The sequence below is a fragment of the Arenimonas sp. MALMAid1274 genome (assembly GCF_049195245.1).
GTDB lineage: Bacteria > Pseudomonadota > Gammaproteobacteria > Xanthomonadales > Xanthomonadaceae > Arenimonas.
Genome location: NZ_JBMIRR010000027.1, coordinates 824,338 through 881,190 on the forward strand (window position 1 = coordinate 824,338; position 56,853 = coordinate 881,190).

50 protein-coding genes and 1 pseudogene (2 of these 51 cut by a window edge) are annotated in these 56,853 nt (G+C 66.7%); 12 read left to right on the forward strand and 39 right to left on the reverse strand.

What is annotated here, in order from left to right:
* Together ACOQFR_RS12505 and ACOQFR_RS12510 are read left to right on the forward strand one after the other, a co-directional pair.
* Nucleotides 1-427 carry the 3' portion of a hypothetical protein gene (locus tag ACOQFR_RS12505; RefSeq protein ID WP_421382373.1) on the forward strand. It extends 86 nt beyond the left edge of the window, so 427 of the gene's 513 nt are visible here — the last part of the coding sequence; its start codon lies beyond the left edge, outside the window; its stop codon occupies nt 425-427.
* A 492-nt stretch (nt 428-919) separates the two neighbouring features.
* Nucleotides 920-1,990 carry a phospholipase D-like domain-containing protein gene (locus ACOQFR_RS12510; protein ID WP_421382375.1) on the forward strand — a complete coding sequence of 357 codons (1,071 nt, stop codon included), beginning with the start codon at nt 920-922 and terminating at the stop codon, nt 1,988-1,990.
* A gap of 65 nt (nt 1,991-2,055) precedes the next feature.
* Here the strand turns inward: ACOQFR_RS12510 and ACOQFR_RS12515 are convergent, their stop codons facing one another.
* The 15 genes from ACOQFR_RS12515 to ACOQFR_RS12585 all read right to left on the reverse strand — a co-directional run bounded on the left by ACOQFR_RS12515 (nt 2,056) and on the right by ACOQFR_RS12585 (nt 21,960).
* Nucleotides 2,056-3,171 (reverse strand): acetate/propionate family kinase, encoded by a 1,116-nt coding sequence (locus ACOQFR_RS12515; protein WP_421382377.1) that lies wholly within the window; start codon nt 3,169-3,171, stop codon nt 2,056-2,058.
* The gene (locus ACOQFR_RS12520) at nt 3,168-4,757 is read right to left on the reverse strand and encodes an ABC1 kinase family protein (protein WP_421382379.1); all 1,590 of its coding nucleotides are present in this window, start codon (nt 4,755-4,757) and stop codon (nt 3,168-3,170) included. Before ACOQFR_RS12520 ends, ACOQFR_RS12515 begins: the two co-directional genes overlap by 4 nt.
* A gap of 14 nt (nt 4,758-4,771) precedes the next feature.
* Nucleotides 4,772-7,234 (reverse strand): xylulose 5-phosphate 3-epimerase, encoded by a 2,463-nt coding sequence (locus ACOQFR_RS12525; protein WP_421382381.1) that lies wholly within the window; start codon nt 7,232-7,234, stop codon nt 4,772-4,774.
* Nucleotides 7,235-7,274: 40 nt separating this feature from the next.
* Nucleotides 7,275-8,192 (reverse strand): ribose-phosphate diphosphokinase, encoded by a 918-nt coding sequence (locus ACOQFR_RS12530; RefSeq protein WP_421382383.1) that lies wholly within the window; start codon nt 8,190-8,192, stop codon nt 7,275-7,277.
* Nucleotides 8,189-9,700, reverse strand: coding sequence for a thymidine phosphorylase family protein (locus tag ACOQFR_RS12535; protein WP_421382385.1), 1,512 nt, complete (start codon nt 9,698-9,700; stop codon nt 8,189-8,191). Before ACOQFR_RS12535 ends, ACOQFR_RS12530 begins: the two co-directional genes overlap by 4 nt.
* Nucleotides 9,697-11,088, reverse strand: coding sequence for an MBL fold metallo-hydrolase RNA specificity domain-containing protein (locus ACOQFR_RS12540; RefSeq protein WP_421382387.1), 1,392 nt, complete (start codon nt 11,086-11,088; stop codon nt 9,697-9,699). Before ACOQFR_RS12540 ends, ACOQFR_RS12535 begins: the two co-directional genes overlap by 4 nt.
* Nucleotides 11,089-11,207: 119 nt before the next feature.
* Nucleotides 11,208-11,606, reverse strand: a complete 399-nt coding sequence (locus tag ACOQFR_RS12545; RefSeq protein ID WP_421382389.1) for a hypothetical protein — start codon at nt 11,604-11,606, stop codon at nt 11,208-11,210.
* Nucleotides 11,603-14,029 carry a heavy metal translocating P-type ATPase gene (locus ACOQFR_RS12550; RefSeq protein WP_421382391.1) on the reverse strand — a complete coding sequence of 809 codons (2,427 nt, stop codon included), beginning with the start codon at nt 14,027-14,029 and terminating at the stop codon, nt 11,603-11,605. The genes ACOQFR_RS12545 and ACOQFR_RS12550 overlap by 4 nt, the downstream gene beginning before the upstream one ends.
* Entirely contained in the window at nt 14,026-14,331 is a 306-nt protein-coding gene (locus ACOQFR_RS12555) for a methyltransferase family protein (protein ID WP_421382393.1), read from the reverse strand. The genes ACOQFR_RS12550 and ACOQFR_RS12555 overlap by 4 nt, the downstream gene beginning before the upstream one ends.
* On the reverse strand, nt 14,328-14,612 hold the full coding sequence (locus ACOQFR_RS12560) for a DUF5676 family membrane protein (protein WP_156968901.1): 285 nt from the start codon (nt 14,610-14,612) through the stop codon (nt 14,328-14,330). Before ACOQFR_RS12560 ends, ACOQFR_RS12555 begins: the two co-directional genes overlap by 4 nt.
* Nucleotides 14,609-15,124, reverse strand: coding sequence for a MerR family DNA-binding protein (locus ACOQFR_RS12565; RefSeq protein WP_421382395.1), 516 nt, complete (start codon nt 15,122-15,124; stop codon nt 14,609-14,611). Before ACOQFR_RS12565 ends, ACOQFR_RS12560 begins: the two co-directional genes overlap by 4 nt.
* 245 nt (nt 15,125-15,369) lie before the next feature.
* Nucleotides 15,370-15,792, reverse strand: a complete 423-nt coding sequence (locus tag ACOQFR_RS12570) for a hypothetical protein (protein WP_162782053.1) — start codon at nt 15,790-15,792, stop codon at nt 15,370-15,372.
* Between the two features lie 348 nt (nt 15,793-16,140).
* Nucleotides 16,141-19,302, reverse strand: a complete 3,162-nt coding sequence (locus ACOQFR_RS12575) for an efflux RND transporter permease subunit (RefSeq protein WP_421383293.1) — start codon at nt 19,300-19,302, stop codon at nt 16,141-16,143.
* A gap of 1 nt (nt 19,303) precedes the next feature.
* Nucleotides 19,304-20,656 carry an efflux RND transporter periplasmic adaptor subunit gene (locus ACOQFR_RS12580; RefSeq protein ID WP_421382397.1) on the reverse strand — a complete coding sequence of 451 codons (1,353 nt, stop codon included), beginning with the start codon at nt 20,654-20,656 and terminating at the stop codon, nt 19,304-19,306.
* Nucleotides 20,653-21,960: a TolC family protein gene (locus tag ACOQFR_RS12585; RefSeq protein WP_421382399.1), complete on the reverse strand. Its 1,308-nt coding sequence runs from the start codon at nt 21,958-21,960 to the stop codon at nt 20,653-20,655. Before ACOQFR_RS12585 ends, ACOQFR_RS12580 begins: the two co-directional genes overlap by 4 nt.
* Nucleotides 21,961-22,686: 726 nt before the next feature.
* On the opposite strand from ACOQFR_RS12585, the gene ACOQFR_RS12590 reads away from it, so the two are divergent.
* Nucleotides 22,687-23,997: a hypothetical protein gene (locus ACOQFR_RS12590; protein WP_421382401.1), complete on the forward strand. Its 1,311-nt coding sequence runs from the start codon at nt 22,687-22,689 to the stop codon at nt 23,995-23,997.
* A gap of 64 nt (nt 23,998-24,061) precedes the next feature.
* On the opposite strand, the pseudogene ACOQFR_RS12595 reads toward ACOQFR_RS12590, so the two are convergent.
* The 9 genes and pseudogenes from ACOQFR_RS12595 to ACOQFR_RS12635 all read right to left on the reverse strand — a co-directional run.
* Nucleotides 24,062-24,253, reverse strand: a pseudogene (locus ACOQFR_RS12595) (tyrosine-type recombinase/integrase); the annotation flags it as partial.
* Nucleotides 24,254-24,344: 91 nt separating this feature from the next.
* Nucleotides 24,345-24,677 carry a YnfA family protein gene (locus ACOQFR_RS12600; RefSeq protein WP_421382403.1) on the reverse strand — a complete coding sequence of 111 codons (333 nt, stop codon included), beginning with the start codon at nt 24,675-24,677 and terminating at the stop codon, nt 24,345-24,347.
* On the reverse strand, nt 24,674-25,024 hold the full coding sequence (locus ACOQFR_RS12605; protein WP_421382405.1) for a DUF3147 family protein: 351 nt from the start codon (nt 25,022-25,024) through the stop codon (nt 24,674-24,676). The genes ACOQFR_RS12600 and ACOQFR_RS12605 overlap by 4 nt, the downstream gene beginning before the upstream one ends.
* 53 nt (nt 25,025-25,077) lie before the next feature.
* Nucleotides 25,078-28,278 (reverse strand): efflux RND transporter permease subunit, encoded by a 3,201-nt coding sequence (locus ACOQFR_RS12610; RefSeq protein ID WP_421382407.1) that lies wholly within the window; start codon nt 28,276-28,278, stop codon nt 25,078-25,080.
* Nucleotides 28,268-29,521, reverse strand: coding sequence for an efflux RND transporter periplasmic adaptor subunit (locus ACOQFR_RS12615; RefSeq protein WP_421382409.1), 1,254 nt, complete (start codon nt 29,519-29,521; stop codon nt 28,268-28,270). Before ACOQFR_RS12615 ends, ACOQFR_RS12610 begins: the two co-directional genes overlap by 11 nt.
* Nucleotides 29,518-30,795, reverse strand: a complete 1,278-nt coding sequence (locus tag ACOQFR_RS12620) for a TolC family protein (protein WP_421382411.1) — start codon at nt 30,793-30,795, stop codon at nt 29,518-29,520. Before ACOQFR_RS12620 ends, ACOQFR_RS12615 begins: the two co-directional genes overlap by 4 nt.
* 53 nt (nt 30,796-30,848) lie before the next feature.
* Nucleotides 30,849-31,211, reverse strand: coding sequence for a hypothetical protein (locus ACOQFR_RS12625; RefSeq protein WP_421382413.1), 363 nt, complete (start codon nt 31,209-31,211; stop codon nt 30,849-30,851).
* Between the two features lie 40 nt (nt 31,212-31,251).
* Nucleotides 31,252-31,596: a DUF3703 domain-containing protein gene (locus tag ACOQFR_RS12630; protein ID WP_421382415.1), complete on the reverse strand. Its 345-nt coding sequence runs from the start codon at nt 31,594-31,596 to the stop codon at nt 31,252-31,254.
* Entirely contained in the window at nt 31,593-32,243 is a 651-nt protein-coding gene (locus ACOQFR_RS12635) for a cation transporter (RefSeq protein WP_421382417.1), read from the reverse strand. The genes ACOQFR_RS12630 and ACOQFR_RS12635 overlap by 4 nt, the downstream gene beginning before the upstream one ends.
* Before the next feature lie 74 nt (nt 32,244-32,317).
* Here ACOQFR_RS12635 and ACOQFR_RS12640 point away from each other — a divergent pair, with 74 nt between their 5' ends.
* Both ACOQFR_RS12640 and ACOQFR_RS12645 read left to right on the forward strand, forming a co-directional pair.
* Nucleotides 32,318-32,758 carry a MerR family transcriptional regulator gene (locus ACOQFR_RS12640; protein WP_421382419.1) on the forward strand — a complete coding sequence of 147 codons (441 nt, stop codon included), beginning with the start codon at nt 32,318-32,320 and terminating at the stop codon, nt 32,756-32,758.
* Between the two features lie 82 nt (nt 32,759-32,840).
* Nucleotides 32,841-33,455 carry a cation transporter gene (locus tag ACOQFR_RS12645; RefSeq protein ID WP_421382421.1) on the forward strand — a complete coding sequence of 205 codons (615 nt, stop codon included), beginning with the start codon at nt 32,841-32,843 and terminating at the stop codon, nt 33,453-33,455.
* A 370-nt stretch (nt 33,456-33,825) separates the two neighbouring features.
* Here ACOQFR_RS12645 and ACOQFR_RS12650 read toward each other — a convergent pair whose 3' ends face one another.
* Nucleotides 33,826-35,178 carry a DUF6602 domain-containing protein gene (locus ACOQFR_RS12650; RefSeq protein ID WP_421382423.1) on the reverse strand — a complete coding sequence of 451 codons (1,353 nt, stop codon included), beginning with the start codon at nt 35,176-35,178 and terminating at the stop codon, nt 33,826-33,828.
* Nucleotides 35,179-36,001: 823 nt separating this feature from the next.
* Between ACOQFR_RS12650 and ACOQFR_RS12655 the strand changes: the two genes are divergently transcribed.
* From ACOQFR_RS12655 to ACOQFR_RS12665, 3 genes are all read left to right on the forward strand, one after another.
* A complete protein-coding gene (locus ACOQFR_RS12655; protein ID WP_421382425.1) occupies nt 36,002-37,798 on the forward strand; it encodes an ATP-dependent nuclease in 1,797 nt (598 codons plus the stop codon).
* A gap of 11 nt (nt 37,799-37,809) precedes the next feature.
* Complete coding sequence (locus ACOQFR_RS12660) at nt 37,810-39,507, forward strand: UvrD-helicase domain-containing protein (RefSeq protein WP_421382427.1); 1,698 nt, start codon at nt 37,810-37,812, stop codon at nt 39,505-39,507.
* 209 nt (nt 39,508-39,716) lie between these two features.
* Complete coding sequence (locus ACOQFR_RS12665) at nt 39,717-40,520, forward strand: hypothetical protein (protein ID WP_421382429.1); 804 nt, start codon at nt 39,717-39,719, stop codon at nt 40,518-40,520.
* A gap of 125 nt (nt 40,521-40,645) precedes the next feature.
* On the opposite strand, the gene ACOQFR_RS12670 is transcribed toward ACOQFR_RS12665, so the two are convergent.
* Nucleotides 40,646-41,725, reverse strand: a complete 1,080-nt coding sequence (locus tag ACOQFR_RS12670; protein WP_421382431.1) for a site-specific integrase — start codon at nt 41,723-41,725, stop codon at nt 40,646-40,648.
* A gap of 104 nt (nt 41,726-41,829) precedes the next feature.
* Between ACOQFR_RS12670 and ACOQFR_RS12675 the strand changes: the two genes are divergently transcribed.
* A complete protein-coding gene (locus ACOQFR_RS12675) occupies nt 41,830-42,747 on the forward strand; it encodes a DNA-binding protein (protein WP_421382433.1) in 918 nt (305 codons plus the stop codon).
* 41 nt (nt 42,748-42,788) lie between these two features.
* Nucleotides 42,789-43,058, forward strand: a complete 270-nt coding sequence (locus ACOQFR_RS12680; protein ID WP_421382435.1) for a hypothetical protein — start codon at nt 42,789-42,791, stop codon at nt 43,056-43,058.
* 1,794 nt (nt 43,059-44,852) lie between these two features.
* Here the strand turns inward: ACOQFR_RS12680 and ACOQFR_RS12685 are convergent.
* Nucleotides 44,853-45,146 (reverse strand): DUF3817 domain-containing protein, encoded by a 294-nt coding sequence (locus tag ACOQFR_RS12685; RefSeq protein WP_421382437.1) that lies wholly within the window; start codon nt 45,144-45,146, stop codon nt 44,853-44,855.
* 66 nt (nt 45,147-45,212) lie between these two features.
* Entirely contained in the window at nt 45,213-45,737 is a 525-nt protein-coding gene (locus ACOQFR_RS12690) for a YgjP-like metallopeptidase domain-containing protein (RefSeq protein ID WP_421382439.1), read from the reverse strand.
* Nucleotides 45,738-45,809: 72 nt separating this feature from the next.
* Here ACOQFR_RS12690 and ACOQFR_RS12695 point away from each other — a divergent pair, with 72 nt between their 5' ends.
* Both ACOQFR_RS12695 and ACOQFR_RS12700 read left to right on the forward strand, forming a co-directional pair.
* Nucleotides 45,810-46,364: a DUF2058 domain-containing protein gene (locus ACOQFR_RS12695; protein WP_421382443.1), complete on the forward strand. Its 555-nt coding sequence runs from the start codon at nt 45,810-45,812 to the stop codon at nt 46,362-46,364.
* A 113-nt stretch (nt 46,365-46,477) separates the two neighbouring features.
* Nucleotides 46,478-46,888 carry a hypothetical protein gene (locus ACOQFR_RS12700; protein ID WP_421382445.1) on the forward strand — a complete coding sequence of 137 codons (411 nt, stop codon included), beginning with the start codon at nt 46,478-46,480 and terminating at the stop codon, nt 46,886-46,888.
* 15 nt (nt 46,889-46,903) lie between these two features.
* Here the strand turns inward: ACOQFR_RS12700 and ACOQFR_RS12705 are convergent, their stop codons facing one another.
* The 11 genes from ACOQFR_RS12705 to ndk all read right to left on the reverse strand — a co-directional run.
* Complete coding sequence (locus tag ACOQFR_RS12705; RefSeq protein ID WP_421382447.1) at nt 46,904-47,317, reverse strand: CBS domain-containing protein; 414 nt, start codon at nt 47,315-47,317, stop codon at nt 46,904-46,906.
* A gap of 171 nt (nt 47,318-47,488) precedes the next feature.
* Nucleotides 47,489-48,634, reverse strand: a complete 1,146-nt coding sequence (gene moeB, locus ACOQFR_RS12710; protein ID WP_421382448.1) for a molybdopterin-synthase adenylyltransferase MoeB — start codon at nt 48,632-48,634, stop codon at nt 47,489-47,491.
* Nucleotides 48,635-48,643: 9 nt separating this feature from the next.
* A complete protein-coding gene (glp, locus tag ACOQFR_RS12715; protein ID WP_421382450.1) occupies nt 48,644-49,879 on the reverse strand; it encodes a gephyrin-like molybdotransferase Glp in 1,236 nt (411 codons plus the stop codon).
* Entirely contained in the window at nt 49,876-50,451 is a 576-nt protein-coding gene (locus ACOQFR_RS12720; RefSeq protein ID WP_421382452.1) for an NTP transferase domain-containing protein, read from the reverse strand. Before ACOQFR_RS12720 ends, glp begins: the two co-directional genes overlap by 4 nt.
* Complete coding sequence (gene der, locus ACOQFR_RS12725) at nt 50,448-51,845, reverse strand: ribosome biogenesis GTPase Der (protein ID WP_421382454.1); 1,398 nt, start codon at nt 51,843-51,845, stop codon at nt 50,448-50,450. The genes ACOQFR_RS12720 and der overlap by 4 nt, the downstream gene beginning before the upstream one ends.
* A 132-nt stretch (nt 51,846-51,977) precedes the next feature.
* A complete protein-coding gene (gene bamB / locus ACOQFR_RS12730) occupies nt 51,978-53,198 on the reverse strand; it encodes an outer membrane protein assembly factor BamB (protein WP_421382456.1) in 1,221 nt (406 codons plus the stop codon).
* Nucleotides 53,199-53,202: 4 nt separating this feature from the next.
* Nucleotides 53,203-53,853: a YfgM family protein gene (locus tag ACOQFR_RS12735; RefSeq protein WP_421382458.1), complete on the reverse strand. Its 651-nt coding sequence runs from the start codon at nt 53,851-53,853 to the stop codon at nt 53,203-53,205.
* 67 nt (nt 53,854-53,920) lie between these two features.
* Nucleotides 53,921-54,802, reverse strand: a complete 882-nt coding sequence (locus ACOQFR_RS12740) for a RodZ domain-containing protein (protein WP_421382460.1) — start codon at nt 54,800-54,802, stop codon at nt 53,921-53,923.
* Nucleotides 54,799-55,572: a type IV pilus biogenesis/stability protein PilW gene (gene pilW / locus ACOQFR_RS12745; RefSeq protein ID WP_421382462.1), complete on the reverse strand. Its 774-nt coding sequence runs from the start codon at nt 55,570-55,572 to the stop codon at nt 54,799-54,801. The genes ACOQFR_RS12740 and pilW overlap by 4 nt, the downstream gene beginning before the upstream one ends.
* 4 nt (nt 55,573-55,576) lie before the next feature.
* Nucleotides 55,577-56,674: a 23S rRNA (adenine(2503)-C(2))-methyltransferase RlmN gene (gene rlmN, locus ACOQFR_RS12750; RefSeq protein ID WP_421383296.1), complete on the reverse strand. Its 1,098-nt coding sequence runs from the start codon at nt 56,672-56,674 to the stop codon at nt 55,577-55,579.
* A gap of 123 nt (nt 56,675-56,797) precedes the next feature.
* On the reverse strand, nt 56,798-56,853 hold the end of the coding sequence (ndk, locus tag ACOQFR_RS12755) for a nucleoside-diphosphate kinase (RefSeq protein WP_421382464.1). Its footprint extends 370 nt past the window's final position; only the last 56 of its 426 coding nucleotides appear in the window; its start codon lies off the right edge, out of view; its stop codon occupies nt 56,798-56,800.

A 56,853-nucleotide genomic window follows, 5' to 3' on the forward strand; every position in this document is an offset into this window, starting at 1 on the left:
TGAACACACCGCCACCCAAGCCGCTGCAATTTACGACCGTCGCCACGATCTGGCCGCCGCCCGAGCGCGAGGTGCGGGAAATGCAGAGATCGACTACGCACTGGAAGAAGCCATCATTGCGGCTGCCGGGTATGTCGCGCAGGAGCGATATCGACAGTGCGCAGGCGCAACGGTCTCGGAGGATGAGTTGTTTCGAGACGCACACGGCGATGTACTGGCCGTGCGTGCGGCCTTGGGTCCGCTCCGGTGGTTTGAGGTTTGCGACAAGGCGCGGAGCTATCTCGCGCAACCCGGGGTGTGGCAAGCCATTGAGCGGGTAGCCGAGGCGGCCTTGCAGCGCGGCGCCCTGTCCGAATCACAACTAGACGCCCTCCTGCATTCCGCTGACGTCGATTTTGACCTGCCGACGGGAACGGTTCTGCGGTGACTCGATCGCGTTCGGCTTGCCCCTGAAGCAGGCTGCTGTCGCCTGGGCAGTGGGATGACGGGGGCTCGCAGAGCCCTGCCTGATCCGGATCGGGGCCTACGCCGCGCTGTCCGAGCCGGGCCTTCCCAAAGAAAACGGCCCGCCGGAGCGGACCGCTGGAGAAGTGGGGCGGAATTCGCAGCGGGAACCAGCCCAAGCCCGCGCTCCTTTCCCCTTTAGTTTTTGGGTGACGCCACGGTCATTACCTAATCATAAGGCCCATGCTGCGCCGGCCGTCAATGCAAACCGACCACGGACCGGCTGCAAGCGCAGGGGAAAGCGCCTCAGGGCGCTGAAGGTTGCGACTACGGGACCTGCTGCGGCGGCAGCATGCTCAAGGCGCTGGTCGCCGGCCGGGATGCCGAGGTACGCGCCCGCTTTCCGGGCTAGCGGCCCAGGGCCCCGGCCGCGCTGCTAGGCTGATCCCCGGAACTCCGCTGACCCGCCATTGCCATGCCATCCATAACGGAAACGACCACGGTCTTCGTGGAGGGGGACGCCCTCTACGAGGCGATGCACGCGGACCTCGCCGGCGCCACGCGGGACGTGCGTCTGGAGTGTTACATCGTGGCGGATGATGACGTCGGCGGGCCTATTCTCACCGCCTTGGCCGATCTGGCATGGGCCGGCCGGCGGGTCCAGGTTCGCATCGATGCCGTGGGTTCCTGGCGTCTGATTCCACCGGAGCGGGTCCGTTCCCTAATTGCGGCCGGCGTGCAGTGGCACTGGAGCCGGCCCTGGTCGTGGCGCCAGCCGGCGCAATTCCACGTCCGCAATCACCGCAAGCTCCTGGTCATCGACGACGCGGTCGCGTACCTGGGCGGGTTCAACCTCGACCGGCGCAATTCCCAGCGGGCGCTGGGCGCGGCTCGCTGGCGCGACACCCATGTCCGTCTAACGGGCCCCCGGGTGGCCGAGGCCATCCGGTTGTTCGACGAGTACCCCCGGGCACCGCGCGGCCCGGTGCCCACGGCGCGGTCGCCTTTGGCACTGCTGTCGAACCGTTCGCGTCGTTGCCGTCATCGCCTGCGCTGTGCGTTCAGCGAGGCGTTCGACCAGGCCCGGGAGCGGCTTTGGCTGACGACGCCGTACTTCGTACCGGACCGGCGCAGCCAGCGCGCCTTGTGCGGTGCCGCTCGCCGCGGCGTGGATGTTCGTCTGCTGGTGCCAGGAAAAAGCGATGTACTGCTGGCGCAATGGGCGGCGCGGGCGGCCTATGCACACATGCTCGACGCGGGGGTACGCATCTGGGAGTACCAACCTCGGGTGCTGCACGCCAAGACCGCCCTGGTCGACGGGGGCTGGGCGACGGTCGGCACCGCCAACTTCGACTACCGCAGCTTCTTCCTCAACGACGAGATCAATCTGCTCGGGCAGGCGCCTGCCCTCAACGCGACTTTGGCGGAGCACTTCGTTCAGGATCTGGCCGAGTCACGGGAGGTGCTCAAGGCCACGTGGAGAAATCGGCCGTGGTACGCGCCAGGCCTTGAACTGGTCGGCTGGTGGGCGAGGCGCTGGCTTTAGCGAGAGGGCGCATGTACCGCGTAGACGGCCGGTCGTATCGCGCTTGCCTGGCTCAGGGCGGGAAGCTAGGCAAGCGCCGCCAATGCAAGTTCTTGCTCCTCGTTGACCCGTAAGACCAAGACCGAGATCGCGGCGCCTGGGGCATGGATATGCGTGGCCCCTGCCGCGTTGGCCTCGGGGTCCAGGCGCAGGCCCATCCAGGCCAGATGTTCGGCCACCGCGGCCCGGATCGGGGGGGCGCCATCGCCGATGCCGCCCGAGAACACGATCGCATCCACCCCGCCGAGGCTGGTTGCCATGGCAGCGATGCCCTGCGCGATCCGAATGGCGTAGTGCGCCCGGGCGTGGCCGGCCGACTCGCTGGTATCGGCCAGCAGTTCGCGCATGTCGCCACTGCCGCCCGACAGCCCCCGCAGGCCGGACTCGCGCCAGAGCAGGTGCTCGATCTCGGGCAGCGGCATGGCCAGGGTCTGGGCCAAGTACAGCACGACGCCGGGGTCGAGGCTGCCCGACCGGGTCGCCATCGGCACCCCGTCCAGGGGCGTCATGCCCATGGTGGTATCGACGCTACGGCCGTCGGCCACCGCGCACAGGCTCGAACCGCCGCCCAAGTGCACCAGCACCAGCCGCGCCTGCGCCAGCGCCGGGGCCATCGCCGAGAGTTGGCGCACGGCCGAGGCGAAGGCGAGGCCGTGAAAGCCGTAGCGCATTACGCCAGCCGCATGCAGGCTCGCCGGTACCGGCAGGCGCCGGGCCCAGGGCGCTAGGGTCGCGTGCCAACTGGTGTCGAAGGCGGCGACTTGCGACACGTCCGGCCAGCGATGGCGGGCGGCATCGATCAGGCGCAGGGCAGGGCCTTGATGCAGGGGCGCCAACGGCGTGAGCGCCGTCAGCTCGGACATCAATGCCTCGGTGACGCGGGCTGGACCCGGGCGGGCCGCCCCGTGCACCACCCGGTGTGCCACCCGGGTGGGCTGCCCGGCCCCGGCCGGCAACTGAACCAGCAACTGCGACAGCCAGCGGCCTGCGCTGCGGGCATCGTGGGCATCCTCGGGCAGCACGGCGATCTTGGCGCGGGCCGCGGGCATGATCAGGACGCCCTGCGCATCCACCGCGTAATACGCCGCCTTGACGGTCGCCGAGCCGACGTTGAGCGTCAGGACGTCGCGCGGCGCGCTCATAGGTGCCCCGAGCGCGAAATGGCGCGCACCAGCCGCCAGGACAGGACCAGCGCGGCCGCGAACGCCAGCGCCGAGAGCACCGGCAGATGGCCCCAAAGGCGCGGCCCGGCGCCGTGCAGCATCATCACCGACCCGGCCAGGTACAGACCCAGCGTCACCAGCGCCAGCGCCAGGCGATTGCCGGTGCGCGCCAGCGTCGTTTCCAGGGGCTCCAGGCCGCGATGGTGCAGCGACAGCGCGGGCCGTCCCTCGTCCAGTTGCAGCTGCCGAAGCATCTGCATCGCCACGACCGGCAGCTGCTCGGCGCTCTTGAGCAACTGCTCATGCATCGGACGGCCCACCGCCTGTTGTCGCAGGGTCTGGGCCATGCGCTCAGCCCGGACGCCCAGCGCCTGCATCAGATCCAGGTCCGGGTCCAGGGCCCGCAGCGTGTTCTCGGCCAGGAACAGGGTACGCATCAGGACCAACAGATGGCGCGGCAGGCGGAAGTTCGCGCCCGCCCCGATCCGCGCCACGCGCCAGATCGCGTCGGCCATCGACCATTCGTTCAGGGGCAGCGTGGCCAGGCTGCTGAGGATTTCGCTGATGGCGCGCACGTAGGCCCGCCGGTCGATCGGCCCGGTGATGAATCCCATCGCGACCACGGCATCAAGCACGGCCGAGGCGTCATCCACCACCAGCCCTTCGATCAGTTGCGCAAAGGCCGTGCGCGATGCCGGGTCCAGGAAACCGATGGAGCCAAAGTCGTGGAAGCACAGGCGACCGTCGGGCAGTTCGAACAGGTTGCCCGGGTGGGGATCGGCGTGGAAGACGCCGGCGCCCATCAGCTGGTGCACATAGGCATCCAGCAGCAGGCCGGCCAGTTCGCGCCCGCGCGGCGTACCGTTTTGCGTCGCCAGCGCCGCGCCGTGGCTGAACTCCTGCACGATCACGGCCGGCGCGACCAAGGGCTCCACGACGTGGGGCAGGGTCAGGTAGGGCAGGGGATCGAACGTGCTGGCCAGTCGCCGCATATTGCGCGCCTCCTGGACCATGTCGATTTCCTGGTGCAGGAACTGGCCCAGCTCGTCGATCAGGTCCAGCGGCTGGTAGCGCCGCAAGCCCGGCACCAGCCACTGGCTGACGCGCACGAAGCGCCGCAGCAGCCGCAGGTCGGCATGCACCTGGGCCACGATGCCGGGCCGGCGCACCTTGACCGCGACCGTGCGCCCATCGGGCAGTTTGGACCGATGCACCTGGGCCACCGAAGCGGCTGCAAACGGCACCAACTCGAACTCGGCGAACAGTTGGTCCACGGGCTGGCCGAATGCAGACTCGATCGCCGCCACTGCCAGCGCCGACTCGAACGGCGGGACGTGGGCGTGCAGGGCCTCCAGTTCGACCAGATACGGGGCCGGTAAGAGGTCGCGGCGCAGGCTCAGGCCCTGGCCAAGCTTGACGAACGTCGTGCCCAGCCCCTCGAGGGTCTCGCGCAGCCGGGCCGGCAAGGTGTCGGGAGCACGGCGATGCCGCCGCCACCATGTCCAGCCGAAGCCGCCCAAGGCGACGGCGATCTGCAGGCTGCGGGGCAGGCGGGAGGCGGTCATCGGCCGGGGCGTGCTCATGCCGGGCGGGTGATCAGGGTCGGGTCGCCGCGGCCGGCCAACGCCGCTTGCTCGTCGGCGCGCAAGCCATCGTTCACCGGGCGAGCTAGGACCGCCAGCGCCGCCGCCACCGTGTGCGCCCAGGTGCAGCCGTTGGCGAACAGCAGCCCCGGGACGTCCAGCGTGCCGCCCTGGTTCACAAAGCCGAGCGCTCGCGTGGTCGCGGGTCCGCTGTCGATCCGGCGCAGCGCACCCAAATACGGCTCAGGCCGGGTGTGGGTGACAAATACGCGCGGGGTGCCCGCCGGGAAGTGGCGCAGCACCAAGGCATCAGAAAGCACGTAGGCGGTTTCCCGTGCATCGCGTCCGGCCCGCAGCCGCCCTGGCTCGCCGATATAGATGACGGCCGTGGCGATCCCCGACGATTGAAGTCGCTGATGCGCCCGTAACACTTCCCCCAGCTGGTAGCTGCCGGTGGCGGCCAGCAGCACCGCGGCGGTGTCGGGGTCGCCGTGCAGCAAGAGCAGGCCCTCCTCGGCGAGCAGGCGCGCCTGCGCCGGCGTCAAACGATTGGGCACCTCGCGCTTGGGCACCACCAGCGCCGTGATCGTGCCCTGGGCCCGCAGGCTATGGGTCAGGGCCACCATGGCGCTGTTGGCATCCAGCGGGAAACACACGCGGGCACCGTCCGCCATTTCGCCCAGCAGCGCCTCGGCCAGGGTCGGGTCCTGGTGGGACTGTTCGTTCTTGGCGTTCTCCCAGGTGTGCGACGTCAGCACCACCGGTACGCCCAGCCAGCCCGGCGGCCGCCCGGCCTCGCGCAAATGCCGGGAGAAAATGAGTTCCTGGCGCAAGGCGCCCAGCATCTTCGGGGCGAAGGCCTCGTACGTCACCACCAGGTTGAGTCCGCCCTTGTTCGCCAGCGCCGCGCAAACGACCGCCTCCTCGTTGAGCGCGGTGACTACAGCGCCGGTGCGCGATTCTGCGACGCCGGCTTCCGGCTCCTGCACCCGGTGTTTGAGCAGGTCCAGGGTCGCGTCGAGTTTGTTGCTGCGCAACTCATCGGGATTACCCACGCGCGGGCGCAGCTGCGGGTTGGCCTGCACCAAGCGAACAAACTGACCATCCAGAGCGGCCATCGGCGAGCCAATCGTGCCGGGCTCCGCCCAGGCCGGCTCGGGCACGGTCGGCAGCGCCACCTGGCGGGTCGCGAGCGCGTGGTCGCGCTCGCGCGGCCGACCCTGAGTCGCGTGTGTATTGAGAGCCGCAATCGCCGCCTGCAGATCCGCCGGCGGCACGTAGAGCGGCGCACAGCCGGCATTGAACTGCTCGCGGGCGGCCGCATCGCGGTGGGGATTACCCGATAGCGGCAGGTTGTGGGCGGCGTTGGTGCCGGCGCCGGGAAACCCAAAGCCCTTGGGCGCCTCGGCGACACCGTAGCGCAGCGGGATTCGGAAATCGCCCTCGGGATGCAGCGCGGCCGCCTCGGTGCAGGCCTGCAGCCGCGACTCGATCACGTGGATACCCCAGGCAATGCTGGCCGGATCGCGGCCGTCCAGGCCAATGGGCTCGAAGCCATTGAGCCGCAGGTGGCGGTACAGCCAGTCCTCGCCGCCCTGTTGCTCGATCTGGCTGCGCTGTTCGATGCGCCGGCCGTTGAGGATCATGATGGGCGCGACCAGGCCCGAGTCGTCCGGGCGCCACCAGCGCGGCGCCCAGTCGCCACCGCGCTGCTCCTCGAAGGCGCCATCGCTGACGAACGCGACCAGCCGCTCACCGGGCAGCGGCGCGTGCACGTAGTGCAGCTCGGCAAAGCCCAGATAGCCGCCTTCCTGCAGGCCGCCGGCGGTGTGGGCATTGACGTGCGAGCCCAACGGCGAGGCCGGGCGCCCTTCGGGCGTGAGCGCGTAGGAGTAGAAATCGCCGACGAACCGCGCCAACCGCGGCTCATCCAGGCCATAGCGGGCCGCATGCGCCGGGCTCATGTTGTCCACGATGACGTTGAGCGCATCGATCGCCGCCACGCAGTGGCCTTGGCCCATCATCCAGGCGCGGGTTACCCCATCGAGCGCATTCATGGCCAGGTAGCCGGCGTAGGCCGGCACCATGTTCAACGCGCCGCCGGTGTGGCCCTCGGGCTGCGGCTTGAAGTCATCGGCCTCCAACGGCGCGCCGTCCAGGCGGACCCGCCGGGCGTAGGTCATGTGTGCTACCAGCCACATGCCGGCGCTGGCCACGCGATCGGCGGCGCTCAGGCGCCGATAGCCCGTCGCGCTGTCAGGCAGAGCGCCGGTCGCGACCAGTTCCTCGATCATCGCACGCACGCGCAATTGGGTGAGCGGGGTGTGTGCGATGACGCCATAGCCCGCAGCCCAGGCGGCGAAGGCCGGATCGGCCTGCGCGTAGCTCCGGGCCAGCTGGTCAATCCGGTGCTGGTCAATGGCGCTCAGGGCGCTGGCGGGACAGGTTAGGTCGTTCATCGGATCTCCAAGGCGCAGGCGGGGATGGGGGCAGCGCGCATCACGGGGCGGCCAGCGACGGTGTGCGCTCGGCAAGCAGCGCCTCGCAGGCCACGGCCAGGAGCGGTGCCATCCCAATGGCATTGCAGGCCGGGTGGGCAATGGTGTCGGTGCTGACGACGCGCTGGGCGCCCGCAGTCAGCAGGCGTTCGTAGGCGTCTTCGGAGAACACCGCGTGGGTGACCAGGCAGGTCGCGGGGGGCAATCCCAGCGTGGCCAGATGCTTGAGGGTTTCGATCATCGTGTGGCCCGAGGAGACGATGTCATCGACCACCACCGGCGTACGGCCGCGGGCGGCAATGGGGTCGGGCAGGCTGACACGCACTGCGCGATCCCCCTCCCGGATCTTGGCCAGCACCTGGAACGGCACCTGCGCTCGCGCGGCGATATCGCCGACCCATTGCGCCGACTCGCTGTCGGGGCCGATCAAGATCGCGTCGGGGACGTTGGCCTGCACCCAGGCCGCCATGGCCGGTGCCGCCGCCACGTGGCGGGTGGGGATCGAGAACAATCCGTCCAGGCGCGGATTGCGGTGCAGGTGTGGATCGACCGTCACCAGCCAGTCGACGCTTTGCTCCAGGAAGCGGGCAAAGATCGGCGCGCTGATCGCTTCGCCGGGATGGAAGCGGGTGTCCTGGCGCATGTAGGGCAGGTACGGGGCGACCAGGCCGACCGAACGGGCGCCCAGCTCGCGGGCGGTCTCGGCGACAAAGCGCAGCGCCAGCGCGACCGAGTCCACGTTCCTCAGCCCGGCCACTACCACCACGTCGGCCCCGCTGAGTTGGGGGTCGATCGTCACCAGCGATTCCCCGTCGGGGAACCGGCGCCAGCCCACGGGTGCCACGCGAGCCTGCAGGCGCGACCCGAGCTCCAACGCCAAGGGCTGCAAATCGGGAAAAGGGATCAGGACGCGGCTCATGGGGCCTCCAGGGACAGGATGTCGGAATGGGCTCGGGCGTAGGCCAGGGCGTAGTCGCGCTCGCCCGGGGTTTGGGCGTGCACGGTGTACAGCGGCTGCCCGACCGCGACCGAATCACCGAGACGCAAGCTGCAGTCGAGGCCGGCCAAGGCCGCGCCAGGGGCGCCGGCGAGCTTGGCCACTTTGGCCAGACGCCGGTTGTCGATCGCGTTGACGCGCCCGGCGCGGGTGGCCACCACCGGCGCCTGGAAGGGCGCCTCGCCCGGCTCCGTGAAGCCGCCTTGCGCCTCGCAAATGGCCAGGAACTTGGCCCAGGCCCGGCCCGAGTCCAGCGTCTGCGTGGCCAGGGCCAGACCCTGACCCGGCGGCGTGCCCGGTGCCAGGTCCAGCAAGGCGCCGGCGACGGTCAGGGCACGGCTGCGCAGGTCGGCCGGGGCGTCAGGTGCGCCGCGCAGCACCGCCAACACATCGCGGGCCTCCAGTGCCGGCCCGATGCCCACGCCCACCGGCTGGCGACCGTCGGTGCGCAGGACCGCAAGCGTCAGTCCCATCGCGGACGCCGTGTCGGTCAGCCGGGCTGCCAGCGCCTGCGCCGCGGCGTCGGAGCGCACCTTGGCGGTGGGCCCAACGGGCATGTCGATCAACACGTGGCTCGCGCCGGCCGCGACCTTCTTGGACAGCACGCTGGCGACCAACTGCCCGTCGCTGTCGAAATCCAGCGGCCGCTCGACCCGGATCAGGACATCATCGGCCGGACTCAGGCGCACATTGCCGCCCCAGACGATGCAGCCGCCTTCGCGCTCCACCACGCGTCGCATCGCCGCCAGATCCAGCGCCACCGGTGCCATCACCTCCATCGTGTCGGCGGTGCCAGCCGGCGAGGTGATCGCCCGCGAGGAGGTCTTGGGGATACGGTGCCCAAGGGCGGCAACGATGGCGACCACGATCGGGGTGGTGCGATTGCCCGGCAAACCGCCGACGCAGTGCTTGTCCAGCACCGCGCCGCCGCCCCAGTCCAGGGTCTGGCCTACGGCCACCATTGCCCGGGTCAGGGCGATCGTTTCGCCGTGGTCCAAGCGCTCGCCAGCGCAGGCGGTCACAAACGCCGCCAGCTCAATGTCGGAGAGCCGGTTGGCGGCGGTGTCGCGCATCAGGGCGAGACAGTCGGCGTCGTCGAGCCGCGCCCCGAACACCTTGGCGCGCAGGGCGCCGGCCGAAGCGGCCGGCTCGGGATGCTGGAACGTCGCGTAGGCGCCGGCCTCGGGTGCTACCGCCTGCCAGGCCGCGTCCGACAGTGCCACTTCGTCGACTGCCAGGTGATCGCCCGTCACGACGTTGAGCGTGGCAATCACGTGCTGGGTGCCGACCTGCATCCGGACCCGGGTCAGGGCGGCAAACCCCTCCGAGCGACAGACCGGGCAGTCGCGGTGCATGTAGACCACCGGCTGCTGGTAGGTGTCGATGCCGGCGCGTACTACGCGCAGGCGGGTGTGGGTGTGCTCGGTCATGCCGCCGCCTCGCCGCCCAGCGGCACCCGCTCCAGATGCTCAGGGACCCGGCAATGCCAGCCGAGCTCGCGCTCGATCCGACCGCGCAGGGCATCGGCCGCGTCAGGCTCGCCATGGGTGATGTAGGTCATCTTGGGCGTGACCGGGGCCGGGCGCAGCCAAGCGAGCAACTCCTCGCTGTCGGCGTGGCCGGAGAAGCTCTCCATCGCAATCACTTCGGCATTGATCGGCACCTCCTGCCCGAAGATGCGCAACGACTTCTCGCCGCGCACGAGCGCTGCGCCGCGGGTGCCACCGGCCTGGTAGCCGGCCAGCAGGATCGCATTGCGCGAGTCCTGGCCAAAGGCCACCAGGTGGTGCAAGACCCGGCCACCGGTGAGCATGCCGCTGGCGGAAATGATGATCATCGGCCCGCGCTGCATATTGAGCGCCTTGGACTCCTCCACGGTACGCACCATGGTCGCGAGCTCATACATGTCCCGACACTCGGCGTCGGTGACGTGGTGCTCGCCGTGGTGGCGGTGGTAAAGGTCAGTGGCATTGATCGCCATCGGGCTGTTGAGGTAGACCGGCACGCGCGGAATCTCGCCGCGCTGGCGCAGCCGCGCGATATGCAGCATCAGAGCCTGGGCGCGGCCGACGGCGAAGGCAGGAATGACAACCACGCCGCCGCGGGCGGCGACCCGCTTGATCACGGGGGCGAGCTCCGCCTCGGCGTCGGCGGTGGGATGGCGGCGGTTGCCGTAGGTGGACTCGCACACCAGCACGTCGGCGCCCTCGAACGGCGCCGGAGCCTTCATCAACGCATCGCTGGCGCGACCCAGATCGCCGGTGAAATGCAGCCGACGGCCGTCGATGGTGAGCGCGATCTGGGCGGCACCGAGTATGTGGCCGGCCGGGATGAAGCGGGCGCTGACGCCCGGCGCGAGGGCCTGCGGCTCCAGGAACGGGCGGCCATCGAACCGGGTCAGGCACGTCATCGCATCTTCCTGAGTGTACAGGGGCAGTGGATTGGCGTGCTTGGAGTAGCCCTTGCGCTTGGCGTAACGCGCTTCTTCCTCCAGCAGGTGGCCGCTGTCGGGCAGCAGCAGTTGGCTCAGATCGCGGGTCGCCTCGGTGCACAGGATTCGTCCGGCGAAGCCTTGCTTGACCAGCGCCGGCAGATAACCCGCGTGATCGAGATGGGCGTGGGTCAGCAGCACCGTGTCGATCGACGCGGGCGCGACCGGAAAATCCGCCCAGTTGCGCTCGCGCAGCTGCTTGTAGCCCTGGAACAGGCCGCAATCGACCAGGATGCGTTGACCCGCCGCTTGGACCAGATAGCGCGAGCCAGTGACGGTGCCGGCGGCGCCGAGGAAATGCAGGGAGCGGGACGCAGGGGAAGACATGGAAGGAATCCTCGTGGGGTAAGGGGCCGCCCGGGGCAGGCGGTTCCGGGGCCAGGCCCCTGCGGCTGCATCGCCAGCCCCCAGGGCCGGCCAACGCTGCCGCAGGCGCCGTTCGTTCATCAGCGGATCAACTCGACGGTGTCGTTGACCTTGGGTTTGCCCGTGACCACTTCGGCCTGGGCGTAGTGGGTATCGAAGAGTTCCGTGATTCGCACCTGCCCGACCGGCTCGCGACGAAACCGCGGGCCCGCGGCTTTGGGTCCGCGTGAGACCCGCTTGTGGCGCACGACCTCGAGGACCTGCCCGACCTGGGCGCCATCGGCTTCGCCCACGCAGACGACCAGCGTGCCGGCATCGGCCTCAAGAATTTGGCCACGCATCAGGACTTCATGCCGGAAGCTGCTCTCTTCGGCATGGGCGGTGCTGGCCAGCGCCAGCATCAGGGCGCCCAGGCCGAGCCAGCGGCTGGCGCGACCGCGCAGAGATGGGGTGCGTGAAGTAGCGGTAACGATGCTCATGACAGGGACTCCTCAGGGGTTTCTGGTGACGATTCGGCCGCTCCCGCGGCCAAGGGAAGGCGCTTGAGCAGCAGCGCGTTGACTGCCACGATCACCGAGCTGCCGGACATCGACAGCGCGGCGATTTCAGGCGAGAGCACGAACGGGAAGAGCACGCCGGCGGCCAGCGGAAAGGCCAGGACGTTGTAGCCCACGGCCCAGGCCAGGTTCTGGTGCATCTTGCGCAAGGTGCCGCGCGCGATCGTGATCGCGCGCACCACGTCGTAGGGGTCGCTGCGCATCAGCACCGTGTCGGCGCTGTCGATCGCCACATCGGTGCCGGCGCCGATCGCGAAGCCGACCTCGGCTTGGGTTAGGGCCGGGGCATCGTTGACGCCATCGCCCACCATGCCGACCTTCAGGCCTTGGGCCTGGAGCTTCTTGACCTCGGCGGCCTTGTCACCCGGCAACACGTCCGCGAGCACGATGTCGATCCCCAGGTCGGCCGCCACGCGCTCAGCCGTGGGGCGGTTGTCGCCGGTGATCATGGCGACCCGGATATTGCGGCGATGCAGCTCGTCGATCGTGGCCCGCGAGCTCGGTCGGATCGCATCCGCAATCGCGATGACGCCCGCCAGGCGCCGGTCCACCGCGACATAGATCACGGTGCGGCCGGCGCCCTTGAGCCCGTCGGCCCGGGCCTCCAGCTCGTCCACGGCCACGCCTTGCGCGGTCATCAGCAGGCGGTTGCCCAAATGCACCCACCGACCGGCTACCCGGCCCATCGCACCCTGGCCGTCAATGTTGGTGTAGTCGGTGGCGCGATCTTTGACCGGCGCGGCGTGTTTGAGGATCGCCTGCGCCAGCGGGTGTTCGGAGTGCGCTTCCACGGCGGCCGCAACCTCGATCAGGCGCGCCTGGTCCCAGTCCGCCGCCGCCACGGTATCCACCACGTCGGGTTGTCCCACCGTCAAGGTGCCAGTCTTGTCGAAGATCACCACGTTGAGCCGGGCGCATTGCTCGATGGCCTCGGCATGTTTGAACAAGATGCCGTGGCGGGCCCCAAGGCCCGTACCAATCATGATCGCCATGGGCGTTGCCAGGCCCATCGCATCCGGGCAGGCAATCACGAACACCGTAATCGTCAGGGTGAGCGCAAACAGCAGCGTCTGACCGAGCCACCAGAACCAGACGGCGAACGTCAGCAAGCCGATCACGATCGCCGCCAGCACCAGCCATTGCGAGGCGCGGTCGGCCAGCAGCTGGGCCGGGGCCTTGGAATTCTGGGCGGCCTGGACCAACTGGATGATCTGGGCAAGCGCGGTGTCGGCGCCGACTTTGGTGGCGCGGTAAGTGAAGGCGCCGCTGCGATTGATGGTGCCGCCAACCACCAGAGCGCCCGGCGCCTTCTTCACCGGCATCGACTCGCCGGTGAGCATCGATTCGTCGACCTGGGACTGGCCTTCGAGTACTTCACCATCGACCGGCACCTTGGCGCCTGGACGCACGACGACCACTTCGCCCACCTGCACCTCATCGGTGGCGATCTCCACATCGACATTGTCCCGGCGCACGATCGCCCGCGGTGGCGAGAGTTTGAGTAGGGCCTTCATGGCATCCGAGGCACCGGCGCGGGCCCGCATCTCGAGCCAGTGGCCCAGCAGGATGAAGGTCAGCAGGACCGAGGAGGCCTCGTAAAAGTTGGGGCCGTCGAACACAAACGTCGCGCCCAGACTGAAGACATAACCTGTGCCGACACTGAGCAACACCAGCACCGCCATGTCGAGCACGCCGCGGCGCAGCGAGCGGATCGCCGCCGTGAAGAAGGGCCAGCCCGGGTAGAGCAGTGCGGCGCTGGCCAGCAACCACAGCCAGACGTTCTCAGGCAGACCGAATGGCGTCGCCGGCGCGCTCATCAGCCCCATCGGTGACCAGATGAACAGCGGAATGGAGAACGCCAAGGCGATGATGAAGCGCCGGCGCATGTCCGCCGCCGCCGCGTGCAAATCGCCCCCGTGGTGCATGCCCTCGTGCGGGTCCGCGCCGCGCTTGTCCGGCGCGACGGGCGCATGGCCCGCGTGCCCTTGCATCGACGGCGTCGCGTCCTCAGGGAGGGCCGACGCTGCGGGGGAGGGCGACGGGGCATGGCCGGCATGTGCAGAGTGACTGGCGGCCGACCCGGCGGAGGCGCCTGGCGGGACAAACTCGGCGGACGGGGCGCGGCAGGTGAAGCCGCAAGCGCGAATCGCCGCCGTAATCGCCGTCGGCTCCGCAGCGCCGCGGGTATAGCGCACCTGAAGCGTGCCGGCCGCAAAATTGGCTTCGGCGGCCTGCACGCCCGGCAACCCGCGAACCGTGGCGGCCAGCGTGCGGGCGCAGCCCTCGGTCAGCATGTCGCCGATCGGCCAGACCCTTACCGCCTGAGTGTTCATGGCGGTGCTCATGACGCCACCGCCAGCGGCCGGCGACGGCGTGGGAAGAACCGCGGCACCGCGTCCGCGTACTGCTCATACGCCGTGCCAAAGCGTGCCTGGGTTTCGTGCTCCTCGTTGATCGCCAGGCGCACATAGGTGATCAGCATCACCGGGTACAGCACCAGCGTGAGTAGGGTCGGCCACTGGACCAGGAAGCCGGTCATGATCAAGGCGAACCCGTCGGTCGGGCCGTCGGTCTCCGGCGGTGCGGCGACGGCCAGCGGAGCCGCGAACAGGCTGGCGAGCAGCAAGGATAAGTGAGAGCGGTTCATCGGTTACCTCCAATCAAGCGATTGACAATGGTGAACAAGGCGCCCGCCACGAAGGCGTAGCCGGCGATCGCGAGCGAACCGATCAGCACCGCGCTCCAGCGCAGTTCACCGACCGCCGGCGTGAGGCCGGACAGGCTCAGTCCGTGCACGACCAGGCCCAGGCCCGCGGCCAGGGCCCCGGGGGACCACGCCACAATCAGCGCGCAGGCCAGGTACAGCAGGACCGCCGTTACCGACAGCGACAGCCCGCAGGACAAGGGGGATTGACGGGGGCGCGTCATGAGGTCTTTTCCTCTGCAGAGGCGCGACGGCCCAAGAGGCGCCGCGAGGTGGATTTGGGAACGGCGGCGGCCTCGCTGGCCGCGACGGCCTCGATCAGCGCGCAGACGTCACTGCCCGTCGGCACGGCGTCGGGCAGGCGAGACCACTGGGCAACGGCTTGCTCCATTCGCGTCTGCAGCGCCAGGAGTTGCTCGAGCTGGTCGCGGGTTTCCGTCAGCCGACGGCTGATGATGTCGCGTACCAGCGGACATGGGCTCTTGCGCTGGCGGCTGCGCCGTAGGATTTCCTCGATCCCGGCGAGGGTGAAGCCGAGACGCTGCGCCGTGCGGATGAAATGCAGGCGATGCAGTTCCGCGGTCGAGAACAACTGGTAGCCGGCCTCGGTGTGGCTGGCGGCGCGAAGCAGGCCGCGGCGCAGGTAGTTGCGCACCACGTGCACGGTCACGCCTCCCAAGTGCGCCAGACGGCGCACCGTCATCGGCGGATCGGATTTGCGAAGGTCGGCCGTCATTGCATGCTCCCGCAGAACCTGCCGGGGACCGTAAACCTGGGTGTCGGACACAGGTCAAGGCACGCCGGCGCGCAAACGCCGATAGCGAGAGCTCGTCGTGGAAGGGGGAATCCCATGGTCTTGGCCTCGCGCGAACCGCTGCCCAAAGGCACTGCGGTAGGAGTCGGCGGGGCAGGCCGCGCACACGGCGGCTGCACCGAGGCGACCGGCGCCCATACGGGCGCCGGTCGAGCATCGGCGCGGGATCAGATCAGCAGGAGGCTGGCCGGGTGGGGCGTAGGTCGATGCCAGGCGACACGAGGACGAGCGGCCACCGCGTGGCCCGCCGCGTCAGGCAATCGCTGCACTGTCACGACCGACATGATCGACACCGGACCCAAGGTCGGCACTGACACCAGTCGCGGTGCCTCCTTGCTCAGGTCGCCTTGGCTGCAGTGGGAAGCGCACAGTGGCGCGTCCTCACTCAGCGAGGCCCCATGGCACGGCGGGGGCGGGTCGGCTGCCGCGGGCTGGGCATGATCGGCATGTTCGGCGTGGGCGGGCATCGATGCCATCGCCGAAACTGCGCACGCCGGATGACTCGCCAGAACCAGTTGTGCCCAAACCAGCGCCAGCATCGCCAGCAGCGAGATTGGGGTGCGCCAGCGGTGGCGGCGGAAGCTGTTCATCTTGGTTAGTACCCTACACCTCTCGTGATCCCTGGCTTTGACCTAGGTCAATTGACCGACCCGCACCGTCCTTGCGTCAGGAACTACCAACATGCAGGTGCACGCAACACCCGAAGGAAGTGGAGGCGAGTCGTGATGAGTCATGACAAACGCCTGAGGCAAGAGTGGGAGGCAAGCGGACCGCAGACTCCGGGAGCGGCGCGTCGGCCCGGGCGACACGCCCGGGCCGCACGGCCGCCCCCTAGCCTCGGCGCCGGACCCGGCGTCGGTTCGCCGCACGGCGCCGGCGCGGTATGCGGACCCTAAAGCTGGGTGTCGCACGCAAGTCAATGGCCTGGGCGGGGCCGATCATCGCGCCGTCTCCGACATATCAGCGACCGGCAGGGGCTGGGCCCGGGGGCCCAGCAGTTCCCGGCGCTTGACCAGCGCGTAGATCACCGGGATCACCACCAGGGTCAGGACCGTGGACGACACCATCCCGCCGACCATCGGCGCGGCAATGCGCCGCATGACCTCCGAGCCGGTGCCCGTGCTCCACATGATCGGCAGCAGGCCGGCCATGATCGCGACCACGGTCATCATTTTGGGTCGGACGCGTTCGACCGCGCCCTCGACGATGGCGTCGGTGATGTCCGCCAACGTCAGCGCCTCGCCCTTTGCTCGGCGAGCCTGGGCGCGAGCGTCCAGGGCGTGGTCAAGGTAGATCAGCATCACCACGCCGGTTTCGGCAGCGACGCCGGCCAGCGCAATGAAGCCGACGGCGACCGCGACACTGAGGTTGTAGTCCAGCGCCCACATCAGCCACACGCCGCCGACCAAGGCAAAGGGCACGGACAGCATCACGATCAGTGACTCGGTGACCCGGCGGAAGTTCAGGTACAAGAGCAGGAAGATCAGCGACAGCGTCACCGGCACCACGATCTTCATCTTGGCGATCGCCCGTTGCATGTACTCGTACTGGCCGCTCCATGTGGCGTAGTAGCCCGGCGGGAAGGTAACCGACTGGGCTACGGCCTCCTGCGCGGAGCGAACATAGGCCCCCATGTCCGGATCGCGGGTGTCGACGTAAATGTAGGCCGAGAGCAGGGCATTTTCGGTGCGAATTGACGGTGCGCCCTTGCGAACCGTCACATGCGCCAACTCGCCCAATGGAATCTGGGCGCCATCCATGGTGGGCACCAACACTTGCTGCGCGATGGTTTCCGGACTGTCGCGCAATTCACGGGGATAGCGCACGATCACGCCAAAACGCTCACGCCCTTCCACCGTCGTGGTGACCATCTCGCCACCTAGCGCGGCAGCGATGACGTCCTGCAGTTCTCCGACCGGCAGGTTGTAGCGCGCCAGCTGGCGACGGTCGGGTTCGATGTCGAGGTAGAACCCGCCGGTGAGACGCTCGGCGTAGGCACTGGTGGTGCCCGGAACCGTGCGCACGGCAGCCTCGATTTCCTTGGCGAGTCGCTCCATCTCGCCCAAGTCCGTCCCGAACACCTTGATGCCGATTGGCGTGCGGATGCCGGTGGCCAGCATGTCCGTGCGGGCCTTGATCGGCATCGTCCAGGAATTGGCCACGCCCGGGAACTGCAGCGCCGTATCCATCTCGGCGATGAGTTTGTCGATGGTCATGCCTTCCCGCCACTGCTCCTCGGGTTTGAGGTTAATGACCGTCTCGAACATCTCCAGCGGTGCCGGGTCCGTGGCGGTGAGGGCCCGGCCGGCCTTGCCGAACACGGACTCGACTTCCGGGAAGGTCTTGATGATCCGGTCCTGCTGTTGGAGCAGCTCCGCGGCCTTGGTGACCGACATGCCGGGCAGCGACGCAGGCATGTAGAGCAGGGTGCCCTCGTTTAGCGTGGGCATGAACTCACTGCCCAAGCGCGAGGCAGGCCAAGCCGTTCCGAGCAAGGCAACTAGCGCCAGCACCAAGGTGGCCGCCTTGTGCCGAAGCACAACGGCAATCACCGGCCGATAGATCGCGATCAGGAACCGGTTCACCGGGTTCTTGGCTTCAGGCAGGATCTTGCCGCGCACGAACAGCAGCATCAGCACCGGCACCAAGGTCACCGACAGCAGGGCGCCGCCTGCCATGGCAAAGGTCTTGGTGAAGGCCAGCGGGTGAAACAGACGGCCCTCTTGCGCTTCCAGGGCGAACACTGGCAGGAACGATACGGTGATGATCAGCAGACTGAAGAAGAGTGCCGGCCCCACTTCCCGGCAGGCATCGATGATCAGTTGTATGCGGGGCTTGGTTCCATCATCGCGCTCGATGTGCTTGTGCGCGTTCTCGATCATCACAATCGCCGCGTCCACCATCGCGCCAATGGCGATGGCGATGCCGCCCAAGCTCATGATGTTGGAGTTCATGCCCAGCAGGCGCATCGCCAGGAACGCGATCAGCACGCCTACGGGCAGCATGATGATGGCCACCAAGGCGCTGCGCACGTGGAAGAGAAACACGATGCACACCAGTGCGACGATCAGGCTCTCTTCGAACAGGGTCCAGCGCAGGGTGGCGATGGCCCGGTGAATCAGGTCGGAGCGGTCATACACGGCGCGGATTGACACTCCCTCAGGCAGGCCCGGACCGATCTCCGCGATCTTCTCTTTGAGTCCCTCGATCACCGACAAGGCGTTCTCGCCGTAGCGCGCCACCGCAATGCCGCCCACCGCTTCTCCTTCCCCGTTGAGCTCGGTGACGCCACGGCGCTCATCCGGCACCAGCTCGACCCGGGCCAGGTCGCCCACCAGCACCGGGGTGCCGTCCTCGGCCTTGACGACCAGCTGTTCAATGTCCTCGATGCCGCGCAGGTAGCCGCGGCCGCGGATCATGTACTCGGTCTCCGCCATCTCCAGGACGCGCCCGCCGACGTCCCGGTTGCTGCTGGCGATCACCTCCGAGACCCTCGAGAGGGGGATGCCGTACTGGCGCAGTCGGCCGGGGTCGACGGTGACCGAATACTGGCGCACGAAGCCGCCCACACTGGCGACCTCGGCCACGCCCGGGGCCTTGGTCAGCTGGTAGCGCACATACCAGTCCTGGATGGCGCGCAGTTGGTCGAGCGACCACTGTTCGCCCTCAAGCACATATTGATAGACCCAGCCCACGCCCGTGGCGTCCGGTCCCAGCGTGGGGGTCACGCCCTCGGGCAGCTTCTTGGAGGCGAAGTTCAGATACTCGAGTACGCGTGAGCGCGCCCAGTAGATGTCGGTGCCGTCCTCGAAGATCACGTAGACGAAGGAGGCCCCGAAGAACGAGAAGCCACGCACGACCTTGGACTTGGGCACCGCCAGCATGGCCGTGGTCAGCGGGTAGGTGACCTGGTCCTCGACCACCTGCGGCGCCTGACCGGGCACTTCGGTGAATACGATGACCTGCACGTCCGACAGGTCGGGCAGGGCATCGAGCGGGGTTTTGGCGACGGCGTAAATGCCGGCGGCAGTGACTGCGATCGCCATCACCAGAATCAGGAAGACGTTGCGGACCGACCATTCGATCAGGCGGGCAAGCATGTCACTGCCCTCCCGAATGGGCAGCGTGCGGGTCATCGACCGGGGGCGCCGTCGGCTCCGCGGACGCGTCATGGGCGCTGTGGTCCTCGGCCGGTGGTGTCGAGCCGTGCTCCATGCCCTGCATGGCCGATCGCAGGTTGCTCTCAGCATCGATCAGGAAGTTCGCTGAGACCACGACCATCTCCCCGGCCTCGACGCCTGACAGCACGGCGACCCGGTCGCCGGCGCGAGCACCCAATCGAACCTCGCGTGGCGCGAAGCGGCCCGGCGCCGTTTGCACCAGAACCACTTGGCGCGTCCCGGAGTCGATGACGGACGAACGCGGCACCACGACGGTAGGCTCCCCGCTGCGGCCCTGCAGTTCCACATCGCCAAAGAGCCCGGGGCGCAGGACCCCATCGGGATTGGGCAGTTCAATTCGCACGCCGACCGTGCGGCTGGCCAGGTTGACGACCGGCTGCAGGAAGCTCACCTCGCCTTCGAAGCGCTGTCCGGGCAGGCTGGGCGTCTCGAAGCTGGCTTGGCTGCCGATCGCCAGATCGGCCGATGCCGATGTCGGCACCTCGGCGATCACCCAGACCGTGGAGAGGTCGGCGAGCCGCAGAATGGTCTGGCCCGGGGTGAATCGGTCACCCTGGACGACAGGCTTGTCGACCACAACGGCATCGGCGGGTGCCGACAGCACCAGGCGCGCCTCGCGGCCCCGGCGAGCGACCTGTGCCCCTGCCACCTCCCAGTTGCGTAGGCGTGTTTGCGCCGCGTCGCGCAACTGGCGCATGGTGGCGGCGCTGGCCGGATCGCTGTCGGCCAGACGTTTCGCAGCCGCGTCGGCCACCGCGTACTCGCCTTGGGCCGCGATCAGCTCGGGGCTGTAGATCGCCATCAGCGGCTCGCCGCGCCGCACCGTCATGCCGGTCTCGTTCGCGTACAGGGTCTCTATCCAGCCCTCGAAGCGCGGGGCAACTACAAATTGCCGAGTCTCGTCCACCTGCACCGAGGCGCTCGCACGGACGTTGGCGACCAAGGCCTCTCGAACGGCCACCTCGGTGCGCACGCCCAATTTCTGGACCTTGTCGGGCGGCAACACGACCGTTCCCGGCTCCGCGGCCGGCTCTCCGCCCTCAAATACCGGGATGTAGTCCATGCCCATGGCGTCCTTCTTGGGCACGGGCGAAGTGTCGGGCAGACCCATGGGGTTGCGGTAGTACAAGATCTTGCGCTCGCCCGATTCGGCCGAGGTCTCTTGGACGTTCAGCGACCCGGCGTCCGGCGCCGAGGCGCGTCCCGACCACCACCCCAGGGCCAGCGCCGCTCCAACAGCGAGGGCCAGGACACTCCAATTGAACCGATTCATTCGACACTCCCAATCAGGGCGCGCACCGTAGCGGCGCCAACGAGTTCATTACGACGGACATCCACGCGCGACAGATCAGCGCCTTGCCAGGCCTCCAAGGCCTCCAACAAGGTGCCGAAGTCGACGTCGCCGACCCGGTAGCTGGCGAGGGCGGATTCGAAGTTGGCCTGCGCCTGCGGCAGCAATGTCTGCTCGATCAGGCGGCGCTGCTCGCGTGCACTCCGGGTCTGGGCCCACGCCTGGCCCAGTTGGCCCTGCAGCTCGGTGCCGATCGCCTGAGCGCGCGCCCGTGCGGCGTCCCCCATGAGCAGGGCCTCACGCTCTCGCTCACGCAGCGCACGCCGCTGTAGCGGGATCTCCACTTCGAGCATCACCTCGTAGGCGTCGACGCGATCATCGCGCTGCATGACGCCCACGCCGAGCGTGAGGTCAGGCAAGCGGCGGCGGCGCTGAAGCTGTGCCGCCGTATCGGCCGCCCCGGCCAGGGCGGTACTGGCACGCAGGGCAGGATGCCGGGCCTCCGCCAGCAGGCCGAGCGCCTCGCCGAGCGAGGCCGCCGGCACGGCCAGCACGGGCTCGCCGGTCGGCTCGGCCAAGGGGGCGTCAGCCGGCCGGCCGAGGGTGGCGTTCAACATGGCCACGGCCTCTTCACGTATAGCCAGGCGCTCGATACGTTCGCGCTGCATCGCGGTGCGGGCCACCTGCGCGCGGATGGAATCCTGCTGGGCCGCGATGCCCAAGGCGTACCGCACCCGGGCAACCTCTTCCATCCGCGCCAATAGTTCGATCAGCCGGTCAACCACGGCCACACCCTCGCGGGCATGCCAGTAGCGCACATAGGCCTGCTCCGCCTGCGCCAGCAACCTCAGCGCCGCGGCTTCCCGCTCCAACTGGACGGCGTCAGCCTGCTGTCGCGCCACGTCGCGGGCCAGCCCACGCTTTCCCCACAGCGGAAAGGGCTGTTTCACGCTGTAGGTCGCCGACCCGACATTGTTGGGTAGTAGGGTCGGGCGATCAGGATCGATACCCTTCAACGAGAGGCCGACCATCGGGTCGGGCAGGGCGCCCGCCGGATAGATGCGTGCCTGCGCTGCTTCTGCCTCGGCCTGCATCGCCTGCAGGTCTGGATTGTTGGCCAACAACCAGGTCCGTACGGACGCGACATCGGCGCCGGGTAGCGGCGTGTCGGCAAAGGTCACCGGCGCGAACGCGAGCAGTGTTGCCAGGGCCAGAGCGCGGAGCGCGCCACGGCGCGGGTGGGTAGGGCGGAGCCCCGGGGTGGTACGGGTGAGCGTGGATCCCATGATGTTCGCCTTGCACGGCTGCTGGCCACGGGGGCCGCAGGGGTGGGTCGGACGGTGCCGGCCGCAGGACGCGGCCGAACCGATGTCTCCGGCGACGGCGCACGGCGGCGCCTGCCGGTCATCGGCGCGGGATCAGATCAGCAAAAGACTGGCGGGGTGGGCAGTCGGTCGATGCCAGGAGCGTAACGGCCCCGGGGCTTGAGCCGCATCGGGCTCATGAAGCAGCCGTTGCACGCTCACGACCGGAACGACAGACCATGCTCCCAGGGCCGGAACGGCCAAGACACGAGCCACGTCCGGGCTCAGGTCGCTACGGCTGCAGTGGGTATCGCAAACGGGCGAGGCTTCCGGCGACGGGGACGGATGGCAGGGGGCCGGCTCCGGGTCAACGTGCCCGGCCAGTGCGGCGTGGGCGCCGTCCATCGCCATGCTGGCCAGGGTGCAGGCCGGGTGGGCCGCCAGGACCAACTGCGACCACAGCAGTGCCACCATCGCCAGAAGCGAGAGGCGGTTACGCAAGCGATGGCGGCGGAATTTCTTCATCCTAGGCGGCACGGTACCTGTTCTGGCGTCCTGGCGGCTTGACCTGAGTCAATTCGAGCGGCGCTGGCATGGGACAGGCGGCAGGCCGCAAAGTTCCGGCGCCGGAAGCCCGAGAGAAGGGTATCATCGGGCCCGCTGCGTCCAGCTTGGGCGCACAGTATCCTCTTGGAGAGCCTGCGCACCGTGACCGTCGTGACCCAGCCTGCCATTCGCCGCGTCTTGGAGCGGTGCGGTGCGCCATGCGTCGAAGCCGTTACGGCCGAAGCCTTGCACCGCGACTGCTTCTGCGTGGCCGTCGATCCAGACGCGGTTCGCGCCCAGCTCAATGTCCAGTTGTCGGCCCAAAACGCCCCGGCATTGGCAGATGCCCACGCTCACCTGTTTTCCTCCCTTCCGATCTTCGTGCCCGAGCGCACGATTGAGAGAATGACAGCGGCGGTGCAGGCACTGACGCTGGCAGCGGCCACGCCCGCCTATGTGGCGGCCGTCATGGCGTGGGCGCCGTCGATCGCCGCCCACGACCCGGGATCGCCCGGCGGGCTGCTGGGCTTCGACTTCCATCTGGGGCCTGATGGCCCCCGACTGATTGAAATGAACACCAATCCTGGTGGGCTATTGCTTAACGCTGCGCTGGCCAAAGCTCAACGACTGTGTTTGCCAGCGCTGAGCGTGCCGTCGATTGCGATAGGCGCCGAGGCATCGGCGATCACCGCCTTGCTTGATGAGTGGCGAGCGCAGGCGGCGGGGGCCGTTGATGGGTGGGTCGCGATCGTTGACGAAGCGCCCGAGCAACAGTACCTGTATCCCGAGTTCGTTTTGTTCCAGCAGGCCCTGGAAGTAGCCGGCTATCGCACCGTCATCTGCGGGCCGGACGAACTGCGCTACGTGGACGGCGTCCTGCGCTGGGGGGAGGAGCGCGTCGGCTTTGTGTACAACCGCCTTACCGACTTCGCCCTGGCGACGGATCCGGTGAAGGCGCTGCGCGAGGCCTACCTGGACGGCGCGGTGGCCCTGAGCCCGCACCCTCGCGCCCATGCGCTATGGGCCGACAAGCGCAACCTCAGCCTGCTCTGCAATCGTAGCTTCCTCGCCGGAACCGGTTTGCCTGAAGAAGCTCAGGAATTGCTTGCCGATATGGTTCCTCAAACGGTGCAGATGACACCCGACAATCGCGAGCAGCTTTGGGCGACGCGACGGCAGTGGTTCTTCAAGCCGGCAGCCGGCTTCGGCAGCCGCGCCAGCTACCGCGGGGACAAGCTCACGCACAAGACTTGGGAGCAGATGCGCACACAAGCCTACGTGGCGCAGGCCATTGTCCCACCCAGTGAGCGGCACACCGGAACGGATGAGCCGCCGCTGAAAGTCGACTTGCGCTGCTATGCCTACCGCGGCCAAGCGCTGTTCTTTGCCGCCAGGCTCTATCGCGGGCAAACCACCAATTTCCGCACGCCCGGGGGCGGCTTTGCGCCGGTGTTGACCCTTGCGCGCACGTGAGCACACACCGCCGCGTAACGCTCGGCGCCCACGCCATGGACCGATCTCCTAGCGCGCTTCGCCGACGACCAGTACTTTCTGTCTTGGAATGACCAAGCAGAAATTGGACCGCACGCAAGTTCCGCGTTCGCTTGTAGATCAGTGCCACCTTCGTCCGCCGCATGCTGTGTGTGCCAAACCGAGAGTAGTCCAGCCCGATCTGACGCACCCACTGGTGCACGATACGCGAGTGCTGCCGGGGCGTGAGGTGCGCCGAACCGGCAACCCGACTCGGGTTCGAATAGCGCAAGATCCCGGACGCGGGCCTGCGATCTTGCGCCCGATAGCGCGCGCCTACCCTCTAATGGCTATCGCTCCCAGTGCGCCACCAGCATGACCGCCACGCCTGAGAGGATCAGGACCGTGCCCAGCAGGTCATATCGGTCGGGGCGAATTCCGTCAACGGCCCAGAGCCAGGCCAGGGCCAACGTGACGTAGACGCCCCCGTAGGCCGCATAGATCCGACCCGAGGCGGCCGGGTGCAAGGTCAGAAGCCAGGCGAATGCGGCCAGCGCGATGGCTGCGGGCACTAGCCACCAGGCCGAAGCCTGGTGGCGGGCCCAAAGCCAGACTAGCCAGCAGCCGACGATCTCGGCCAAGGCGGTGACGCCGAAGAGGGCCAGGAGGGCTGCGAGTTTCACAGCAGATCGATACCGAAGCGGCGCAGGCCCAACGCGAACGCGCCGAACGAAGCTAGCGTGATCAAGGCACTGGCAAGCAGGCTGGGCCAGAAGCCGATGCGCGGTAAGAGGAAGGGGAACGCCAGGAACATTGGCAGGGTTGGCAGCACGTACCAGAACGTGTACCACGCGTGATTGGCTACCTTCTCCTGCGGCTGGCCCTCGACATGGAGCCAGACCAGCGCCAGCAACGTGACCAGCGGCAGCGACGCGATGAGGGCGCCCGCTTTGTCGCTGCGTTTGGCGATCTCCGACACGGCCACAATCACCGCGGCGGAGACGGCAAATTTCGTGAGCAACCAGAGCATGGTGCCTCCTTGCGCAATGGGTGGGTGCCGCCCGTCGGGCGGCACACGTCGGCTCATCCTGCTGCCAACCGCCCGTCGTCATCCCGGTGCAGCAGGCGATAGAGCGCCGGCAAGACCAGCAGAGTCAGCAGCGTCGACGACACGATACCGCCGATCACAACGGTAGCAAGGGGCCGCTGCACTTCCGCGCCTGCGCCGACGTTGAAGGCCATCGGCACGAACCCGAGCGAAGCCACCAGCGCAGTCATCAGCACCGGTCGCAGCCGGCCAAGCGCACCGTCGCGGATCGCATCGTCCAGCCGGTCGCCTTCTTCCCGCAGCTTGCGAATGAAGGAGATCATCACGATGCCGTTAAGCACCGCTACGCCCGAGAGCGCGATGAAACCCACGCCCGCCGAGATTGATAGCGGGATATCCCGCAGCCAGAGCGCCAATACCCCGCCCGTCAGCGCCAATGGCACACCGCTGAAGATCACAGCGGCGTCCCGACCCGAGCCGAAGGCCATGAACAGCAGCCCGAAGATCAGCACCAGAGTCACGGGCACCACCACCGACAACCGCTGGCTGGCTGCGATCAGCTGCTCGAAGGTGCCGCCGTAGTCCACCCAATAGCCCGGCGGCACGGTCACTTCGGCATCGATGCGCTGACGAAGCTCCGCCACGAAACTGCCCAAATCGCGTCCTCGGACATTGGCTGTCACAACGATGCGGCGCTTTCCGTTCTCGCGATTGATCTGATTGGGGCCCTCAACGATCTCAAGGGTGGCGAGTTCCCGCAGCGGCACCGTGGTCGGGTTGCCGCTTGTCCAGTTCGCGCCGCGGCTGGTTTCATCATCCTCGCCCTCGTGGACGGGCAGCGGCACCGGGAGGTCGGCCAGGCGTGCCGGGTCGGCCCGCAAAGCCTCTGGCAGTCGCACCACGAGGTCAAAACGCCGGTCGCCCTCGAACAGCTGGCCGGCCACCGTACCGCCCACCGCCGTTCCCACGGCATCCTGCACCGCGACCTGGTTAAGCCCATACCGGACCAACCCTTCGGGGTTGGGGGTTATGGTCAAAAGCGGCAAGCCGGTCGCCTGCTCGAGCTTGACGTCGGCGGCACCAGGCACGGACTTGGCGACCGCCTCGAGCAGTTCGCCGACTTCCACAAGTGTCGCAAGATCATCGCCGTAGAGCTTGATCGCGACGTCCGCGCGGACACCCGAGATCAGCTCGTTCATGCGCATCTGGATCGGCTGGGTGAACTCGTAGTTGTTGCCTGGCAGCTGTTTGACGGCTACCTCGATCTCGGCCACCAGCTCCGCCTTGGTCTTGCGTGGGTCAGGCCACTGATCGCGTGGCTTGAGCATGATGAAGGTGTCTGCCACGGACGGCGGCATCGGATCGGTGGCCACTTCGGCCGTACCCAGCTTGCCGAACACCCGCGCGACCTCGGGGAACTGCTTGATGCGCGCCTCCAGGGTGGCCTGCATGGTCACGGCCTGACCCAGGCTGGTGCCCGGAATGCGCAAGGCGTGCAGGGCGATGTCGCCCTCGTCCAGGCTTGGGATGAATTCCGAACCCAGGCGCGACGCCAGCAGACCGAACAAGACCACCAGGGCGGCCGCGCCGGCCACCACCGGGATCCGGAACCGAAGTGCCCAGTCCAATGCCGGACCATAACCTCTGCGGACGGACCGCAGCACCCGGCTTTCCTTTTCCTGCACCTTGCCACCCAGGAATACCGCCACCGCCGCCGGAACGAAAGTCAGCGACAGCAGCATCGCTGCAGTCAGCGCCAGCACGACGGTGAAAGCCATCGGATGGAACATCTTGCCCTCGATGCCGGTAAGTGCAAACACGGGCAGGTAGACCGCCGCGATGATTGCCACGCCGAACAGACTGGGCTTGATGACCTCGGCGGTGGCTGAGGCGGTGAGATCGAAGCGCTCCTCGCGGGTCAGTAGCCGGCCCAGCGCGTGCTGGCGATCGCCGAAGCGGCGAATACAGTTTTCAATGATGATCACGGCACCGTCAACGATCAGGCCGAAGTCCAGCGCACCCAGGCTCATCAGGTTGCCTGAGACGCCGCCACGCACCATGCCGGTGATGGTCATCAGCATCGTGATCGGGATCACGGCCGCCGTGATCAACGCGGCCCGGAGGTTGCCCAGAAGGAGCAGGAGCACCACGATCACGAGCAGCGCGCCCTCGACCAGATTCTTGGTCACGGTGGCGATGGTCCGGTCGACCAGCGAGGTGCGGTCGTACACGGCCGTGGCCTTTACGCCGGGCGGAAGGGACTTCGACACCTCCGCCAGTCGCTCGGCCGTGGCGCGGGCCACCGCGCGGCTGTTTTCGCCGACCAGCATGAACACCGTTCCCAGCACGACCTCCTCGCCGTTCTGGGTCGCGGCGCCCGTGCGCAGCTCGGGGCCTTCGCCGACCTCCGCGACATCGCCGACCCGGATCGGCACGCCGTCCCGGCGATCGAGCACGATGCGGCGCAGTGCCTCGAGGTTCGCCACCTGGCCCGGCACGCGCACCAGGTACTGCTGCCCATTGCGCTCGATGTAGCCCGCGCCGATGTTCTGGTTGTTGCGGGCCACGGCGTCAACGACGTCCTGCAGGGTGAACCCGTAGGCCACCAGGCGGGCTGGGTCTGGTGTGATATGGATCTGCCGGGCGAAGCCGCCGATGGTGTTGACCTCGGTCACGCCCGGCGTATTGCGCAGCTGCGGGCGCACCACCCAGTCCTGCAGGGTGCGCAGGTCGGTGGACGTCCACGGCGTGCCGTCGGGCTTGGTCGCCCCCGGCTCCGCTTCCACCGTGTACATGTAGATCTCGCCCAGACCCGTGGCGACGGGTCCGAGTTCGGGCTCCAGGCCGGGTGGCAGCTGCGACTTGGCCTGCTGCAATCGCTCCGCTACCTGCTGGCGGGCGAAGTAAATGTCGGTGCCGTCCTCGAACACCACCGTCACCTGGGACAGCCCATAGCGCGAGAGCGATCGGGTGTATTCAAGCTTGGCCAGTCCGGCGATGGCCGTCTCGATGGGAAAAGTCACCCGCTGCTCGGACTCCAACGGCGAGTAGCCGGGCGCCTCGGTGTTGATCTGGACCTGCACATTCGTGATGTCTGGAGTGGCGTCGATCGGCAGCTTGGTGAAGCTCCACACGCCTAGCGCACACAGCGCCGCCGTCAACAGAAGCATCAGCCAGCGGTGCGCGATCGCGAACCGGATTAACCGCTCGAGGAAACCGGGCTGCTCAGTGGTCATGCGAGGCCCCCGACTTCTCGATGTCGGCTTTCACGATATAGCTCTGACCCACTACCACCGGATCACCAGCTTTCAGGCCGGACAGCACCTCGACATTGACGCCGTCGCGGCGCCCCAGCTCCAGCGGCCGGATCTCGTAGTCGTCGCCGAAGCGCACAAACACCACGTCCCAGTCGCGGAAGCGCTGCAGCGCCGCCAGGGGCACCATCAGGTCCACGGACTGTTCGGCCACTGTGACGCGAGCGCGCACCGCAGCGCCGGGGCGCCAGCGGCCGTCGGCATTGTCCACGGTGGCGCGGGCGACCGTGCTCTGGCTGGCGGTTGCCGTCCCGGGCAGCACGCGGTCGAGCGTGGTGCGGGCACTGACGCCGTCGCTGAGCCGGGTCACTTCGACCGGCAATCCGGGCGTGATGTGCTGGGCGTCGGCGCCGAACAGGTGCAGGTCCACCCACAGGGCGGACAGGTCGGCGATTTCGAACAACGGCTGCTCGCCCGCCAGGTCGCCCACGGCGACATTGCGTGCCAGCACGGTGCCGCCCAGCGGCGCTGTCACCGCGTAGTCCGACAGGCTGACGTTGCTCTCGACGGTCGCAAGCGCTTGGCCGGCGCGCACGGTGTCACCCAGGCCTACCCGCACGGCCTTCACCGGCCCCGGGAAGCGGGCTACGACGCGGGCATGCCGGCCTTCGATCGGCGTGAGCAGACCCTGCACGTCGTGTTCGTCCCGGATCACGCCGGGTCCGGCCGGGGCGACCTCGATGCCGGCGTCCGTGGCCACCGCGGCCGGGATGGTTGTGCGGCCTTCGTAGCTGGGGAAGGACCAGGTCAGCGCCTGGCCGTCGATGCGGGCGGTGACGGCCACGTCGAACGAGTGCGGTTCGTACACCTCCAGGCTGCCCAGCAAATAGTCCTCCTTGGGCGTGAAGGTATGCGTATCGGTGATGTCCCCCAAACGCGTGAGCACGACACTCAGCTCGCCGGCGGTGGGCGGAAGCGGCTCGCCATCCTTGTAGAGCCAGGCGCGATATTCGGGCGGCGCACCGTCCTCGAAGATCGCCAGCTCCACGGTGTAGGGACCTTCGGAGAGCAGGCGGCCGCTGTGGGCGCCCTTGGCGGGTTCGGTTTCAGCCTCGGCGTGGTCGTCGCCGCCTTCGCCGTGGGCGTGGGCGTCGGGCTCGGGGCCGCCGCAGGCCGCGAGACCCAGGGTGAGCAGGAAGGGCAGCAGGAAAGGACGCAAGTTCATGGTGTGGTCTCGCTCGGGGCGCGTTCCGCGAGCACGAAGGGCTCAGCGGTCAGGCGCTGGATTTCGATCAGGGCGCGATGGAAGTCGCGGGCGGCGGCGATGCGGTCGCGGCGGGCGGACAACAGCTCGGCTTGCAGCTGCGCCCATTCCAGGTAACTCAGCGCGCCGGCGCGGTAAGCCTGGCCGGCGGAGGCTTCGGCGCGTTCCAGTGCGGGCAGAACCTTGTCCGTGGTCTGACGCACGGCCAGGGCATCAACCTGCAGTCGGCCATGCGCTTCCGCCAGGGTGGCGCGCAGCTCCAGTTCACCGGCCTCGCGTTCGAGGGCCAGGGCGTCGAGCTCGGCGCGGGCAGCCCGGATCCCCGGCTCCGCCCGACGGCGATTTCCCAGCGGCACCGACAGCCCGCCCATCAGCGTCCAGTCGTCGCTGCCCTGCAGCCGGCGCACGCCGACCTGCCATTCCAGGTCCGGGCGCGACTGTGACTGGGCCAGCTGAAGGCGGGCCTCGCGCACGCGGGCTTCGCTGGCGAAGCGCTGCACTTCCGGGGTGCGTTCAAGCAGCGACGCAAGCGACGTGAAATCGGGCGTGGCTGGCAGGGTCAGCAGCTCCCCGGCCACCCGGCCGGTCGGCTCACCGCCCCACATCAGGGCCAGGCGACGGCGCGCCGCGTCGACGGCCGCTTGCGTGCGGGCGAGTTCGAGTTCGGTGCGGGCAAGCGCTGCTTCGGCACCCAACTGCACCGAGGATGGCGAGGCGCCGGCGACAACGCGACGACGGGCGGCATCGGCCGCCTTGCCGCGCTGGGCCAGGGTTGCTTCCAGCGCGGTGGCTTCCTCCTGCAGCGCCAGGACGTCGAGATAGCGCCGGGCGACCTCCGCCAACAGATCCAGACGGCGGGCCTCGGCTTCGACGTCCAGGCCGGCCATCCGCGATTGGGCGAACCCGATCCTGGCCTCGCGCCGGACCGGGGACTCCAGTACAGAGCCCAGGCTCAGGGTCAGTTCGGCGCCGTCCGCGCCGCTATAGTCGCCGCTACCCAGCACGTTCTCGAGGCTGGCGCCGGCCACCCATGCGGGCTTTTGCGCGGCCAGGTCGACCTCTGCTGAAACGATGGCCTGCTCCAGCGGCAAGCGGCGAAGGTCGGGATGACGTTCAAGGGTGAGTGAAAAAGCCTGGCGCAGGTCCAGGACGAAGGGTGGGGCAGTAGCCCGCGCCGGTAGGGCGAGGACAACGCAGCACCACAGGGCGGCCATCGCCGCCTTGGCGTTCAACATGGTGTTTCTCCGGAATCGGGCAATCGGGGCGAGGCCCCGGGGACGTCAGTACGTCAGGCCGCGATCGGAGGGCGCAGGAATCGGGAGGAAGCGGAGGGGGTGTGTGCGGGCAGGCTCAGGCGTGGCGCCAGCGACTGGAGAGGGTGAGGCGTCCAGGTCAGCATCGGTGCCGGGAGGGCGGTGGCATGTAGGCAGCAGTCGAACGCATGTAGCAGGCCATCCAGGCTGCCGGGGGCCGGCGACTCCTCAGCCACCGCGTCACTGGGGCCACCCGCAGCGGCATCGGCAAGTGCATGCTCGGCGTCGTGCAGTTCATGGGCGGCCGACAGCACGGGCTGCGCCAGCAGGCACAGCACCGTCAGGCCCCAGAACAGGCCTCGCAGGGAGTGCAGCAGGGAGCGCAGAGGCAGAGTCATCGCGAGGCAGGGTAGCGGGTTTGGTGGCGGATACACAATTTCAGGCGCCTTGTTCATCGATTACGGCCTGCAGATCCGGTGGCACGGGCATCGGCTGGGTCGCGGGCACATTGGCGCCGCCGGTGTTGCCCACCGGCACCCACAGTCGCGACAACAGCGCGGGCGCGACGATGCGCGCTGCCTGTCCCCGGATCTCGCGCCCGTCGCGCCGTTGCCAGCCAATCTGCAGCATGGCGAGATGGCTCTTCACGTGCAGCCAGGTGCGCCGCTGCCCGAGAATGTGGGCGCGCTCGAGATGGTGGAACGCACGAGCAAGGTCGCCATCGCGTCGGGCGACCTCGGCGAGGTCCCACTCCTGCGCGAAAGCTTGGTCCAGCCGCGTCATGGTGCCGTCTCCTCGGGGCAGGAGTCTGCCGGGCGTCGCCAGCCCGGCCAGGCCTCGCGCAGCACTTGCCAGGACGTGTGCAGGAACAGCAGCGCGATTAGGGTTCCGACCGCGATATCAGGCCAGGCACTTCCCGTCAGCGCCACGACCCCTGCGGCCCCGATCACACCGGCGTTGCTCGCCAGGTCATTGCGCGAACACAGCCAGACCGAGCGCATATTCAGGTCATCGCTGCGAAAGCGCATCAGCAGCAAGAAGCAAGACAGGTTGGCCAGTAGGGCGATCGCCGCCGCGGCCGCCATCAGCGGCGCCAGCGGCTCGGCTCCGATTATGAGACGACGCAGAACCTCCGCCAGTACCACCAGACCGAACAGGCCCTGCAGAAGGCCCTTCACCACGGCAGCCCCATTGCGCTGACGAAGGCTGCCGCCGACGACGGCCAGGCTCAGGGCGTACACCCCGGCGTCGCCCAGGCTGTCGAGCGAATCGGCCTGCAGGGCGCTGGAGTCGGCCCACCAGCCCGCCGTGAACTCGCCGATGAACAGCGCCGCGTTGATGACCAGCACGGTCCACAGGACCCGGCGCCGGGTGGCGTCCTGGAACTGGCTCAGGCTGTTGGCGGTGTCGTTGCAGTGACATCCGGACATGGCGCTTCCTCCACTGGTAGCGCTACCCTAAAGCCTGTAGTCGCTACAGGGTCAAGCCCCTTGGGAGGTGCGTCTTGAAGATCGGGGAGGTCGCGGCCGCAAGTGGCTGCCATCTGGAGACGATTCGCTACTACGAACGCATCGGGCTACTACCGCGCCCAGCGCGCACTGCCGGTGGATATCGGGCCTACGCAGGTCAGGACGTGGAGCGAATCCGTTTCATCACACGCGGACGGGATCTCGGCTTCAGTCTGGACGAGATCCGAAGCCTGTTGCGCCTGGCCGAGGATCCTGAACTGTCCTGCGAAGACGTGGATGCCCTGGCGCGGCATCATTTGAGCGAGATTCGGGCCAGGCAGCAAGAGCTGCGGCGCATTGCCCGCGAACTGGAACGTACCATTGCAGGCTGCGCCGGTGGCCGTCGGGGCGCCTGCGCGATACTCGGCGTGTTACAGCAACCCGCATCCCGGCCTTCGAATCGGAGGCACTCCGAAAACGTGCATCGTGCGCCCTGAGGAAGCTTTGCTTCACGATCAGGAAACATTCAATGGGTGTGGGTCACAGTGCCGTGAACTGAAGCCAATTCTTGAGAGGCCCATGAGCCAGGAAAATATCGACGTTGGAACATCCAGCCAACGTAGGATCCTCTGGATAGTTCTGGCACTGAACTTCGGATTGGCTGCAGCGTTCGCCGTGACCGGCCTTTCCGCCGATTCCAGCGCTTTGATCGCCAACGGTTTGGACAACCTATCAGACAGCGTGGTGTACGTGATCACTCTGCTCGCATTGAGTCGATCACCTGTGTGGAAGCGCGGCGCTGCTCGCGTATCTGGGGTCTTGTTGATCCTGTTCTCGGCGGGGGTGCTGTTTGACGTCGCGCGGCGATTCCTTACCGGCACCGAACCGATTGGAAGCATGATGATGTGGATGGCTTTGGCTGCGGCCGCAGTCAATCTTCTCTGCGTGTGGCTTCTCAAGCGCATCCGTCGTCCCGATGTAAACATTCGCGCTGCAAGCACTTTCAGTACCAATGATTTCGTCGCGAATGCAGGTGTCCTTGTGGGCGGCGGACTCGTGCTCTGGCTGGATCAATCATGGCCGGATCTCGCGGTTGGAGTTGCAGTCGCGGGTATCGCGTTGAAGGGCGGCTTCGACATACTTCATGATGCCCATCATGAGACGGACAAGCACAGGAAGCATGCGAATCAGTGAGAGTCGCGAAGTATATTCCCTGGTCGGTCATGTCCGCTTCTGTCCCATTTGTTTGAACGCGGTTCGCTTGGACGACCAGCTGCGTGACGCTCACGACAGCTCACTTCTGCGAGATAAGCAGTCATCTGGAGACTCAGAAACATGCTGTCGCGAGCACCGCCCAGTGCAAATCCGATGCAACATCTCGAAGTCCGCGTTGTTCAACAGAATGGGCCGAAAGGAGACGGGCGAGACCGGGGATTAGGGCCCGTTATCGAGGGTGAGTGCGGCCATTTGACCTGAGGACGCCATTTCACTGGGTGATCTTAAAATTAGGTAATTTTCAGTGGCGGGATAGCTGCGCATTCATCTGATTCGGGTTGCAATAAGGTCAACTCCAAATACCCGTTTTCAACCATAGTTTGACTTTCTGGATGTGATTTTCCATATCACTAACGGCAGCTCTATCGCCGTCGATCTCGGCTTCTGCAAAGTAGGCACCCCATGTGTCCAACTGCGTTAAACCAGAAATTTTGCGCTGAGTTGTATCTGCTCCAAGCCAGTCATCGACTTGCGGCGCCTTCAGGCCCTCATAACGAAGATGTGCTTGAAGCAGATCTAGAAAGTATGCAGCTTGAGCGTTGAGTTGTGTCGCACTCTCTAGCGCCACCAGAGATGGGGTGAATTGGTTCTTCGCATCTCGTAGATAGTCCACAACCGCGTACGAATGCCCCAGAACGCACACGCATGTCAGATGCCTGAACGGGTCATAGATGATCGAATTCCTAGCGCGCTCCGCTTCTTCGACGGCCTCTGGTGACAGAGTGAAGAATTCGACTACGATTTTATGCAAATCATCGGGCTTCAGAGGGCAGCTGAACGCGAAAATCCCCCGGAAGAACGGTGGCGTTAGGTCGTCTAATTCCGCCAACTGATCCATCAGAGTAATGCTCTTCTGGAGCTCTGCCTTCGTCAGCGATGTCTTAACTTCTATTACTGCTCGAACGGCTTCCCGGGGAACAACGACGAGGTCGGCCTCCCGGAAGGTTGGTGCGTAGTCCACACGATCGTAGATCAGGATATCTATCTGCCGCGGACAGCCGTGGATAAAGCCAGTCGCAACGTGATAACGCTCAGGAAGATTTCTTCTCAGCAAGCTCTGCAGCAACTGCTCCCGGTAGGTGCCGACTGTTCCCGTATGGCCGATGGCGAGCCCAATCCGGTCGCTCAACGCCGTCAACTCTTCAGCAAAGCGCGCGACAAAAGCCCGTTGCCGCTCGTGATGAATCATTTGTTCCGAAAGCCCCAGCAGATACACCCGATTGGCTTTTTTGGTTCTTCGGTCCCACGAGACAGAAAAGAGCTGTGAGGCAATACAAGAGCGAATGCAGCCCTCAATGAAGGCAGGATCAGTTTTTGATAACCGTCTGTCGGCGCGGAGTGAGTTCAAAAGATCCGCAGGCGCTATTGTCGTCTTGGAGCGGATGATTGAGCTCGCCAGGTCGCGAACAAGGTTTGCGCGAGCGAGATCCTCATACTGCGTTGCGTCACGTGGACGGTAGGGAATCCTAAAGAGGTTGCCTTGATCGACAACAGGAATCGTCCGCAGCGACTGGCTCTTGATCACATCATCGAACTCACGGAGTCGAAACTCCGAATCGTCGTGATCTTCGACTAGGTAATGCTTAACATCCTCCCACGAGTCCGTGGCAATTAGGCATTTGTCCCCCTTGATGACCGGCATGGTATAGCTCCAAGATCAGTATCGACGAGTCTAGCAGGCGGCCTGAGGGCAGTACGCTTCCGGGAGCCAAAACATCCGGTAGCGTGGTCGGTGTGCAGCGGGAGCCAATGCCGTGGCAGCGACTTCCAATAGCTTCGGATGGCTCCCCTTGGCTACTGCAGACGAGTTGCGGCCCAGTGGCGTTCAGCGAAGATGTTCGGCCGCGCCTCAAGGTCACGCTAAAGGCGCGGCCCAAGAAATCTGCGTACGGGGCAGGGTGGCAGAGGGCACTGGGGCCGAAAGGCTTGCAAGGACCTGGTCGCTGGCTAGGAGGTGGGTCTCGCCCCCGTTTAGGCCATGAGGTTGCCAAGTAGGTCGGTTTCCTCCTCAAGATCGAAGATGCCGTTTGTCAGCGCGTGATGTGAGACACGGTAGAGGTAGTGTCGGACCCAAAGACCGCGGAGGGGCCAAACACTTGGAGATACCGGCGGACCGATGAGGCCATGTGTCGCGCATTTTGGAGGGCTTCCAGTCTCACGCCTCCCAGGCTCACCGCGCGAGACAAACACCCGGGCAGAGTTGGCCGGCTGGGCCTGTCGACACCGTTGGCACAGGGGCAGGGCGGTTAGGGACCATTATCGGGGGTAGGGGAGGGCAGCTTCCCACCCAGCGCGGCGCTTAACCATGAGATCGCGAAGATCTCTTTTGCCGCTGATGCTCCCTGCGGCAATAGAGACATTCCGGCGCAGTCATGACATGGGGAGCGGCCGACCCCTTGCTCCATTGCTGCAGAACACGTATGCATGCAGATGGCCGCTCTAACGAGCCACACGGAGGAGGCTCCATGAAGATCGTTGAGGTCAGGATCGCGAACTTCCGAGGGATCGCGCAGGGCACAGTTCACTTCGATGGACACAGCGTGCTCGTTGGCGACAACAACGCGGGAAAGTCCACGCTGCTTGAGGCGATTGACCTCGTTTTGGGTCCAGAGCGGCTCTCCCGCCGCCCAGTTGTAGACGAGCACGACTTCTACGCAGGCCAGTACCTAAGTGCCGAAGAGTTGCCGATCCCGCTGTCAGTCGAAGTGATCGTCGCCGACCTCAACGATGAGCAGCTCCGGCACTTCCGCGAACACCTGGAATGGTGGGATACGAACGCGAAGAACCTGCTGTCCGGCCCGCCAGTCGAGGGCACCGACGCCTCCGGGGTCGAACCCGCACTGCGCGTCTTCTTCCGTGGCGCCTATGACGCGGAGGAAGACGACTTTCTGGGCAACACCTTCTTCGCGCTGCCCGCCCCCATTGGCGCCGGTGAGCACCAGACGTTCCGTGCCTCAGACAAGCGCAAATGCGGCTTCCTATACCTGCGTACGGTGCGTACCGGCTCGCGCGCGCTCAGCCTGGAGCGTGGCTCGCTGCTCGACGTAATCCTGCGCCTTCAGGAATCGCGCCTCAAGATGTGGGAGGAGCTGTTGCGTTCGCTGCGCACCCTACCGGTCGCCGAGAAGCCCGAGCTCGGCGTCACCACGCTGCTGGCCGCAGTGCAGGCCTCGATCAAGAAGTTCGTCCCGTCTGACTGGGCCGAGGATCCGCACATGCGCGTCTCGGATCTCACGCGCGAAACCCTGCGCCGCACGCTGACGGTATTCATGGGCACAGGCGCAAGGCGCCCGGATGGCAGCACCTACGCAGCTCCGTATCAGCACCAGGGCGCGGGCACCATCAATACGTTGGTTCTCGCGCTGTTGTCCATCATCGCCGAGCTCAAGCAGAATGTCATTTTCGCCATGGAGGAGCCCGAGACAGCGCTGCCTCCGCACACCCAGAAGCGCATCATCAACAGCGTGCGCGAGAAGTCGGCGCAGGCCCTATTCACTTCGCACTCGCCGTATGTGCTCGAGGAGTTCGAGCCAAATCAGATCAAGGTTCTCAAACGCGCAAGCGGCGTGCTGACCTCCGTGTCCGCCAGCCTGCCGCCAACGATCAAGCCTAAGGCCTACAAGGCGGAGTTCCGGGCGCGCTTCTGCGAGGCGCTGCTTGCCAAATACGTCCTGATCGTCGAGGGACGCACGGAGTTCGACGCAATGCCGGCGGCCGCGCGCACACTCAGCCAATCCGATCCACAGCATTTTAAGTCGCTTGAGGCGCTCGGCGTCGCGGTAATCGACGCCAAAACGGATTCCCAAGTCGCGCCGCTAGGCGGCTTCTTTAGGGGGCTGGGAAAGACAGTCTTCGCAGTTTTTGACAAGCAGGACGAGACACAACTCGCTCTCATCCGTGCCGCCGTCGACTACCCGTACGAATCTCCCATGAAGGGATTCGAATCGCTGGTTCTGCAAGGGACCGCCGAGAGCGCGATCCGGCGGTACGCGCTGGGAGTGGTGGCGGACGGCGACTGGCCACAGCACTTGGCTCACGTGACGCCGAACGTAGAGTCCGACCTGGCAGCGCTGACGAGCGCGCTGTCGCAATACTTCGCTTGGGGCAAAGGCAGCGGCCAAGCGGCCGATCTGCTGGCGTCTTGCACGGGCTGGCAGGAGATGCCTAAGTACATCGCCGAATGCCTGTCCGGCATTTTTAAGGTCATCGAGCCTCCGTCCCCAGCACCGCCTTCGCCCCCGGCCGAACCCGCCTCGGCCTGAATTCCATGGTCATGAGCCCGCAAAAGCTTGCCTTCCTGGCCTGTCCGGGACACGCATTGGCCCTAGCCGGCCCCGGCGCCGGCAAGACCCATGTGGCGCTCATCAAAGCCCAGCAGCAGGTTGCAACATTGAAGCCGGGCCAGAAGGTGCTATTCCTGAGCTTTGCGAGGCCGACGGTCGCGCGCATCCTCGAGAAGGCGGCGGAACTCGTCTCGCCGGAGGAGCTCAAGCACCTCGAGATCAATACGTACCACGGGTTCGCCTGGAGCATCCTCCGTAGCCACGGTTACCTGTTGAATACCGCAAGGGCCATCACCCTCCTGCCGCCACCGGAGGCTGCGGCGCACTTCGCCGATGTGGACGCCAGCGCCCGCGAGCAGGAGATGCTCCGCCTGTTCGAACAGGAGGGGCAGCTTCACTTCGACCTATTCGCTCGGCTGGTGACACAGATCCTTCAGCGCAGTGTCCGCTTGGCAAACATCTACTGCGACGCTTATCCCACGGTGATCCTCGACGAGTTCCAGGACACCAATGCTGATGAGTGGGCTCTGATCCGCCAGTTGGGTCGACATAGCCGCCTGGTGGCGCTCGGCGACCCCAACCAACGCATTTACGAATTCCGGGGCGCTGATCCCCGCCGCTTGGGTGAGTTCGTCGAGGCGTTCCAGCCGGGCAGCTTCGACTTCTCGGGCGAGAACCACCGAAGCAGTGGGACAGACATCACCGTATTCGGCAACGATTTGTTGACCGACCGCAACCGCGGCAAGGAGTACACGCACGTGAAGATCGTGCGCTACGGCTTCCGCAGGAACCAGAGCCCGCACTTCCGGGCGAAGGCGGAGGTGCTGGCCGCACTCCGGCGCCTGCGCGACCAGCCGAACACCTCCGTGGCAGTCCTCGTGCCGTCAAAGGCATTCATGCTGCAGTTCTCGCAGTACTTATCTTCCGACGTGGATCGCCTGCCCGCACTCCGGCACGATGTGGCGATGGACGCAGAGTCGCCGTCGTTGGCTGCAAACTTCATCGCCGTTCTGCTGGGAGGAGGCCCCAGTGCGGCGCTGGCGTCACGTCTGGTCGCCACGCTTCACACGCACATCCGTGGCCGTGGTGGTAACAAGGCGCCTGCGCAAGCGGAGATGGACCTCGCTGGCGCGATTAGCACTTATATGTCGACGGGAAAGATCCGTGGCAAGAACAGGGAGCTCATCGTTAAGGAGTGCCAGAGGATCGCAGCGGAGCGCGCGAATCTCAGGCTCGCAGGAAATCCCGAGGAAGACTGGTCTGCCATGCGAGAGCTGATAGCCACGTCCGCCGCGCCCCAAGTAGCCCGGGTGGCCGTGGACGCACGTTTTCTCCGCCTGCTGCACAGGGGCTCCGCGCTGCGCACGGCGCTAAGTGAGATGTGGAGGGCGCGGGGCGACTATGTAAGTGCAGAGGCGGCCCTTCGGGACGCCCTCCTCCAAGAGCATTTCGTCGCCGCGCAAAAGGAGTGGCGCGGGCTGCATGTGATGACGATCCACAAGGCCAAAGGGAAAGAATTCGATGAGGTCGTCATCTACGAGGGCACGTTCTCCGGGCGCATCGTGGGTGCGAACGCCGACGATAGGCGCATCGCGCAGTCGCGGCTGGCGCTGCGCGTCGCGGTTACGCGGGCCATACGTCGCGCGACAATCGTGACACCTGAGCGCGATGGTTGCCTTTTTCTCTAGTCACTGAGCTTTTTTCCTGACGCAACGATCCAGCCACCTGAGAATATTGAAGGAAGGCGCTCGGTCGGAAAGGCAAATTGGCGCCCCCGACTGTGGTGAATACTGCGTGCAGGAAGATGAATGGCGAGACCAAGACGAGTGAGGATGTACATGAGACGCCCATTTTGTATTTTGCTTTCTAGCAGTATTGCAGTCGCCCAAGGACCCGAATGAGAAATCTGCCGATTCCCTGGCCAGCGCTGTTGGTGGAGCTCGACACCACTGGCGTCACGCGCGAGGATCAGGTCATCCAAGTGGTGTGCGCGCTCGTCGACAAGATCGACGTCGACGGGGCCCTGGGCGTGGTTGCGCAATACGCTGGGCTCCAGCAGCCCCAGCGTCCCAGCTCGCCGGAGGCGTTTGCCGTCCACGGATTGACCGACGATGTGTTGTGCGGGAAAACGTTTGACCGCACCTTCATTGCCGACCTCGTGGGCCGGGCCGCTTGCATCGTCAGCCGCCATCCTAGGTTCACGGCCAGGAAGCTCCATGGCCTGGCCCCGCAATGCCTGGAAAAACGCTGGCACGAATACCCGGACCGGATACAGGGCTATCCATACTCGAAGTTCCCAGCGAACGAGCGTATGGAAGTGCTGACGGGCAAAGTCGAGAGCTTCGGGTACGGAAGACTCCACTCACTTGGCCGCTTACGCGCGATCCAGGCCGAACGCCACACGCTAGTGTTCGACGAAAACGGTCCGCCCCTAGTGGAGGTTAAGTTTGGGAGGAGGAAAGTCCTGCAGGGATTTCCCGAGGCGCTCCTGAAGTGCGAGGAGGGCACGCGATTCCGGCTGCACGGCACCGAGGATCACGATTTTATAACTGGCTATTGCGACGGCGGCCCGGCGGATCGGGACCGGGCGTTTCGGCTGGCCATCACGCCGTCCAATCTCGAGCTGGCGAACAACAGCCGGCGGGAAGTTTACCTGGATCGGATTGACGGGCTCACGTACCACCTTGCGCTGACAACCTGAGGCTGGGGTCGAGGGCAGACCAGACCGGTTAGGGCGAGTCTTTGGGACAATTTGCCGTTTCGCAAAATCTTGCGATACGGCAAGAAGGCGCCAAGTCGGCCTGCTTTTAATACGGGGAGAAGTCGCTACTTGAGCAGTCGTGCTGCGGGATTGTCGATCGCCTGACCTGACTGAAAGTACCCTACAACACTCGCTACCGAGCGATGCTCAGTCATTGCCATAACTGCCGCCAAAGGCACGCCTTGTTTGCCAGCCTCCGTGACGAATCCCGACCTCAAACTGTGCGCCCCAAAGTCTCCCTCCAGCCCAGCCAATCTCGCTCTGCGCTTCACAATGGAGGCCACCGATCCGGGGAGGAGGGCGGGGCCCACGCGATCCGTCCAGATCCGCCTGAAGATTGCGCCTTCACGAATGCCTGTGGCGTCCAGCCAGGCCGAGAGCGCTTCAGCGCTCCGTCCAAGGATTGGCTTGTCTGGCGTCGAATCCGCCTTTACCCCGGCCTGCTGGGTCTTCGAGTGCTCCAAGCGATAGATGTAGCTACCTTCGTCAACTTTTCGTAGGTCGCGCATATCGGCTGCGGCAATCTCGCTGCGCCGGCGCCCGCCACTGGCGAACCCGAAGCAGAGCAGGGCACGGTCACGCAAGCCTTCCAGGCTGTCGCCGCAGGTTGCCAGCATGGCTTCCAGTTCGGCGCGCGTGATGGCGGTCTTCTTGGTTGGGCGCTCACCACGTTTGACGGAGGCACGTCGGGCCCGACTCAGTAGCGTCCGAACGCTGGGCAGTTCGCAGGGGTTGGTCAGGCGCTTGAGCTTGTGTGCGGTCGAGAGCACTGCCACGCGCTGCACTACGGTGGAGAGCTTCAGCGGACCGACCTTGGCTTTGAGGCCGGCGGCGACCAATGCATGGTCGAGCGTGGGCGGCAGTTCGCTAACCAGGCCGGCTTTTCCTTTGCGCTGAATGTGATCGACCAGAAACTGGATCACGACGGCCTCGTTGACCGGCAAGGTGAGCTCTGTCCCGAAGCGGCCCAGGTGCCAGCCAGCCCAGTAGCGAAGGGCGGTGGCGTAGCTGCGTGTGGTGTTGGCCGCCGCGGCCTCGGCCAGAAGTTCGCGCACCGCGTCCGCGGCCTGCTGCGCCAGCTGCTCAGGCAGGACGAGTCCCGCGGCGGGTGAAGCAAGGGCGGGGAGGCTGTCTTTACGCTTCATATTATGTAGTCTGTACTACGATTTGAAGTGTCTACTAACGATAATCATCACTTATCGTTGGTACGTCAAGGCCGGGGCAGGGGATCCAAGTAGGAGCAAATCGGATGGCACGCGGCATCACCCAGGAACAGGTCAACGGCGCGATCGAGCAGTTGCTGCTGTCAGGCGAGCGACCGACGATCGAGCGGGTCCGGGCAGCTCTCGGCACCGGCTCGCCCAACACGCTCACCCGGATGTTGGATGTCTGGTGGCAGGGACTCGGCAGTCGGCTCACCGCGCAGCGCCGATCCGCTGCTGTCCCGGAGGCTCCGGCGGCCGTAATCGAGGCGGCGTCCGCTCTCTGGGAGGCGGCGCTGGCGGCGGGGCAGGCCTATGCGGAGGCCGCGGTTGCGCCTGAACGGGCCGCCCTCGCTGACGTCCTGACCAAAGCCGAAGCGGCCATGGCCAGTGATCGTGCGGCGCGGGCGTCGCTGGAAACCCACTTGGCCAAGGCCAAGGGCGAAGCCGAAGCCCACTACGCGGCCTTGGTGATGAGCGATCAGCGCAACAGCGATCTACAGCGCCAGGTGGCATCGCAGCAGGCAGAAATTCAGGCGCTTTCGTTGCGCATCGACGCCACGCTCGCCCGCCATCACTCCGTGATGCAGCAGGCGGAGACCGAACGCGCCGCGGCCGCCACAGAACGCGAGGCCCTGCAGGCGCACCTTCGCCAGGCGGAGGACCGCGCCTATGCCGAGGTCGACAGGATTCGTCAGGAGCTTAAGGTCTCGAAAGCGCAACTAGCCGCCCAGACTCGTGAGCAAGCTACCGCACTGGCCCGGGTTGAAGAGGCGCGCCGAGTTGCAGACCTCGCCAGGCAAAGTGCAGAGCGGGAAAGTGCCGCCGCCCAAGCCCGGATGGAGGAACTTGAGCGTCAATTTACCCGTCTCCGCGCGGAAACAGACGAGAAGCCCGCACGGAGGACCCCGCGTAAACTTGCTGCCAAGACGAAGGTGCCGGCGACCCGGCCTCCCAACCAGTGATCCGCCAAAATTGCCGTCGCCCAAAACCCCTGGAGGTTGCCGTGTCCCTTGAAGACGTACTGACGTCTGTCCGTCAGGCCCGATTAGCTGCCAGTTCGGCTGGCGGCGCCGCTTTGAGTTACGTGCAGGCTCACGAGCCTGCTTTAGCCGAAGCACTCGGTTCATTGGGCCTCGGGGTTGAAGAGGCCGGGATTTGGTTGATCACGTCCGGGAACATAGACGCACCAAGTCCGATTGAACTGGTCGCGACGGGACGCGCCAAGGACGTGGTCGATAACATCCTCCGAACATTGCACGGCTTCTCGGGCTAATGCAGAGCCGGCCAGACTCTCGCAGTAACTGCAGCGCTCAGGACCCACCAGGGATCGCCAGATTGATAGCCTTCCGGCTTCTGACCTCAACCTACAAATCCGCTTGAAATGGAGTGGATGAACCCGAGGGCACCTTCTGCGTTTCCGGCCTCGACTACTTCAAACAGAGTGCGATAGCCAAATTCTCGATGAGGTGTGTTCCTAAAGTGGAACGCCGCGTCGACCACATTCTGATTCGGCAGTGACTCCAAAATCGCTGGGTAGACGGCTAAGAATTCGGACAGTTTATTCTGGATCTCCGGCGCTTCGGGAAGGTGTCTGATGCACCCCACATTTACCGTCATAAGTCGCGCCAAAGAGGACATATCCAGCGAGAACGTCTCCGCGAATTTTGCAGGCGAGAGGTAAGCTCTCCCCGGCTCTTGGAAGTACGCGAAAGCGGCAGGGGATATCTGGGCGCGCATAGTGGTACGAAAACCAATCTCTCCACTTATCAGCTTAGGGGCAGGGGTGCTTCGCAAATCCTGTTCGCAGAAGGTCTCAATCTCGACATGAGCCTACAATGCTGTTGAGAACCGAATTAGATTCCCGCTTCTTCCTTAGGTGTCTGGTGACAGACTCCATGGTTGTCCATCCTCCCAACTCCCTAACCTCATCGGGCGTCGCCCCAGCCTCTACAAGCGCTCCGACCATTCCTGATCGCAGCGAACTCGCCAAGCGAACGATATCCGGAAGCGACTTCCTTTCACAGAAGTTGGCGAGACTCTGTTTCCAAGCTTCGCTCTGGAAAGGCAGGTTCCGCCGTGTGACGAACAGCGGTCCGTCGCTTCCCGAGCGCCCTCGATTCGCATAGGCGATCCACTGCATCGTGAGCGGCGTCACGTACGCACTAAGCCCGCTGTCGCCATACGTCGTTCTATTGAGCGTGATGCGACCACTCCCGTCCGCAGCCTGGAGAAGTGCATGTCTGCTCACTGCAGATTTGTGCCACTCACCATCAATGCGAAGACCAAAGATCTCATCTAGTCGGGCGAGAGTGTCCTGAATCAACAGAATCGGAGCCACCAACCTAGCCTCAAAAGGATCTTCAGGATTCGCCGCATTGACGACTTTGTGAACGTCTGACCAACTCGCCTTCGGGCGAACTGGGAATTCCTTAGATACCGATCCACGCGCTCGCTGCGCTTCGGCCTGAATACGTTGGACTGTCGACTCGCAGCTTTGATCTAACCAGCCGAGGTGTCCGAGAGAAGCTTTGACCACCCATAACGCTCTACAGAGGCTGGCGATTGATGACCCACTCGCAGTTAGTTCACCGAAGTAGTCAATCACGGAGTCGGCCGCGTACGGGGCATTTCTGGATTGAGCTTGCGCGTACCAGTTCATCCACTTGGTAAGATCACACTTGACGGCTCGCTGCGCGCTTGGCGATAGACTGCTGAGCCACTTAGAAAAGCTACGCAATACGGATGACCGGTCGTCCTCATTTAGCCGTGCCGAGACAAGCAATCGGGCGAATGCGTCAAGCGTATTGTTGAGGAGGTTAGTCACGACACTACGGGCTCGAGCAAGGCGACTGCTCCAGACTCAACAAATCCGCGCTTGGGGGCAAGCCCGCGCCGGTAGGCAGATTTGCGAGATCCGACAGAGTTAGCCCATCCGCCAGGGTTAGCCCTTGAACGCCAATGTAAGGGCATTGACGACAATTACCGACCGAGGCTGGGCCAATCTCTTACTTGACATAATATACATTATGCGAAGTACATCATATACCAACTAGCGCTCGAAAACGCGTCAACCCGCAGCTTCCGCCCTAATCTCACGCTTCAGACGGCGATCCAGAACCAGGAACCCAAACGGCACCACGGAACTGAGCAAGGCCCCCGCCCACACCAGCACCGACCACCGCCGAACATGGCTCACCACCAGCGACACCAGCACATAGACCAGCCAAAGCACCCCGTGGGTCATGCCCACCGGCCAGACGAAGTCATGACCAAACTGGTACTTGGCCGGCATCGCAATGAACAGCAGCGTGATCAGCGAAAGCCCCTCAACCAGGCTGAGGATGCGGAAAGCCTTGAGCATGCGCGGGAACCCCGAATGGACGATGCCACTCAATACCAGAGACCGTCCGGCCAATCCAAGCCCGGCTCACTCCACGTTGCCGGGTCCGGGACCTGTCAACGCCGGCAGCTCCTGCAGCGTCAGATACAGCCGCAAGTCGAACTCCAGCTGGTGGTAGTCCGGCGCCATGTGGGTGCACAGCTGGTAGAAGGCCCGGCCATGCTCGGCCTCCCGCAGGTGCGCCAGCTCGTGCACCACGATCATGCGCAGGAAATCCGCCGGCGCGTCGCGGAACAGCGCAGCGATGTGGATCTCGCGGCTGGCCCGCAGCCGACCCCCGTGCTGGCGCGAAATCGCGGTGTGCGTGCCCAGCGCATGTTTCATCACCTGCATCCGGCTGTCGTACGCAACCCTGGCCAGCGGCACCGACTTGCGCAGGTGCCGGTCCTTCAGCGCCTGCACGTAGTCGTAGAGCTGCCCGTCGTTGCGCACCGCATGCTGCTCGCCATACTTTCCGGCCAGCACATCGGCCAGCCGGCCTTGGGCGATCAGGTCCCGCACCTGCGCCTGCAGGGGTTCGGGGTAGCCGGCCAGGTATTTGAGCGTTGCCATGCTTGCGCCTTGCCTGCTTCGCCGCGGGTCAGGGCCGTATGATGGGGTGCAGTCCCACTACAAGACAGCCCCATGGCCAAAGGCAACCCGCTCCAGGAACAGCTGCTCAAGGCTGGCCTGGTCAAGAAATCCAAGCTTGCGGAGGTGGCGCGCAGCCAGGAAAAGGCGCGCCAGGGCAAGGCCCCTGCCCCCTCCGACGACATCGCTCGCGAGGCGGCCCAGGCCCGCGCTGACAAGGCGGAACGCGATCGCGCGCTGGCTGCCGAACGCAAGGCGCAAGCCCGGCTGGCCGAACTGGCCGCGCAGGCCCGGCAGATCATTACGGACAAGAAGCTGCCGCGCACCGGCGACAGCGAATACCGCTTCAACGCCGACGGCGCCATCCGCACGGTGCTGGTGGACGACGACCTGCGCCGCAAGCTGGCTTCGGGCGCGGTGGTGATCGTGCGCCTGGGCGATCGCTACGAGCTGCTGCCCAGACGCGCGGGCGAGCAGGTGCGCGAACGCGATGCGAGCCTGGTGGTGCTCGACCACGGCCTGCCGGGAGCGGCAGCGCCCGACGAGGCCAGTGCCGAAGACGACGCGTACTACGCGCGCTTCAAGGTGCCCGACGACCTGGTGTGGTGACCCTGCGGGCCGCGGAATTCTCTGTGCGGCTTCGCACATACCCTGCCCCACCGCGTGGCTAGACTCCGGGCATGGGGCGGCTTCCGATTCGCCCACGCCGAGGGAGGAACAGCATGAAGTGCATCTTCGCGGCCACGCCGTACAGCTTCTCCATCCAGTACCACGCCTACGCGCTGGTGGCCCTGCATGCCGACACCGCGTGGACGATGAGCATCGAGGGCTTCGCCGCCGAGTTCCGCATGCAGGAATGCGAGCATGGGCAGGCGGGCATCGACGAGTCCTGCGCCGTGTTCGTGCCGGTATCGCTGGGCCGGCGCGGGGCGCGCCTGCTGCTTACCGCCTTCAATGCCGCCCACCCCGGCGTGCTGCCGCCATCCCTCCATTTCCAGTTCAACCGCGAACACTGGTGGCAGCCCGCGCGGCGAGGCCTGCCGGCACTGGCACGGGACCACGATGGCACCGTGACCTGCCCGCGTACCGGCCGGGTGACCCGGCGGTGGAGACGACCCGCCGAGATGGCCTGAACCGGCGCGCCCTTCTCAGTGCGGCTGCGCGGTCGCGTCCAGCAGGTCGTCGGTGGCCGAAAGGTCGTTGGCACTGGCGATGTTGGCCAGCGAAACGATGCCCACCAGCCGCTTGTCGCGCGACAGCACCGCGATGCGCCGGATCTGCAGCTGGGCCATGTTGGCCGCCACCGATTCCACGTCCTCGTCCTCGTAGCAGTACTTGACGCCGTCGGACATCACGCGGGTGACGGCCTCGTCGCCCGACAGGCCTTCGGCCAGACCTCGTATGACCAGGTCGCGGTCGGTCACCATGCCCACCAGGGTGTCCCCGCTGTTGACCGGCAGGCTGCCGACGTCGTGCTCGCGCATCAGGCGGGCCGCCTCGGCCAGGGTGGTGGTTTCTTCGATCACGCGGACACCGCGCGTCATCACTTCGGACACTCGCATTCGTTTCTCCCAGCGCAGGCAATTAACCAAAGCGTTACAAGAAACATGCCAAGGCCCGACCTCCAGCACACCCCGTGGCGGCGCGGGCATGGGCGGCCCGCCGAGCGGGGATGGATGCAGCTTGCGTGATCGGGATTGCCGTTCGCACGGCCTTCACCGCGGCCTGCCCGCTCAGCGCAGCGCGGGCGCCGAAGCACAGGCCAGCGGATCGTCGCTGTAGCCAGGGAATACCCGGCCGGGTGCGCACACCGGACAGGCGGGATCCGGCGCGAGGCGGGTCTCCCGGAATTTCATGGCCAGGGCGTCGAAATGCAGCAGCCGGCCGGCCAGCGAATCGCCCAGCCCCAGCAGCAGCTTGAGCGCCTCGGTGGCCTGAAGCAGCCCGATCACCCCCGGCAAGACGCCGAGGACGCCGGCTTCGGCGCAGTTGGGCGCATCCTCAGGCGCCGGCGGTTCCGGGAACAGGCAGCGATAGCAGGGAGCCGTCCCGCGCCGGCGTCCGGCATCGAACACGCTCACCTGCCCTTCGAAGCGATGCACAGCGCCGTAGACCAGCGGCTTGGCCAGCTGCACGCAGGCATCCGACAGCAGGTAGCGCACGGGGAAATTGTCGGCGCCGTCCACCACCACGTCGGCCGGGGCGACCAGCGCCGCGACATTGTCCGCGGTGACGCGCACGGGCTCTGTGCGGATGTCGAGCCGCGGATTCAGCGCCGACAGCGCGATGCGCGCCGAGTCCACCTTGCGCTGGCCGATGCGCGCGTCGGTATGCAGGATCTGCCGCTGCAGGTTGCTGCGATCCACCACGTCGTCGTCGGCCAAGATCAGCTGTCCCACGCCTGCCGCGGCGAGGTAGTAAGCCGCCGGCGAGCCGAGGCCGCCGGCACCGACCACGAGCACTTTCGCCGCGGCCAGCCTGCGTTGTCCGTCCAGACCCACCTGCGGCAGCCGCAGGTGGCGCGAATAGCGGTCCAGGAAATCCGCATCCTCGGGTGCACCGGCGTCTTCGGGCAGGCCTTCGGCGCGCCAGCGCTCGAAGCCGCCCACCACCGAGGCCAGCTGCGAGTAGCCCTGCGCCTGCAGCGCCTGCGCCGCCAGCAGCGAACGCTTGCCGCTGCCGCAGACCAGCAGCAGGGCGGCGCTGCGGTCCGGCGCCCAGCGCGCGGGATCGGATTCCAGCGATGCCCGCGGCACCGCGAGCGCGCCCTTGGGCAGACCCAGCGCGTGTTCCCCCGGCTCGCGTACGTCCACCAGCAGGTGACCGCTGGCCTGCCGTTCGCGGGCCTGGGCCGGGGTGATTTCCTCGATCGGGGGCATCGCCGCAGTCTAGCCGCGCTGGCCCGGGTAAGGCAGCACGTCCACGACATCGCCCTGCGCGTACTCCCCTGCCCCTTCCGGCAGGCAGATCAGGGCATTGGCATCGGCGGCCGCGCGCAGCCGGTGCGAGGCCACGGCGGGATTGGGCCGCACCTGCAGCTGGCCCTGGGCATCGCAGGCCAGGTCGCCGCGCATGAACTCCATTCGCGAATGGCCCTTGCTGATCGGTGCGGCCAGGCGCGCGCGCCACGGTGACGGCGCGGCGGCCTGTCCCTGCAGCGCGGCCAGCAGATCACGGCCCAGCGTCAGGAAGGTCGCAAGCACCGACACCGGGTTGCCCGGCAGGCCCAGCAGCAGCGCATCGTCGAGCCGGCCGAACAGCACCGGCATGCCGGGCTTCATGCGCACCTTCCAGAAGTGCACCTGGCCATGTTCGCGCAGCAGCGCAGGCAGGTGGTCCTTCTCGCCAGCCGACACACCGCCGCAGGTGATGATCAGGTCGAAGGCGAACGAGGCGTCGCGCAGGGCGGCCGTGATCCGCGCGGGATCGTCCGGCAGCACCGGGGGCGATACCGGCTCGTAGCCTTCGGCGATCAGCAGCGTCTGCAGCAGCACGCGGTTGCTGTCGTGGATCTCGCCCGGAGCCAGCGCCTGGCCGGGCGGACGCAGTTCGTCGCCGGTGGTGAAGAGGGCCACGGTGGGACGCCGGTGCACGGGCAGGTCGGGCAGGCCCAGCGCGGCCGCCAGGCTCAGCCGCGCCGGCGTCAGGCATTCGCCTGCGCGCAGCACGATCTCGCCCACCGCCACGTCTTCGCCCGCGTAGCGCACGTGCTGGCCCTCGCGCACGGGCTCGAGCGGCATCACGTGGCCGTCGGCCTCGCGCGCGTTTTCCTTGATCAGCACGCTGTCGGCACCGCGTGGCATCGGTGCGCCGGTGGTGATGCGGATGCACTGCCCTGCCCCGAGTTCCAGGCCCCGGCTGGAGCCCGCGAACTGCTCGCCCGCGAGCACCAGGCCGGACGCGCCGGCCGCGTTCGCTTCCCGCGCGCGCACCGCGTAGCCATCCATCGCGGAATTGTCGAAGCCGGGCAGCGGCAGGCCCGCGACCACGTCTTCGGCAAGCACCGCGCCCAGCGCCCGCGACAGCGGGCGGCGGACGATTTCAAGTCGGGATTCCGCGCCGACGCGGCGCATGATGTCTTGCGCCTGTTCGAAAGAGATGCCGATGGCTTCGCCCGGGCTCATGCGGAGTCTGGCTCCTGCAGGTCGTCGGGCGTGTTGAGGTTGCCCAGCAGCTTGGGCGAGATATCCAGCCGGGCCATGTCCAGCCGACCCACCACGCGGTGGGCGGCGGATTCACCGGCATCGAGCAGCGCGGTGGCCGCGGCCAGCAAGGCCGGCGCGCGCCACAGCGCCAGCAGCGGCTGCAGCCCGCTGGCGTCCTTCACCACCACGCCTTCGCGCGCGGCGGAGGCACGCAGCGCCTCGGGCAGTTCCTCCGGCAGGCGATGCAGGTCCACGGGCGCGGTGAGCAGCCAGGGAGTGGTGCAGGCGGCCGCCAGGGCCTCCAGCGCCGCGAGCGGACCCGCGAAATCGGCGCGCCGGTCGAACACGGGCTGCACGCCGAGCTTTTCAAATCGTGGATCCGGAGTGCGTGCACTGACCAGCCGCGCGGCCCAGGTGCCCGGGAAGGCCGACAGCGTGTTCTGCAGCAGGAAGCGACCGCGATGCATCACCCAGGCCTTGTCGCTGCCGCCCAGGCGCTGGCCGCGGCCGCCGGCGAGCACGCCCAGGGTGATCGCGGTGCGCGGGATCATTTGCCCTTGACGTGTTTCATCAGGCGGCGCTTGGCCTTGACCTGGCGCTCGGTGAGCACGTTCTTCTTGCCTTCGTACGGATTGGCGCCTTCCTTGAACACGAAGCGGATCGGCGTGCCCACCAGCTTGAAGCGCTTGCGGAAGAAATTCTCCAGGTACCGGCGATAGCTCTCGGTCAGCGACTTGAGGCGGTTGCCGTGCACGATGAAGGTGGGCGGATTGGCGCCGCCGGGATGGGCGAACTTCATCTTCGCCACGTGCCCGCGCACGACCGGCGGCGAGAAGCTCTCGACCGCGATCTCCAGCGCCTTGGTGGTTTCGGCCGTGCTGAACTCGTAGGTGGCCGAGGCGTGCGCGCGGTGGATGGCCTTGAACAGGTCCTTGAGGCCGGTGCCGTTCTTGGCCGAGATGGTGATGCGCTCGGCCCACTCGCAGAACGACAGCTTGCGCTCGAGCATCGAGATCGCCTGCTCGCGCGTGTACTTGTCCTGGCCGTCCCACTTGTTCACGGCGATCACCAGGGCACGGCCGGAATCGAGCACGTGCCCCAGCACGGTGGCGTCCTGCTCGGTCACGCCTTCGCCGGCGTCAAGCAGCACCACGGCCACCTGGCAGTTCTCGATGGCCTGCAGGGTCTTGAAGACGCTGAACTTTTCCACCGCCTCCTCGACCTTGGCCCGGCGGCGCAGGCCGGCGGTGTCGATCAGCAGGTAGGGTTTGCCGTCGCGCTCCATCTCCACCGCGATCGAATCGCGGGTGGTGCCGGGCACGTCGGAAGCGATCATGCGCTCCTCGCCCAGCAGGCGGTTCACCAGCGTGGACTTGCCGACGTTGGGGCGGCCCAGGAAGGCGATGCGGATGCGCGACGGATCGTCGGTGAGCACTTCCACGTCGCGCTCGGCCGGAAGCTCCGGGATCACTTCCTCGAGCAGGTCGGGAATGCCGCGCTGGTGCGCCGCCGCGATCGGGATGGTGCGCTCGACGCCGAAGCGCGCGAACTCGGCCACGACGGCCTCCTCGTCCATGCCGTCGGTCTTGTTGATGACCAGGAAGAAGCGGCGGCCGCTCTTGCGCAGCCAGGACAGGATGTTCTCGTCCAGCGCCGACGGGCCTTCGCGGCCATCGACCACGAACAGCACCAGGTCGGCCTCGGCCACGGCCGAGCGCGCCTGGCGCGCGGTGGCGCCGGCCAGGCCTTCCTCGTCACCCGACAGGCCACCGGTATCGCACAGCGCGAACGGATGGTCCTCGTCGCGGCGGCAGATGCCGTAATGGCGGTCGCGGGTGACGCCGGGCTCGTCGTGCACGAGCGCGTCGCGGCTGCGCGTTAGCGCGTTGAAGATCGTGGACTTGCCGACATTCGGCCGGCCGACCAGAGCGACCAATGGCAACACGGGGATCTCTCCTGAAGCGGTTCGGTTTTTCGCGCCGGAAGCGCGAACCGCCCGGCCGGAGCCGGGCGGTGCAGCGGACGGCCCACCGGGCCCTCCGCAATGGCCGGACCCCGGACGGGGCCGCGACCGGAATTACTGCGGCTGCGGGTACGCGGCCAGCTTGCCCTCGGACGACAGCGCCACCAGCATGCCGTTGGCCGCGACCTGGGGCGTACCCAGGATCGGCGCACGGTCGATGCGGTCGCGGCCGACGATCTGGCCGTCGTCCACGCGGATCCAGTGCAGGTAGCCTTCGACGTCGCCGACCACGGCGTAGCTGCCATGCACCGCAGGCGTGGTGACCCAGCGGCGCGCCAGCGCCTCCTGCTTCCACAGGGCGCTGCCGTTGTTGCGGTCCAGGGCCCACACGGTGCCGTTGGCATCGGCCACGATCAGGCGGTCGGCCAGCAGCGCCAGGCCGCCGTAGCCACCGACGTCGCGGTTCCAGATCGGACGGCCGTTGGCCAGCGAGATGGCCATGGTCTGGCCGCGGAAGCTGGTCGCGTAGATTTCTTCCAGGCCCAGCTGCAGCTCGCCGTCCACGTCGGCCAGGCGCTCCAGGTCGTTGCGGCCATCGGGCTCGGCGATCAGCTGTTCCCAGGCGCGCAGGCCGTCGGTAAGGCGCAGGGCGATCACGGTGCCGTCGTCGTAGCCCAGGTAGACCAGTTCGCCACCGGCCACGGGCGCGCCGTTGCCGCGCACGCTCAGGTTGGGCAGGCCGCGGTCGAACACCCACTTGCGCTCGCCGTTGCCGGCATCCAGGCCGAAGGTGCGGCCGTCGTTGCTGCGCACCACCACCAGGCCGGCGGTGACCAGCGGCGCGGCGATGACTTCGGAGGTGACCGTGGTCTTCCAGCGTTCGGCCCCGGTGCCGGCGTCCAGCGCCACCACTTCGCCGTTGCGGCCGCCGACCACGACCAGGCCCTCACCCGCACCCGGACCGCCGGTGAGGCCGGCCTCGGTGGCGCGACGCTTCCAGAAGAAGATGCGGCTGCCCTGCTTGCCCGTCTTCACCACTTCGGAATCCCAGAGGATGTCGCCGGAATTGATGTCCATCGCCAGCACGCGACCGGCGTCGTTGGACACGTACATGCGGTCGCCCTCGATGGCGGGACGCGAACGCAGGCCCAGCTTCTTCTGGCCATCGCCGAGGTTGCGGTCCCAGGCGGCACGCACCGCGATCGGGCTGGTGAGGTCGGTGAGCTCGGCCGGCGCGATGGCGCGGCTCTTGTCGTCGCCGAACCAGCCCTTGATGGTGGAGCAACCCGTGGCGAATGCCAGGATCAGCGAGATCAGCAAGATGCGAAGCGACATTCGGTCAGGTCTCCGGCTGTGCGTTCGGCGAGCCGCCCGCATCGGTAAGTTTCATCTCGACCATGGGCCGGGTCGGTGCGGCGATGTCCATCGAGGCCAGGGCCTTTTCATACTCGTCGCGGGCCTGCTCGCGGCGTCCCAGGGCCATTTCGGCGTCACCGCGGATCTCGGCGGCCACGGCCGGATAGGCCGGGTTGGCGATGGCCGAGACGCGCTTGATCGCGTCCTCGTGCTTGCCCTGTCCGGTCAGCAGGCGGGCGATGCGAAGCTGGGCCAGTTCGGCCAGCATCGGGTCCACGCCCTCGCCCTTCACCGACTCCAGCGCCTTGATGGCCTCGTCGTCCTTGCCTTGCGCGTGCAGGTCGGCGGCCTGCCGCAGTGCGGCCAGCGCCGGGTACGGCGTGTCGGCGTAGTCCTTGCCGAGCGCGGCGAAATGCGCCGAGGCCTTGGCCTCTTCCTTCGCATCGGCCGCCTTGGTGTAGGCGTGGTATTCGTTGGCCGCCTCGAGCTGCTGACGGCCCTGCTGGCCCTGCCACCACTGCCAGCCCCCCAGGCAGGCCAGGCCGAGGGCGATGCCGCCGATCAGCGAGGAGCCGTTGCTGCGCAGCCAGGCGCGAACGCGTTCGCCCTGTTCGTATTCGTCAATCTGGTCCATGGAAGGCTTCTTCAGGTCCGGGGCGGGCCCGGACGGGTGGAGGGAGGCGGACGGGGATGCCGCGCGCTCAGTTGCCGGCGGGGGTGGGTTCGCCGGTGGAGGATACCGCAAAGCGGGCGACGTTCGCGGCGCGGTAAGGCGCCAGGTCCACCGCCTTGCCGGCGTACGTCACCTCGACGCCATCGGCATTGCCGAGGGTAATGCGCGCCACCTGTCCGGCCGCGTAACGGCGCTCGTCGCCGCTGGCCACCAGGCCGCGCTCGAGGCGCATGCCCTGCGCGTCGACCACGTCCACCCAGCTCTCGGCATTGAAACGAAGCAGCAAGCCGTCGCTGGTCGCCGCAGGCTTGGTGAACGGGGCCATCGAGGCCATCACGGGATCCGGACCCTGCGCAGCCGCCGGTGCCGGTTCAACCTCCATCGTGGGTTCGGGACCCGCGGCACGGTCGGCCGGCGCGGCCGCGGGCGCAGGCGCGTCGGAGACCGCCAGCGGGTCCACGGGCACCAGGTCGGGCGTGGTTTCGAGCGTCAGCACTTCGGCCGGCGGCGCGGACTGGTAATGACGTGCCACCAGCACCACGGGGATGACCAGCACGGCGGTCATCACCAGATACACCACGTTGCGCATCGAATGGTTCAGCGCATGGCGCATGCGCGAACGCGACCCCATGGCCACCAGGGTCGGCGTCGCCTTGGTCTGCGCGGCCTGCTCGGCCAGGTCGGCGGGCAGCCCGACCAGGCGCAGGTAGCTGCCCAGGTAACTGCGCACGTACACCGGCGCGCCCAGGCGCTGCCAGTCGTCGGCTTCCATGGCGTGCACGATCGCCACCGGCAGCTTGAGCTGCTGGGCCACCTGCTCGACCGTCAGCCCTGACTTCTCGCGCGCCAGCCGCAGGCGCAGGCCGATCGGATCCTGGAACAGGACTTCCTGGGTGCCTTCGTTGTTCACTGGCTCGACCCCTCCGTGGCGGGCGGCGTGTAGTCGGGGAACTGTTCCTTCAGGCGCTGCATGTAGCGCTGCGCGGCAACGGTGTCGCCGGCGGCCTGCTCGATGCTGATGGCCAGGTTGAGCAGCTCGGGCGTGGTCTTGCCCAGCGACTCGCGGCGCTGGTAGAAGGCGCGCGCGCTCATGTAGTCGCGGCGCTGGAACTGCAGTTCCGCCATGCGCGCCAGCAGCGCCGGATTTTCCGGCGACGCCTGCAGGCCCTGGCGCAGGTAGGCCTCGGCCTTGTCCAGCTGGCCGGCCTGCATGGCGCACTTGCCGGCGTTGAACAGCGCCTGGTCGGGCGTCTTGTAGAACGGGTCGCGGACGGCGCGAGCGAATGCCTGGTCGGCGTCGGCGGCCTTGCCCTGCTGGCAGAGCCAGACGCCGTGCACGTTGAGCACGTGGCCCGAGGTCGGGGCCAGCTTCACGCCACGCGCGTAGTGCGCACCGGCGCCGGCGCTGTCGCCCAGCTTCTCGCGGATCATGCCCAGCACGATCTGCACGTCGGCCGAATCCGGGTCGCTGCGCAGTGCGCGGTTGGCGCGGTCGATGGCGTATTCGGTCTGGCCCGAGGCCAGGTAGTTCTGCGCCAGGGTGAGGTTGGCCAGGCCCTTGTTGCTCATCGCGGCCTGGCTGCCGATCGCCTGCCCTTCGGCGTTGAGGCCGGTGGACGGGGAACTGGCGCAGCCAGTGGCCAGCGCCACGGCGACGCCAAGCGCGAGGGTTCGGAGCATTGCTTCAGGCCGCATCGGACACTCCCTGTTGTTCGAGCTTGCGCTTGAAATCGGACTGGCGGCGGGTGCGATCCATCACCTGGCCCTTGAGCTGGCCGCAGGCCGCATCGATGTCGTCGCCGCGCGTGCGCCGGACCATGGTGAGCACCTTCTGGTCGAGCAGGATCTTCTGGAAGGCGCGGATGTCGGCCTCCTCGGAGCGCTCGAAGCGGGTGCCCGCGAACGGGTTGAAGGGAATCAGGTTGACCTTGGCCGCGTCCTCGCGCTGCACCTGCGCATCGAACTTGCGCATCAGCCGCGCCAGCGCGCGGGCGTGCTCGGGCTTGTCGTTGACGCCCTTCATCATGGTGTATTCGAAGGTGATCGAGGTGCGCGGCTTGCGCATCGCGTAGCGCACGCAGGACTCGAGCAGTTCGGCGATCGGGTACTTCTTGTTCAGCGGCACCAGGGTGGTGCGCAGGTCATCGTCGGGCGCGTGCAGCGACACCGCCAGCGATACGTCGCTGACCTCGGAGAGCCGGTCGATCATCGGCACCAGGCCGGCGGTGGACAGGGTGACGCGCTTGTTGGCCAGGCCGAAGCCATTGTCGTCGCGCATCAGGCTCATCGCGCGCACGACGTTGTCGAAGTTCAGCAGCGGCTCGCCCATGCCCATCATGACGACATTGGTGAGCTTGCGCTGCATGTGGGTCTTGTTGCCCAGGTGGCGCGACGCGGTCCAGACCTGGCCGATGATCTCGGCGGTGGACAGGTTGCGGTTGAAGCCCTGGGTGGCGGTGGAACAGAACTGGCAGTTCAGGCCGCAGCCGACCTGGCTGGACACGCACAGCGTGCCGCGGCCCTTGTCGGGGATGAACACCGTCTCGATCGAATTGCTGGTGTCCATGCCCAGCAGCCACTTGTGGGTGCCGTCGGTGGACCCCTGGTCGAGCACGACGTTGGGCGGCCGGATTTCGCAGTGCTCTTCGAGCTTGGCGCGCAGCGCCTTGCCCACGTCGGTCATGAGCGAAAAATCGGTGACGTGCTGGTGGTACATCCACTTCATCAGCTGATGGGCGCGAAAGCGCTTCTCGCCGAGGGTCTCGGCGAAGAAGCGCTCCATGCCCTCGCGATCGAGGTCGAACAGGTTCAGCCGCGCCGGTGCGGCCGGCGCGAGCGTGCCCGTGGCCGGATTGACCAGCAGCGGGATGGACTTGTCCGGGGTCGCGGTCACGAGGTCATCCGCTCAGCGCGGGCACAGCTCGGTGGCGGCGAAGAAATACGCGGTTTCGATCGCGGCAT

Bases quoted from the DNA above. Each gene is read 5' to 3' on its own strand.
- ACOQFR_RS12605 (WP_421382405.1), bottom strand. From the start codon at position 25,024: ATGCTCTGGTTGCTCACGAAATTTGCCGTCTCCGCCGCGGTGATTGTG.
- bamB (WP_421382456.1), bottom strand. From the start codon at position 53,198: ATGTCGCTTCGCATCTTGCTGATCTCGCTGATCCTGGCATTCGCCACG.
- ACOQFR_RS12635 (WP_421382417.1), bottom strand. From the start codon at position 32,243: ATGTCCGGATGTCACTGCAACGACACCGCCAACAGCCTGAGCCAGTTC.
- ACOQFR_RS12675 (WP_421382433.1), top strand. From the start codon at position 41,830: ATGGCACGCGGCATCACCCAGGAACAGGTCAACGGCGCGATCGAGCAG.
- ACOQFR_RS12645 (WP_421382421.1), top strand. From the start codon at position 32,841: ATGAGCCAGGAAAATATCGACGTTGGAACATCCAGCCAACGTAGGATC.
- ACOQFR_RS12615 (WP_421382409.1), bottom strand. From the start codon at position 29,521: ATGAACTTGCGTCCTTTCCTGCTGCCCTTCCTGCTCACCCTGGGTCTC.
- rlmN (WP_421383296.1), bottom strand. From the start codon at position 56,674: ATGGAGCGCTTCTTCGCCGAGACCCTCGGCGAGAAGCGCTTTCGCGCC.
- ACOQFR_RS12700 (WP_421382445.1), top strand. From the start codon at position 46,478: ATGAAGTGCATCTTCGCGGCCACGCCGTACAGCTTCTCCATCCAGTAC.
- pilW (WP_421382462.1), bottom strand. From the start codon at position 55,572: ATGCTCCGAACCCTCGCGCTTGGCGTCGCCGTGGCGCTGGCCACTGGC.
- ACOQFR_RS12690 (WP_421382439.1), bottom strand. From the start codon at position 45,737: ATGGCAACGCTCAAATACCTGGCCGGCTACCCCGAACCCCTGCAGGCG.
- ACOQFR_RS12535 (WP_421382385.1), bottom strand. From the start codon at position 9,700: ATGACCGAGCACACCCACACCCGCCTGCGCGTAGTACGCGCCGGCATC.
- ACOQFR_RS12620 (WP_421382411.1), bottom strand. From the start codon at position 30,795: ATGTTGAACGCCAAGGCGGCGATGGCCGCCCTGTGGTGCTGCGTTGTC.
- ACOQFR_RS12685 (WP_421382437.1), bottom strand. From the start codon at position 45,146: ATGCTCAAGGCTTTCCGCATCCTCAGCCTGGTTGAGGGGCTTTCGCTG.
- ACOQFR_RS12625 (WP_421382413.1), bottom strand. From the start codon at position 31,211: ATGACTCTGCCTCTGCGCTCCCTGCTGCACTCCCTGCGAGGCCTGTTC.
- ACOQFR_RS12630 (WP_421382415.1), bottom strand. From the start codon at position 31,596: ATGACGCGGCTGGACCAAGCTTTCGCGCAGGAGTGGGACCTCGCCGAG.
- moeB (WP_421382448.1), bottom strand. From the start codon at position 48,634: ATGCCCCCGATCGAGGAAATCACCCCGGCCCAGGCCCGCGAACGGCAG.
- ACOQFR_RS12660 (WP_421382427.1), top strand. From the start codon at position 37,810: ATGAGCCCGCAAAAGCTTGCCTTCCTGGCCTGTCCGGGACACGCATTG.
- ACOQFR_RS12610 (WP_421382407.1), bottom strand. From the start codon at position 28,278: ATGACCACTGAGCAGCCCGGTTTCCTCGAGCGGTTAATCCGGTTCGCG.
- ACOQFR_RS12550 (WP_421382391.1), bottom strand. From the start codon at position 14,029: ATGAGCACCGCCATGAACACTCAGGCGGTAAGGGTCTGGCCGATCGGC.
- ACOQFR_RS12705 (WP_421382447.1), bottom strand. From the start codon at position 47,317: ATGCGAGTGTCCGAAGTGATGACGCGCGGTGTCCGCGTGATCGAAGAA.
- ACOQFR_RS12650 (WP_421382423.1), bottom strand. From the start codon at position 35,178: ATGCCGGTCATCAAGGGGGACAAATGCCTAATTGCCACGGACTCGTGG.
- ACOQFR_RS12665 (WP_421382429.1), top strand. From the start codon at position 39,717: ATGAGAAATCTGCCGATTCCCTGGCCAGCGCTGTTGGTGGAGCTCGAC.
- ACOQFR_RS12515 (WP_421382377.1), bottom strand. From the start codon at position 3,171: ATGAGCGCGCCGCGCGACGTCCTGACGCTCAACGTCGGCTCGGCGACC.
- ACOQFR_RS12655 (WP_421382425.1), top strand. From the start codon at position 36,002: ATGAAGATCGTTGAGGTCAGGATCGCGAACTTCCGAGGGATCGCGCAG.
- ACOQFR_RS12530 (WP_421382383.1), bottom strand. From the start codon at position 8,192: ATGAGCCGCGTCCTGATCCCTTTTCCCGATTTGCAGCCCTTGGCGTTG.
- ACOQFR_RS12670 (WP_421382431.1), bottom strand. From the start codon at position 41,725: ATGAAGCGTAAAGACAGCCTCCCCGCCCTTGCTTCACCCGCCGCGGGA.
- ACOQFR_RS12570 (WP_162782053.1), bottom strand. From the start codon at position 15,792: ATGAACAGCTTCCGCCGCCACCGCTGGCGCACCCCAATCTCGCTGCTG.
- ACOQFR_RS12735 (WP_421382458.1), bottom strand. From the start codon at position 53,853: ATGGACCAGATTGACGAATACGAACAGGGCGAACGCGTTCGCGCCTGG.
- ACOQFR_RS12540 (WP_421382387.1), bottom strand. From the start codon at position 11,088: ATGTCTTCCCCTGCGTCCCGCTCCCTGCATTTCCTCGGCGCCGCCGGC.
- ACOQFR_RS12580 (WP_421382397.1), bottom strand. From the start codon at position 20,656: ATGAATCGGTTCAATTGGAGTGTCCTGGCCCTCGCTGTTGGAGCGGCG.
- ACOQFR_RS12555 (WP_421382393.1), bottom strand. From the start codon at position 14,331: ATGAACCGCTCTCACTTATCCTTGCTGCTCGCCAGCCTGTTCGCGGCT.
- ACOQFR_RS12545 (WP_421382389.1), bottom strand. From the start codon at position 11,606: ATGAGCATCGTTACCGCTACTTCACGCACCCCATCTCTGCGCGGTCGC.
- ACOQFR_RS12510 (WP_421382375.1), top strand. From the start codon at position 920: ATGCCATCCATAACGGAAACGACCACGGTCTTCGTGGAGGGGGACGCC.
- ACOQFR_RS12695 (WP_421382443.1), top strand. From the start codon at position 45,810: ATGGCCAAAGGCAACCCGCTCCAGGAACAGCTGCTCAAGGCTGGCCTG.
- ACOQFR_RS12720 (WP_421382452.1), bottom strand. From the start codon at position 50,451: ATGATCCCGCGCACCGCGATCACCCTGGGCGTGCTCGCCGGCGGCCGC.
- ACOQFR_RS12575 (WP_421383293.1), bottom strand. From the start codon at position 19,302: ATGCTTGCCCGCCTGATCGAATGGTCGGTCCGCAACGTCTTCCTGATT.
- ACOQFR_RS12560 (WP_156968901.1), bottom strand. From the start codon at position 14,612: ATGACGCGCCCCCGTCAATCCCCCTTGTCCTGCGGGCTGTCGCTGTCG.
- ACOQFR_RS12520 (WP_421382379.1), bottom strand. From the start codon at position 4,757: ATGACCGCCTCCCGCCTGCCCCGCAGCCTGCAGATCGCCGTCGCCTTG.
- glp (WP_421382450.1), bottom strand. From the start codon at position 49,879: ATGAGCCCGGGCGAAGCCATCGGCATCTCTTTCGAACAGGCGCAAGAC.
- ACOQFR_RS12585 (WP_421382399.1), bottom strand. From the start codon at position 21,960: ATGGGATCCACGCTCACCCGTACCACCCCGGGGCTCCGCCCTACCCAC.
- ACOQFR_RS12525 (WP_421382381.1), bottom strand. From the start codon at position 7,234: ATGAACGACCTAACCTGTCCCGCCAGCGCCCTGAGCGCCATTGACCAG.
- ACOQFR_RS12565 (WP_421382395.1), bottom strand. From the start codon at position 15,124: ATGACGGCCGACCTTCGCAAATCCGATCCGCCGATGACGGTGCGCCGT.